The 57,671-nt window shown below is 60.4% G+C and carries 51 protein-coding genes and 5 pseudogenes (2 of these 56 cut by a window edge); 33 read left to right on the top strand and 23 right to left on the bottom strand.

The genetic code is table 11. The features are described 5' to 3' along the window. Positions 1-418 carry the 5' portion of an Rrf2 family transcriptional regulator gene (locus CO664_RS22790; RefSeq protein WP_097527336.1) on the bottom strand. It extends 38 nt beyond the left edge of the window, so only the first 418 of its 456 coding nucleotides appear in the window; its start codon is at positions 416-418; its stop codon lies beyond the left edge, outside the window. An 85-nt stretch (positions 419-503) separates the two neighbouring features. Between CO664_RS22790 and CO664_RS22785 the strand changes: the two genes are divergently transcribed. Both CO664_RS22785 and CO664_RS22780 read left to right on the top strand, forming a co-directional pair. Next, a complete protein-coding gene (locus CO664_RS22785) occupies positions 504-1,283 on the top strand; it encodes a class I SAM-dependent methyltransferase (RefSeq protein ID WP_097539985.1) in 780 nt (259 codons plus the stop codon). 202 nt (positions 1,284-1,485) lie between these two features. After that, positions 1,486-1,995 (top strand): nucleoside kinase, encoded by a 510-nt coding sequence (locus CO664_RS22780; RefSeq protein ID WP_085033036.1) that lies wholly within the window; start codon positions 1,486-1,488, stop codon positions 1,993-1,995. 609 nt (positions 1,996-2,604) lie between these two features. Here CO664_RS22780 and CO664_RS22775 read toward each other — a convergent pair. Then, on the bottom strand, positions 2,605-3,498 hold the full coding sequence (locus tag CO664_RS22775; protein WP_097539984.1) for a LysR family transcriptional regulator: 894 nt from the start codon (positions 3,496-3,498) through the stop codon (positions 2,605-2,607). 99 nt (positions 3,499-3,597) lie between these two features. On the opposite strand from CO664_RS22775, the gene CO664_RS22770 reads away from it, so the two are divergent. From CO664_RS22770 to CO664_RS22745, 6 genes are all read left to right on the top strand, one after another. Next, positions 3,598-4,059 carry a cupin domain-containing protein gene (locus CO664_RS22770; RefSeq protein ID WP_097539983.1) on the top strand — a complete coding sequence of 154 codons (462 nt, stop codon included), beginning with the start codon at positions 3,598-3,600 and terminating at the stop codon, positions 4,057-4,059. A gap of 71 nt (positions 4,060-4,130) precedes the next feature. Then, a complete protein-coding gene (locus tag CO664_RS22765) occupies positions 4,131-4,976 on the top strand; it encodes an arylamine N-acetyltransferase (protein WP_097539982.1) in 846 nt (281 codons plus the stop codon). Between the two features lie 43 nt (positions 4,977-5,019). After that, a complete protein-coding gene (locus CO664_RS22760; RefSeq protein ID WP_037421643.1) occupies positions 5,020-5,640 on the top strand; it encodes a YceI family protein in 621 nt (206 codons plus the stop codon). 244 nt (positions 5,641-5,884) lie between these two features. Next, positions 5,885-8,806 carry a calcium-binding protein gene (locus tag CO664_RS22755; RefSeq protein WP_097539981.1) on the top strand — a complete coding sequence of 974 codons (2,922 nt, stop codon included), beginning with the start codon at positions 5,885-5,887 and terminating at the stop codon, positions 8,804-8,806. A gap of 183 nt (positions 8,807-8,989) precedes the next feature. Continuing rightward, positions 8,990-12,013: a calcium-binding protein gene (locus CO664_RS22750; protein ID WP_097539980.1), complete on the top strand. Its 3,024-nt coding sequence runs from the start codon at positions 8,990-8,992 to the stop codon at positions 12,011-12,013. 299 nt (positions 12,014-12,312) lie between these two features. Next, on the top strand, positions 12,313-12,546 hold the full coding sequence (locus tag CO664_RS22745) for an Atu4866 domain-containing protein (RefSeq protein ID WP_037421648.1): 234 nt from the start codon (positions 12,313-12,315) through the stop codon (positions 12,544-12,546). Between the two features lies 1 nt (position 12,547). On the opposite strand, the pseudogene CO664_RS22740 reads toward CO664_RS22745, so the two are convergent. Together CO664_RS22740 and CO664_RS22735 are read right to left on the bottom strand one after the other, a co-directional pair. Beyond that, a pseudogene (locus tag CO664_RS22740) lies at positions 12,548-12,963 on the bottom strand (WYL domain-containing protein); the annotation flags it as partial. Between the two features lie 94 nt (positions 12,964-13,057). Next, positions 13,058-15,514 (bottom strand): EAL domain-containing protein, encoded by a 2,457-nt coding sequence (locus tag CO664_RS22735; RefSeq protein WP_037421650.1) that lies wholly within the window; start codon positions 15,512-15,514, stop codon positions 13,058-13,060. 399 nt (positions 15,515-15,913) lie between these two features. Between CO664_RS22735 and CO664_RS22730 the strand changes: the two genes are divergently transcribed. The 9 genes from CO664_RS22730 (at position 15,914) to CO664_RS22685 (ending at position 23,738) form a co-directional block, all read left to right on the top strand. Next, a complete protein-coding gene (locus tag CO664_RS22730) occupies positions 15,914-16,486 on the top strand; it encodes a hypothetical protein (RefSeq protein WP_097539979.1) in 573 nt (190 codons plus the stop codon). A 157-nt stretch (positions 16,487-16,643) separates the two neighbouring features. After that, a complete protein-coding gene (locus CO664_RS22725; protein WP_202859982.1) occupies positions 16,644-17,147 on the top strand; it encodes a dCTP deaminase in 504 nt (167 codons plus the stop codon). Between the two features lie 106 nt (positions 17,148-17,253). Next, complete coding sequence (locus CO664_RS22720) at positions 17,254-18,495, top strand: MFS transporter (RefSeq protein ID WP_097539978.1); 1,242 nt, start codon at positions 17,254-17,256, stop codon at positions 18,493-18,495. Positions 18,496-19,051: 556 nt separating this feature from the next. Further along, the gene (locus CO664_RS22715) at positions 19,052-19,483 is read left to right on the top strand and encodes a CHRD domain-containing protein (protein WP_037421656.1); all 432 of its coding nucleotides are present in this window, start codon (positions 19,052-19,054) and stop codon (positions 19,481-19,483) included. A 50-nt stretch (positions 19,484-19,533) separates the two neighbouring features. Beyond that, a complete protein-coding gene (locus CO664_RS22710) occupies positions 19,534-19,725 on the top strand; it encodes a CsbD family protein (RefSeq protein ID WP_097539977.1) in 192 nt (63 codons plus the stop codon). Between the two features lie 658 nt (positions 19,726-20,383). Further along, on the top strand, positions 20,384-20,956 hold the full coding sequence (locus tag CO664_RS22700) for a DUF4157 domain-containing protein (RefSeq protein ID WP_097539975.1): 573 nt from the start codon (positions 20,384-20,386) through the stop codon (positions 20,954-20,956). Positions 20,957-21,362: 406 nt separating this feature from the next. Beyond that, complete coding sequence (locus CO664_RS22695; protein WP_097539974.1) at positions 21,363-22,907, top strand: MFS transporter; 1,545 nt, start codon at positions 21,363-21,365, stop codon at positions 22,905-22,907. Between the two features lie 229 nt (positions 22,908-23,136). Next, positions 23,137-23,412 carry a type II toxin-antitoxin system ParD family antitoxin gene (locus tag CO664_RS22690; RefSeq protein WP_097527316.1) on the top strand — a complete coding sequence of 92 codons (276 nt, stop codon included), beginning with the start codon at positions 23,137-23,139 and terminating at the stop codon, positions 23,410-23,412. Then, entirely contained in the window at positions 23,409-23,738 is a 330-nt protein-coding gene (locus CO664_RS22685; protein ID WP_037424502.1) for a type II toxin-antitoxin system RelE/ParE family toxin, read from the top strand. The genes CO664_RS22690 and CO664_RS22685 overlap by 4 nt, the downstream gene beginning before the upstream one ends. 653 nt (positions 23,739-24,391) lie before the next feature. Here CO664_RS22685 and CO664_RS22680 read toward each other — a convergent pair. After that, positions 24,392-24,559 carry a hypothetical protein gene (locus CO664_RS22680; RefSeq protein WP_083854263.1) on the bottom strand — a complete coding sequence of 56 codons (168 nt, stop codon included), beginning with the start codon at positions 24,557-24,559 and terminating at the stop codon, positions 24,392-24,394. A 475-nt stretch (positions 24,560-25,034) separates the two neighbouring features. Between CO664_RS22680 and CO664_RS22675 the strand changes: the two genes are divergently transcribed. Then, complete coding sequence (locus CO664_RS22675) at positions 25,035-25,676, top strand: peroxiredoxin-like family protein (protein ID WP_097540029.1); 642 nt, start codon at positions 25,035-25,037, stop codon at positions 25,674-25,676. A gap of 325 nt (positions 25,677-26,001) precedes the next feature. Here the strand turns inward: CO664_RS22675 and CO664_RS22670 are convergent. Continuing rightward, positions 26,002-26,223, bottom strand: a pseudogene (locus tag CO664_RS22670) (hypothetical protein); the annotation flags it as partial. 116 nt (positions 26,224-26,339) lie between these two features. On the opposite strand from CO664_RS22670, the gene CO664_RS22665 reads away from it, so the two are divergent. The 6 genes from CO664_RS22665 to CO664_RS22635 all read left to right on the top strand — a co-directional run bounded on the left by CO664_RS22665 (position 26,340) and on the right by CO664_RS22635 (position 31,027). After that, positions 26,340-26,711, top strand: coding sequence for a DUF2188 domain-containing protein (locus tag CO664_RS22665; protein WP_097527312.1), 372 nt, complete (start codon positions 26,340-26,342; stop codon positions 26,709-26,711). A gap of 44 nt (positions 26,712-26,755) precedes the next feature. Continuing rightward, entirely contained in the window at positions 26,756-26,941 is a 186-nt protein-coding gene (locus tag CO664_RS31295) for a hypothetical protein (RefSeq protein ID WP_234820305.1), read from the top strand. A 111-nt stretch (positions 26,942-27,052) separates the two neighbouring features. Continuing rightward, the gene (locus CO664_RS30315; RefSeq protein ID WP_103451162.1) at positions 27,053-27,286 is read left to right on the top strand and encodes a hypothetical protein; all 234 of its coding nucleotides are present in this window, start codon (positions 27,053-27,055) and stop codon (positions 27,284-27,286) included. A gap of 601 nt (positions 27,287-27,887) precedes the next feature. After that, positions 27,888-28,076 (top strand): hypothetical protein, encoded by a 189-nt coding sequence (locus CO664_RS22645; RefSeq protein ID WP_141471754.1) that lies wholly within the window; start codon positions 27,888-27,890, stop codon positions 28,074-28,076. Positions 28,077-28,113: 37 nt separating this feature from the next. Continuing rightward, a complete protein-coding gene (locus CO664_RS30795; protein ID WP_176536649.1) occupies positions 28,114-28,272 on the top strand; it encodes a hypothetical protein in 159 nt (52 codons plus the stop codon). A 613-nt stretch (positions 28,273-28,885) separates the two neighbouring features. After that, positions 28,886-31,027 (top strand): TonB-dependent siderophore receptor, encoded by a 2,142-nt coding sequence (locus tag CO664_RS22635; protein WP_097539971.1) that lies wholly within the window; start codon positions 28,886-28,888, stop codon positions 31,025-31,027. Between the two features lie 474 nt (positions 31,028-31,501). Here the strand turns inward: CO664_RS22635 and CO664_RS22630 are convergent, their stop codons facing one another. The 10 genes and pseudogenes from CO664_RS22630 to CO664_RS22585 form a co-directional block, all read right to left on the bottom strand. Beyond that, entirely contained in the window at positions 31,502-32,665 is a 1,164-nt protein-coding gene (locus CO664_RS22630; protein WP_097539970.1) for an ABC transporter substrate-binding protein, read from the bottom strand. Further along, entirely contained in the window at positions 32,662-33,891 is a 1,230-nt protein-coding gene (locus tag CO664_RS22625; protein WP_097539969.1) for an MFS transporter, read from the bottom strand. The genes CO664_RS22630 and CO664_RS22625 overlap by 4 nt, the downstream gene beginning before the upstream one ends. Then, entirely contained in the window at positions 33,888-35,774 is a 1,887-nt protein-coding gene (locus CO664_RS22620) for an IucA/IucC family protein (protein WP_176536648.1), read from the bottom strand. The genes CO664_RS22625 and CO664_RS22620 overlap by 4 nt, the downstream gene beginning before the upstream one ends. Then, entirely contained in the window at positions 35,774-36,913 is a 1,140-nt protein-coding gene (locus CO664_RS22615) for an NAD/NADP octopine/nopaline dehydrogenase family protein (RefSeq protein WP_097527307.1), read from the bottom strand. Before CO664_RS22615 ends, CO664_RS22620 begins: the two co-directional genes overlap by 1 nt. Next, positions 36,910-37,920 carry a cysteine synthase family protein gene (locus tag CO664_RS22610; protein ID WP_037424530.1) on the bottom strand — a complete coding sequence of 337 codons (1,011 nt, stop codon included), beginning with the start codon at positions 37,918-37,920 and terminating at the stop codon, positions 36,910-36,912. The genes CO664_RS22615 and CO664_RS22610 overlap by 4 nt, the downstream gene beginning before the upstream one ends. Then, positions 37,921-39,294, bottom strand: a complete 1,374-nt coding sequence (locus CO664_RS22605; RefSeq protein ID WP_097539967.1) for a Y4yA family PLP-dependent enzyme — start codon at positions 39,292-39,294, stop codon at positions 37,921-37,923. It lies immediately after the preceding gene. Next, complete coding sequence (locus tag CO664_RS22600) at positions 39,291-39,722, bottom strand: ParB N-terminal domain-containing protein (protein WP_097540028.1); 432 nt, start codon at positions 39,720-39,722, stop codon at positions 39,291-39,293. Before CO664_RS22600 ends, CO664_RS22605 begins: the two co-directional genes overlap by 4 nt. Before the next feature lie 558 nt (positions 39,723-40,280). Then, positions 40,281-42,050, bottom strand: coding sequence for an adenylate/guanylate cyclase domain-containing protein (locus CO664_RS22595; protein WP_097539966.1), 1,770 nt, complete (start codon positions 42,048-42,050; stop codon positions 40,281-40,283). Positions 42,051-42,468: 418 nt separating this feature from the next. Then, positions 42,469-42,822: pseudogene (locus CO664_RS31290) on the bottom strand (DDE-type integrase/transposase/recombinase); the annotation flags it as partial. Positions 42,823-43,428: 606 nt separating this feature from the next. Continuing rightward, entirely contained in the window at positions 43,429-43,809 is a 381-nt protein-coding gene (locus CO664_RS22585; RefSeq protein WP_097540027.1) for a MucR family transcriptional regulator, read from the bottom strand. Positions 43,810-44,045: 236 nt separating this feature from the next. Between CO664_RS22585 and CO664_RS22580 the strand changes: the two genes are divergently transcribed. The 4 genes from CO664_RS22580 to CO664_RS22565 all read left to right on the top strand — a co-directional run bounded on the left by CO664_RS22580 (position 44,046) and on the right by CO664_RS22565 (position 47,411). Continuing rightward, positions 44,046-45,023: a 3'-5' exonuclease gene (locus tag CO664_RS22580; RefSeq protein ID WP_037424541.1), complete on the top strand. Its 978-nt coding sequence runs from the start codon at positions 44,046-44,048 to the stop codon at positions 45,021-45,023. 108 nt (positions 45,024-45,131) lie between these two features. Next, entirely contained in the window at positions 45,132-45,734 is a 603-nt protein-coding gene (locus CO664_RS22575) for a hypothetical protein (protein WP_083854269.1), read from the top strand. A 353-nt stretch (positions 45,735-46,087) separates the two neighbouring features. Then, positions 46,088-46,549 carry a transposase gene (locus CO664_RS22570; RefSeq protein WP_097527473.1) on the top strand — a complete coding sequence of 154 codons (462 nt, stop codon included), beginning with the start codon at positions 46,088-46,090 and terminating at the stop codon, positions 46,547-46,549. A gap of 250 nt (positions 46,550-46,799) precedes the next feature. Beyond that, positions 46,800-47,411: a hypothetical protein gene (locus CO664_RS22565; RefSeq protein WP_097540026.1), complete on the top strand. Its 612-nt coding sequence runs from the start codon at positions 46,800-46,802 to the stop codon at positions 47,409-47,411. Between the two features lie 83 nt (positions 47,412-47,494). On the opposite strand, the gene CO664_RS22560 is transcribed toward CO664_RS22565, so the two are convergent. After that, positions 47,495-47,986 (bottom strand): substrate-binding domain-containing protein, encoded by a 492-nt coding sequence (locus CO664_RS22560; protein ID WP_234820304.1) that lies wholly within the window; start codon positions 47,984-47,986, stop codon positions 47,495-47,497. Between the two features lie 356 nt (positions 47,987-48,342). On the opposite strand from CO664_RS22560, the gene CO664_RS22555 reads away from it, so the two are divergent. From CO664_RS22555 to CO664_RS22540, 3 genes are all read left to right on the top strand, one after another. Next, on the top strand, positions 48,343-48,546 hold the full coding sequence (locus CO664_RS22555; RefSeq protein ID WP_097540025.1) for a DUF3606 domain-containing protein: 204 nt from the start codon (positions 48,343-48,345) through the stop codon (positions 48,544-48,546). A 419-nt stretch (positions 48,547-48,965) separates the two neighbouring features. Further along, positions 48,966-49,082, top strand: coding sequence for a DUF3606 domain-containing protein (locus CO664_RS31600; RefSeq protein WP_083854275.1), 117 nt, complete (start codon positions 48,966-48,968; stop codon positions 49,080-49,082). Between the two features lie 575 nt (positions 49,083-49,657). After that, positions 49,658-50,188: a cytochrome c gene (locus CO664_RS22540; RefSeq protein ID WP_097539964.1), complete on the top strand. Its 531-nt coding sequence runs from the start codon at positions 49,658-49,660 to the stop codon at positions 50,186-50,188. A 587-nt stretch (positions 50,189-50,775) separates the two neighbouring features. Here CO664_RS22540 and CO664_RS22535 read toward each other — a convergent pair. The 4 genes and pseudogenes from CO664_RS22535 to CO664_RS22525 all read right to left on the bottom strand — a co-directional run bounded on the left by CO664_RS22535 (position 50,776) and on the right by CO664_RS22525 (position 53,202). Further along, positions 50,776-51,093, bottom strand: coding sequence for a DUF1476 domain-containing protein (locus CO664_RS22535; protein ID WP_037424553.1), 318 nt, complete (start codon positions 51,091-51,093; stop codon positions 50,776-50,778). Positions 51,094-51,258: 165 nt separating this feature from the next. Next, positions 51,259-52,020 (bottom strand): hypothetical protein, encoded by a 762-nt coding sequence (locus CO664_RS22530; RefSeq protein WP_202859981.1) that lies wholly within the window; start codon positions 52,018-52,020, stop codon positions 51,259-51,261. Next, positions 51,966-52,223, bottom strand: coding sequence for a hypothetical protein (locus tag CO664_RS31000; protein ID WP_202859980.1), 258 nt, complete (start codon positions 52,221-52,223; stop codon positions 51,966-51,968). The genes CO664_RS22530 and CO664_RS31000 overlap by 55 nt, the downstream gene beginning before the upstream one ends. A gap of 153 nt (positions 52,224-52,376) precedes the next feature. Next, positions 52,377-53,202 (bottom strand): annotated as a pseudogene (locus tag CO664_RS22525) (ATP-binding protein). A gap of 653 nt (positions 53,203-53,855) precedes the next feature. On the opposite strand from CO664_RS22525, the gene CO664_RS22515 reads away from it, so the two are divergent. Further along, positions 53,856-54,953 (top strand): putative zinc-binding metallopeptidase, encoded by a 1,098-nt coding sequence (locus CO664_RS22515; RefSeq protein WP_097539963.1) that lies wholly within the window; start codon positions 53,856-53,858, stop codon positions 54,951-54,953. 391 nt (positions 54,954-55,344) lie between these two features. On the opposite strand, the gene CO664_RS22510 is transcribed toward CO664_RS22515, so the two are convergent. After that, positions 55,345-56,328 (bottom strand): L,D-transpeptidase, encoded by a 984-nt coding sequence (locus CO664_RS22510; RefSeq protein ID WP_037424561.1) that lies wholly within the window; start codon positions 56,326-56,328, stop codon positions 55,345-55,347. A 356-nt stretch (positions 56,329-56,684) separates the two neighbouring features. Between CO664_RS22510 and CO664_RS22500 the strand changes: the two genes are divergently transcribed. Further along, positions 56,685-57,479, top strand: a complete 795-nt coding sequence (locus CO664_RS22500) for a TIM barrel protein (protein WP_097539962.1) — start codon at positions 56,685-56,687, stop codon at positions 57,477-57,479. Positions 57,480-57,548: 69 nt separating this feature from the next. On the opposite strand, the pseudogene CO664_RS22495 reads toward CO664_RS22500, so the two are convergent. After that, positions 57,549-57,671: pseudogene (locus CO664_RS22495) on the bottom strand (LacI family transcriptional regulator) (its annotated part continues 126 nt past the right edge of the window); the annotation flags it as partial.

The following is a 57,671-nucleotide window of genomic DNA, read 5'->3' as shown; positions in this document are numbered from 1 at the left end:
TACAACGCATGTCGAAGCGTTGGGCGAGTTCCGCCAGGCTGACCTCCCCGAGACGGCTGATCAACAATGCTTCAGCCTCACGCATGGCGCCTTCGACCGCCTCGTTGACGATCTTCTCGACGGCGCAGTCGGGGTTGGGATGCTCGCTACCGATGGCGAAGATGCGCGGACCTCCCACTGCCCGATGAACATCGAGCAGCGACACTTTCGTCAGGTCCATGGCGATCGACCAACCGCCGCCATGCCCTTTCTCCGATCGCACATAACCCGCTTTACGCAGGCCGGCCATCGTACGGCGTACGACCACCGGGTTGGTCCCAAGCATGCGCGCGGCCACCTCGGACGTCATAGGTCCATCGTGGCGTGCCATGTGGAGCAACACATGGAGCATGCGGGAAAGGCGGCTGTCGTTGCGCACGGTTTCATCCTTGCACGGTGGAGTGGATTGGCAGCATCGGCAATTAACGTTACATTAAATGTTACATGATTCGTAGAGGCGTGACATGCGTGAATTTGAGAACCCCGATCATTGGGATACTGCCGCTCTGCACTACGAGAAGACCGCGCACCCCTTCGCTGCGCGCTATGCCGAAGCGGCGTTGGCACGCGTGCCGCTGACCTTGGAGGCTCGAGTCCTGGATGTCGCGGCCGGCACCGGCGCATTGGCACTGGCTGCGGCGCGCACGGGCGCTCAGGTGCTCGCGACCGACTTTTCGCCCGGCATGGTCACCCGCATCGCGGCTGCCCGACTGCCCAATGTGGAGGCGCGCCTCATGGATGGGCAGAACCTCGACCTTCCTGACGCGGGTTTCGACGCAGTCTTCTCGATATTCGGCGTGATTATGTTCCCCGACTGGCGCAAGGGCCTTGCCGAGATGGCGCGAGTGACTCGCCCGGGTGGATATGGTGTGGTCGCAACCTGGCAGAGTCGTGGCGCGGCGACGTTTCTGCTGCTAGGTCAGATCCGCCAGACGCTGTTTCCTGACCTTCAGAGCATGGCGATGCCGGAAGCCGTTCAGGCGCTAAACGATCCAAAGGATTTCGCGCGGGAACTGATCGATGCAGGCTATCGGGATCCGCAGATCGATCAAGTCATGTATGAATATGAACTTGAGGTCGCGACACTTAATGAGCCCGACACATTGTTTGGCATGTCTCCGGATTGGACTAGCCTTTCCGATCAGGAGAAAGCGGCAGTCGTCGCCGAGGTCCGCAGAATTGCTGCCGATCGAGCGGTTCTGCCGATACCATCTACCGCACTGATCGGTGTCGCGCGCCGCTGAACATCGTGCGGCGGCGGCTGAACGGATGACTGCTTTCAAGATCGTGGCAAGTCGTCCTGAATAACGTATTTGAGGGCGCGTTCCGGGCGTGGCTGCACTAACGTAGCGGACGGACAGCTGACCTGATCGCTCAGCTTGTGACCTGAGCACTCTGAGGTAGGGTGTCTTCTCACCCGATTGGAAGCCATGATAAACAATGCCTATGGGCATCAAGAACTATCTGATCGAAGGCGGTTCCGGCACTGGAAAAACGTCTGTCGCTACAGAACTGGAGCGGCGGGGCTACCATGTCATCCATGGTGATCGGGTCTTAGCTTATGTCGGTGACCCCGAGACAGGCCAGGCACTCGCAGGCCCTCCCAAAGGCGCAGACCGCATCGCTTGGGGATACGCGCACTGGATCTGGCCCGCCGACAAGGTCCGGACCATTGCTGCCGACACCACCCATCCTGCCACATTCTTCTGTGGCGGCTCGCGCAATTTCCAAAAATTCCTGCACCTATTCGACAAGGTATTCGTGCTCGACATCGACGCTGAGACGTTGAACCGAAGATTAGATGGACGGCCGAATGAGCCTGGCTTCGAACCGGCTGAGCGGGCACTGGTACTCCACTACCATCATACTCGGGAACATCTTCCTGCCGGCATCACCATCGACACGGCGAATACCGTCGCACGTGTTGTCGACGATATCCTCGCTAACCTCACTTGAACCCTTGCAGCAATTGTGATCGGAAAGGGACACCCCGATGATTGCGGGAAAACCGAAGCCGCTTGAACCGGCCCCTGGGCGTGGTCACTATCGTAGCCGACCGGCAGCTTTGAGAAAGTCTTGGGCGCGCAAACCTGCCGTCCCCGCACAACGAATTGACAGTCCGCTTCGGGTCGATCGTTCCGGTTCAGGGCCACGTAGCGGTCGGGTGGGTAGTCGAAATTCATCTGGATGGCGCTGAGTGACCACTTCGTGACAACTCAGATGCGATTCGGATCTGGACGCCCGGTCCTGACCTTCCACCGGGCCATGGCTTCGTGAGAAGCGCGGCCTGTCCGCACACATTGGCGCACAACACATGCGCCCCGCCAAGAGAGTTGGACCAGCGAGACCAGATAGCATTAGCGACATCTCATGCTATCTATGGCACACATCCGGCATACGTGACTTGCTACTCTATATTGTTGTGCTGGGCTGTCGTGTGACGGTCGAACCGAGCATCTGTACCATCACACGAACTGCTGGCATGGTCCTGTCGATTGCCTCGGGCAGCGACTCGACTCCGGCGCCCGTGCGCAGCGCACACTGGCGCTGAAGCACGACATTCTGCTACTGCCGGAGCTTTCCCGCCAAGAATGAGACGAAGCGCCGGACCTTCACCGCGATATGGCGATTGGCCGGATAGACCACCTGCAACTGTATCGTGCTGATATCCCAGTCGGGGAGAAGACGTACGAGCCGGCCCTGCCGGATGTCCTCTCCGACGATGAAGTCGGGCAGGAGGACGATGCCAATCCCGAGCAAGGCGGCATCGCGCAAACCAAGACTGTGATTGAGTTCCAGCCGGGGCACGATCGGAACGCGGAACTCCTCGCCGTTCTTGCTGAACGGCCAGATCCGTCCCCATCTCAGTTCGGCAAAGTGGAGACAGGAGTGGTGGGCGAGATCGTGCGGCATTTCCGGCGCACCATGTTCGTCAATATAGGCGGGCGAAGCGCATATCACGATTTGCGATGTCGCCAGTTGCCGGGTGATGAGATTGATATCGACCGACAGGCGGCCTCGAATTGCAAGGTCGAAACCATCCTCGACCAGGTTCACGGCCCGATGCGAAAGGTCCAGCTCGATGGACACGGCCGGGTTGAGCTTGAGGAACTCGGAAACTGCCGGCACGATCACCAGATGCCCGAGATCGGGCGGCGCGGACACCCGCAATCGGCCGACGGCTTCCTTCTGGAACGACATTGCCGCCCGTTCCGCCTCCCTTATCTGCGGCAGGATTCCCGAAAGCGCCTCCCGGTAGGCGGCGCCCGCCTCGGTCAGAACGACCTTGCGCGTCGATCTCTGGAAGAGGCGGATGCCGAGGCGATCCTCGAGCTGCCTCACCTGGGCTCCCACCGTCGCGCGCGACATGCCGAGTTCGTCTGCCGCCTTCGAGAAGCTGAGATGTGTGGAAACCGTTAGAAAGGCGGCAATCCCGTCAAGCGGATCGAGCGTTTTCATGAGAGCGATTATCCGTTCAATGATGTCAATTCATCGATCTTATCATCAGGAGCGGCACAAGGTAATCGATGGGTGTTCTCAAGCAGATGGAGACCCGACATGAAGACATTCACCCATGCGGCGGTATCACCGCCCGACCATGGAACGCCGGCAATGGCGCTCGGCAAACACGTCATACGCATGATGGCGGCCAATACAGGCGGCTCGTTCGGCATGCTTGAGGCCATCGTTCCGACCGGAGAAGGTCCGCCGCTTCATGTGCATGAGCGCGAGGACGAGTTCTTCCGTGTCCTGTCCGGTTGCTTCGGTTTCTGGTGTGCCGACGACTATGTCGAACTGGCGGAGGGTGGCTGCATCGCGCTGCCACGTGGTGTGCCGCATCGATTCCAGAACATTGGAGAGACGGAAGGCCACCTCATGGTCGTCGTGACGCCGGGCGGGTTCGAAGCCTTCTTTCCGATCATCGAGCTCTGCAAGCCCGAAACGCCCGAGCAGATCGCCTCCGTCGCAATGGACTTCGGCCTCACCTTCCTGCCCGACGAAGATCGCAAGGTCGCCTGATCTGGCGACGCGCCGACCTGAAACACAGCGCCGAGAACCTCAACAACGGTCGATCGAAAGGAGACCGAAGGATGACACACGTACCTTCAAACGAAAACGGAATGACCCTGACAGCCCGCCAGTTGGATACCTATCTCGCAAGGATCGGAGTCGACCGGCCGGTTGCTCTCGACCTTCACAGCCTGTCGAGACTGCACCGTGCTCACCTCATGACATTCACCTGGGAAGCGTTGGATGCCTTCATGGGGTGGCCTTCCTCGATCGCCCCGGCATCCGCCTTCGTCAAGATGGTGGAGGGCAGGCGCGGCGGCTGGTGCTACGAGATGAACGGTCTCTTCGGCGCCGCTCTCGATGCGCTCGGTTTCCGGGTGACCCGCCTTTGCGGCGGCGTTGATCGTGAAAAACTGGGCGACATTGCCATCGGCAATCATCTGACTCTCCGTGTTGATCTCGACCGCCCCTATCTCGCCGAGGTCGGCGTGGCCGACGCCATCATCGAACCCGTGCCGCTTGCTGTCGGACCGATCAGCCAGCGCGGTTTCGATTTTTCGATCATGCCGACGGAGGACGGCTGGCTGCGCTTCAACAATCATGCGCATGGCATCGCACACAGCTTCGATTTCCGGGCCGATCACAGCGACGAGCCCGCCATGGCCGCCACCTATGCCTGGTTGACGCGGGATCCAGGGTCGCCGTTCACAAACGCATTGGCAGTCCTGCGTCACACCGCGGACGGCTATGTCGCGCTGCAGAACGATCGCTTGCGCACCGTGACGCCCAACAGCGTCAGCGAACACCGCATCACAAGCGCGGCCCATCTCGCGGATACGTTTGAAACTGTTTTCGACCTCGACATTCCCCGGCCCGGACACGTCTGGGACAAGATCGAGGCGATTGGCCGCGATAAGGCGGCCTGAACAGGCGACACCCTTTCGACACTATGGACTCAAGGAAACATCCATGCTTCGCATAGCCGCATTCTGGATCGGCTTCGCACTGAGCACGGCTCTCGCCGGTGCCGCAGGTCTCGATGAGCAGGCCCCCGCCGGAGCCTACAAGACCGACCCGTCGCATTCGAGCCTCCTCTGGTCGTTCAACCATTCCGGCCTGTCGAACTACACCGCCCGCTTCACCGGCGTGGATGCGCGACTGGATTGGAACCCGATCAAGCCGGAAGCCTCCAAGCTGACGGTCGAGATCGACCCGATGTCGGTGCGGACCGACTATCCCTGGCCGGACCTGGTCGACTTCGACGCGAAGATCGGCGGTAACCCGGACTTCCTGGCCGGTAAGCAGATCCGGTTCGTCTCCAGTACGATACGGATCACCGGCGGAAGGACCGGGATAGTGGAAGGCATGCTGACCTTCCGGGACCAGACGCATCCCGCTTCCCTCAACGTGACCTTCAACGGATCCATGGCGCAGCATCCTATCATGAAGACTGCCAAACTCGGCTTCTCGGCCACCGGCACGATCCGCCGCAGCGAATGGGGCCTCGGCTTCGCCATTCCGGAACTGGGGGACGAGGTGAAGCTCGTCATCGAAACGCAAATGGTCCCGGCCGACTATGCCTTCCGCTGACGGTCCGGCGGGCGGTTCGACCTCGAACGGTGTGTCTCATAACCATAGTGAGAGGGGCCAAGTTCATCCCACAACCAAGGTGACAAGGCCATTATCGAGACCCGCTGGAGAGACGGATCTCAAAGAAAGCTGCCGCCATCTGTCATCCGCGGCAGCAATTTAAAGAATCTAATCCGCTTCGACGCCGCGCCTCCGCGTGCCGGCGAACGAAGCCTCTATGCCAAGACATACTCAGGAGGCACGAATGGCAAAATTTTTATTTGGCACGGACGGCGCTGACAGCCTGAAGGGCGATTTCGGTGGCGATCAGATATATGGCGTGGGTGGAAACGATACGCTCAGCGGCTCGTTCCAGGGCGACTTCATCTCCGGCGATACCGGCACAGACACGCTGAACGGCGACAGCGGCAATGACTTTCTCGATGGCGGCGACGAAAGCGACACCGTCAACGGCGGCTCCGGCCAGGACATGATCATGGCCGACGTGCCGCTTTCCGGCACCGGCGACATCGTCGATGGCGGCTCGGGTACCGACCGTCTCCTGGTCGACTATTCCGAGCTTACGGCGGGCGTGAGCATCGCGATCAAGGACTGGATCGCGCCGCAGACGCTGATCGGCAACGTCCAGACCACGAATGTCGAGGCCTTCAACATCACCGGCACCGAATTCGCCGACACGATCACCGGCGGCAACTATAGCGACGTGTTCACCGGCGGGGCCGGCGACGACAAGCTGACCGGCGGTCGCGGCGCAGACCTCCTGATGGGCGGGCTCGGCAAGGACACGCTGAAGGGTGGTTATGGGACGGATTTCATCAACGGCGACGACGATGACGATATTCTCACCGGCGACCAGGGAATGGACTTCCTTTCCGGCGACGCCGGCAATGACGATGTTCGCGGCGGCACCGGCGACGATTCCGTATCCGGCGGTATCGGCTTTGACAGTCTCTTCGGTGACGTCGGCAACGACTCGCTGGATGGCGGTGCCGGCGACGACAAGGTTGAGGGCGGGGCAGGAAACGACACGATCACCTACCGCTACGGCGAGGGCAAGGACACGATCACCGACGCCGGCGGCAATGACCGCCTGGTGCTGACGAACTTTACCGGCAATTTCGCCGCCAAGGCGGCGACGCTGGTCAACACGCTCGCCGGCGGCACCACCTTCATCGGCATGGAGAACTACACCATCACCGCGACTGGCACCGGCGCCAACACGATCACCACCAGCACCGGCACCGACATCATCGACAGCGCGGCGGGCGACGACATCGTCAATGCCGGTGCCGGTGACGATCATGTCAAGAGCGGTCTCGGCAAGGACAGCGTCGTTGCCGGCGACGGAACTGACCGGGTCGAACTGGGTGATGGCGGGGCAGACAAGGCCGACGGCGGCCTCGGCACCGACCATGTGTCCGTCGACCGGCGCTCGGCAACGGCGGACCTGAGCTTCTCTGCGACGGCGGCCGACGCGACGCTTTCGGAGGGGACGTCGCTCAAGAATTTTGAGCGCTACCAGGTGCAATTCGGCTCCGGGAATGATGTCATCAAGTCGGTCGGAAGCGCCCAGAGCGTGGCGTTCTACGGTTTTGCCGGCAACGATACGCTGATCGGCACGGCGGGCTCGGACACGCTTGATGGCGGCACGGGCAACGACAAGCTGACCGGGGGCGCCGGCAACGACAGCATCATCGACTTCGGCGGTACCAACGTCATCACCGCCGGCGATGGCAACGACACCGTCTCCGTCGGCGACGGCACCGACAGCGTGGCCGCCGGCAATACGGTCGATCTCGGCACCGGCAACGACAGCTTCAAGCGCAGTGCGTCTACCGGCAAGCTGACGCTCGACGGCGGCACCGGCACCGACTTCGCCTCGATCGACTTCGGCAAGTACACCGCCGGGACCAGCTTCACCCTGTCACCCTCCGTCACCGTCGCCAACGCGCCGGTCACGGTCAAGAACATCGAGCGGGTGGCGCTTTTCGGCGGCAGCGGCAATGACGTCTTCGACGGCGGTGGCTTGAACGACGAGCTTTACGGCAGAGGCGGCCACGACAGCCTGACCGGTGGCGCCGGCAAGGACGTGCTCGTCGGCAACCTCGGCAACGACACGCTGAAGGGCGGCCTAGGCGACGACACGCTCCATGGCGACAGTGCGAACGAGTATGGCGGCCTCGACAAGATCTACGGCGAGGACGGCAACGACCGCGTCCATTCCGGCCTCGGCGACCTTGCCGATGGCGGCACCGGCACCGACACGCTGAGCCTCGACGCGCGCAACCAGACGAAGGACATTTCGTTCAGCTTCGCGACCGGCAGCGCCACCGTCGATGCGACGACCTCCTTCAAGGCCTTCGAGGTGCTGACCTATCTCGGCAGCGCCGGCAAGGACACTGTCACCGGCGGCAAGCTCGGCGACCGGCTCGAGGGCAATGGCGGCAACGACACGCTGCGCGGCGGCGACGGCAATGACGTGCTCACCGACGGCGCCGGCAGCGACAGCCTGTTCGGCGACGCCGGCAACGACACGCTGACCCGCACCGTCTTCACCGGAACCGATGTCTTCGACGGCGGCATCGGTACCGACACGCTGTCCTTCAAGGATGCCGGCGACATCTCGGTCGTGCTCGACCTGCAGAGCCAGGCCTCGAACCGGGGCATGGCGCAGGGCCTGACGGTGAAGAACTTCGAGATCATCAACGGCAGCGCCAATGATGACGTCATCCGCGGCGACGCGGTTGCGAACACCTTGAACGGCGGCGGTGCCGACGACGTTCTCGATGGCCGCGCTGGTGTCGACCGGCTGAACGGCGGCGCCGGCGACGACTGGCTGACCGGAGGTGCCGGCAACGACCTGTTCGTTTTCGACCGCTCCGGCCGGGACGGCGAGGGCGACGTCATTACCGACTTCACCCGCGGACAGGACAAGCTGCTGCTCGACAAGAGCGACTACGGCATTGCCGCCGGCGACGCGACCGTCACGCTCGTCGTCGGCGCCGATCCGGTGGCGACGAGCAGCAAGGGTACCTTCCTGTTCGAAAGCGACAAGGGCCGGCTGTGGTTCGACGCCGATGGCAAGGGCACCGAGGCGGACCTCGAACTGGTGGCGATCCTCAAGAACGTCGCGGCGCTCTCGACCGGCGACTTCCTCCTCGCCTGACGAGAAGGATCCGCGATGAGCCCGTCCCGCGTCGGCGGGACAGGCGCTTCCGGAATTGCGGGGCAAGACCGAACCGGACCGCATCCAAGGTCCTGTTCCGTTGGAAACAGGAAAGCGCCCCGAGAGGCGCAATAGGTGCGACGGGAAGGATAGCATGCCCTCCCGTTATTCAGGGAGAGACGAATGGGAACGATTTTGGGTACGCTCGGCGACGATACGCTGATCGGCAGCGACCTCGAGGGCGACGTCATCGCCGGCTATGCGGGTGCCGACGTCATCAATGGCGGCATGGGCTACGACACGGCCAATGGCGATGGGGACAATGACAGCGTCAGCGGTTCATTTCAGGGGGACGACCTCTACGGCGGCGACGGTGACGACACGCTGAATGGTGACAGCGGAGACGATGTGCTGTCAGGGGAGGCCGGCAAGGATAAGCTCGATGGCGGCAGCGGTCGGGATACCTTCGTCGCGAACGGGGTCGACGAGCTTGTCGGTGACATAGTCGACGGCGGCTCCGGCACGGATACGGTGAGGCTCAACTATTCAGCGTATGACGCCGGGCTCGACATCGTTATCCAGGATTGGGCTTCCGTCCAGACCCTCGTCGGCGGCATGCAGATAAGCAATGTCGAGTCCTTTGTAATCACGGGGACCGGTTACGACGATCTGATAACCGGCGGCGCCTATGGAGATGTTTTCTGGGGAGGCGTCGGCAATGACGAGCTTTCGGGCGGCGGTGGCGACGATTCGCTGACGGGCGGCACCGGCGCCGACATGCTCGCTGGCGGTTCTGGTGCCGACCGCCTCTTCGGGGAGACCGGTACTGACGTCCTCTTCGGTGATACCGGAAATGACTGGCTTTACGGCGGTGACGACGACGACAAACTTTATGGAGGCGATGAGCAAGATCAGCTCATGGGCGACGCCGGTAACGACCTTCTCTCGGGCGGCCGCGGCAGGGACCAGATGTTCGGCGGTGACGGCGCGGACATGCTCCAGGGTGGCGCGGGCAACGACGTCCTCTACGGAGATCTCGGCGACGACACAATCGACGGTGGCGACGGTGACGACTGGCTGATGTACACCTTTGGCCAGGGCACGGACCAGATCACGGGTTCGGCTGGCAGCGATCGTTTGGAAATCGGGAACTTCACCGGCGACTTCACGGCCAAGGCGGCATCCGAAGTCAATACGCTCGACGGTGCAACGACGATTTCCGGCATCGAGCATTATACGATCTTCGCCGCCGGTTCCGAAGGGAACAACATCACCACCGGCGACGGTAATGACATCGTCTTTTCTTCGGACGGAAACGATACGCTCGTTCTCGGCGCCGGGGATGACATCGTCAGAGCGGGTAATGGAACGGACAATGTCACCGGCGGCAGCGGTAATGACGAGATAGATCTTGGCGAGGGCGGCGCCGATCAGGCCGATGGCGGCACGGGGACGGATTGGGTATCTCTCTACCGCTACTCCTCGACGACAGCCCTAACCTTCTCGGTGAGCGGCAGTACCGCCACGCTTTCCGATGGAACGAGTGTCACGAATTTCGAACGCTACAGGGTCCAGTTCGGCAGCGGCAGCGACCTGGTCACCTCCGTGGGCTCGGCTGGAACCGTGTGGTTTAGCGGCAATGGCGGCAACGACACGCTCATTGGCGGCAATGGGGCGGACAGGCTGAATGGTGGCGACGGCGACGACACGCTGATGTCCGGCGCCGGCGACGATGTGATCATTGACCTGGACGGCTCGAACACGATCAGCGCCGGGGACGGCGATGACAAGGTCTCCGTCGCGGATGGCACGAGCGGCGCCAGCAACAACAGCGTCGATCTTGGGGCTGGAAACGACAGTTTCGCGAGCACCTCCTCAAACGGAGTCCTCGATCTTGACGGTGGGGCCGGAATAGATGTCGCAAGCATCGACTTCAGCGGGACTTTGTCGAATGTCGATTTTGCTCTCTCGGCCGACGTGACCGCCACCAACGCCCCGGTCTTTGTCCGGAATGTCGAGCGCGTCCAACTCTTCGGCGGCGCAGGAAGCGACAACTTCGTCGGCGGCAGCCTCAATGACGAATTGATCGGCGGCGGCAACAACGACACCCTCAATGGCGGCGCCGGCGACGATACGATATCGGGTGGTGCCGGCAACGACAGATTGAGGGGCGGCGCGGGCAATGACATCATCCGCGGCGCGGGCCTCGCCGGTACCGAGGGCAAGGACGTGATCTATGCCGAGGACGGCAATGACACGGTCTATATCGGCATCGGCGACAAGGCGGACGGCGGTGCCGGAACCGACGTGCTGAACCTCGATCTCACGGGTCAGACGCGGGACACCCACTTCACGTTTTCCGGCGCAGCGGTCATTGTCGACACGGGGACATGGTTCAACGGCTTCGAAGCGCTCGAGTTTTCGGGCGGCAGCGGCCGCGACAGGGTGAGCGGCGGTAATCTCGGCGACACGTTCAAGGGTAACAACGGCGACGACATTCTGCACGGCGGAGGCGGGAACGACACGCTCCGCGACGGCGCTGGCGACGATCAGCTCTTCGGGGATGCCGGCGACGACCTTCTCATCCGCGATGATCAATCGGGCAAGGATGTGTTCGACGGCGGCACCGGTCTCGACACGCTCACCTTCGGCGACAGTTCGTCGTCGGTCGTTCTCGATCTCCAGGACCAGGCGGCGAACAGGGGCGTGGCGCTCGGCCTCATGGTCAGGAATTTCGAGATCATCAAAGGCAGTGGACTCGACGACGAGATCCGCGGCGACGCGAGTGGCAACATCCTTCATGGCGGGAAGGGCGACGACTTGCTCGATGGCCGCGCCGGCAACGACACGCTGGTTGGCGGCAAGGGCGACGACTGGCTGACCGGCGGTGCCGGCAACGATCGCTTCGTATTTGATCAGGATGGCTTCGATGGCGAGGGCGATGTCATTACCGACTTCACCCGCGGCTTGGATAAGCTCGTGATCGAACGCGTCGGCTTCGGCATCGCAGCGGGCGACACGGGCGTGACGCTCGTGACCGGGACGGATCCGGCCGCCACGAGCGGGAAGGCCACACTCCTTTTCGAGACGGACAATGGCCGCCTCTGGTTCGATGCGGATGGATCCGGCACCGACGCCGACCCTCAGCTCGTCGCCATCCTGCAGAACGTCACGACACTTTCGACGAGCGACTTTATGTTATTCTGACGGCTCTTCGCTATTCCTGGTCCGAAGCCTGGGGCGGCGGGCATCCCTCGGCTCTTTTGTTCAGCGGGACGAAAGGAAGACAATCTCGGTGATCGTTCGCCGCTTTCAAGTGGTTTGATATGGTTCAGTGCCAAGCACAACGGCCATGACTCGGAAGGCCGGTCTCCAAAACTGCACGATGGCCACGGCGGGGACTTCAAAGACGCCCTTTTGACGCTTCTCCACCCATCGCAGAGAGGCAGAGGGGAGGATTTCGTCGCCTCGCCGCGCTCTGGGGATGTCGTCGCCGCAACAATCAGATGCACCTCTTTATTGGCATGTGGGTGACCGCCGACGGCTTTATCCGTCACGAACTGTTGCCGAACGGCCGTTACGACGAGGCGCGGGGAAACCGTAAGAGCGCCTACCAAGGCCGGTATGAGGTAACCGGCGAGCACATTGAATATCGGGACGACACCGGCTTCACTGCCGATGGTAACTTCATCGATGGCGTGCTGCATCACGCAGGGATGGTCCTCTATCGCGAGCCGTAGATCAGCGGGTGCCCTGGCAGGGTAAATATTTCTGCATTTCGGCATCGCGCCGTTGCTGCCATTGCTGCCATTGCTGCCTCAGCTTGCTCCTGGACATGCCTATGGGCTCATCGAGTCGACTTTGAGGATACGTTCGGTGCGGAAATGACGGAAGGCTTGTTTCGATTGGCACCACGCGATCAAGAGGCTGTGCGTATCGGCATAGCCGAGAAGCACAGGCCAGACGATGCGGCTGGTGACCGCCCCATTCGCCGCGCGATAGTCGATCTCAAGCTTGCGGCCTTCCCGGATCGCCAGCCTGAGCGGCCGCGTGTCGAGTGTCACATCACCGCTAACGGCATCCGTTTTGATGCCGACGGCGGGTTGGGCAATATAGGGAAGAAGGTCCTGCGGCATAACCGATGTGATCTTGGCCATCCCGGCCCTGCTGTGCGCATGGCCACAACCCCGCGATACTAACCGGCATCGGTTGCGCTCGAGACGGTAGCTAACGACAGAAGCGTTCCTTGGGTCATCCCTGCTCGGTCGTGAACATCCCGGCGCGGGCGGAATGAGCGAGCTCCAGTGCCTGCGGACCGGGCAGGGGGCGTGCGATCAGGTAACCCTGCGCCTCATCAAAGCCTTCTGCCTTGATCAGGTCGAACTGGTTCTTGCGCTCCACGCCTTCTACCGTCGTTACGATGCCGAGTGAGCGGCCGATCGCGGCAACCGCTCGAACAATTGCCAGGGACTCCCGACCTTCCGGGAGATCGGTGATGAAACTGCGGTCGACCTTGATTTTATCGAACGGAAAGGTTCTGAGATAACCAAGCGAGGAGAAGCCGGTCCCGAAATCGTCAATTGCAATCTTTACGCCGAGTCGTCGGATCGCCTTCAGTGTCTGAAGATTGCCGTCGCAGTCGTCGAGCAACACCGTCTCGGTGATCTCCAGCTGCAGGCGCGAGGCATCCAGGCCCGTCTCATCCAAAATGCTGCACACGCTCGCGGCGAGGCGCCGGTTTCTGAATTGCAGCGGTGAAAGGTTGACAGCCACACCGATATGGGAGGGCCACTTGACCGCTTCGGTACAAGCCTGACGAAGGATCCACTCGCCAAGCGGACCAATCAGGCCGGTTTCCTCGGCAACAGGAATGAACTCGGCCGGCGACACCTGGTCTCTTTGCGGATGTGGCCAGCGCGCCAGCGCCTCAAATGTCGTAATCTCGCCTGTATGAAGGTTGACGAGCGGCTGGTAGTGGACTTCCAGATCGCCGTTTTCGAGCGCCTGTCGCAGTGAAACTCGCATTTGCTGCACCGCCTGCAGATGCGCATCGATTCCAGGCTCATACTGGACATATGTGCCACGCCCGTCGGACTTGGCCCGGTCGAGCGCCACGTCTGCAGCCTTGATCAGTTCGTCGACCGGCTGGCCACTCTTCGGAGCAGCCGCAAGTCCGACAATAACCCCAAGATCGACATGCGTGCCGGCGAGTTCATACGGTACTTCGATGACATCGATCAGCTGCTGGGCCAGCAAACGGGCCTCAGCATCGCTATTGATCCCAACGCGCAAGACGACAAATTCGCCGCCACCCAAGCGACAGAGGATGTCGGATTGCCTAAGACAGTTTTGTAGCCGTTCAGCCACACGGCGCAACAGCAGGTCGCCGGTAGCGCGACCATAGGCGTCGTTGACCGCCTTAAAGCCATCGAGGTCAAGGCAGAGAACTGCGATTCTCGTCCCCGGGGCGATCTTGTCCGACAGGCGCTCGAACTCCTCGCGCAGGAACTGACGGTTCGGCAAGCCGGTCAGCGCATCGTGGCGCGCCATGTGATGAATTTGCTTCTGCGCCAGCAATCGCTCCTGTTCCGCGTTACGGCGTTCGGTGATGTCGAGCGCAATGCCGACGAAGCCGAGAAACTTGCCGTCCGTTGCAAAGCGCGGTTGTCCTATGTCGATGATCCAGGCCGAGCCTCCGCCGGCGCGTTTCAGACGATATTCCATCTGGACGGGCTTGCGGCGGTGGAAGGCCTCGTAAAAGGCTCTATCGACAGCGTTCCGGTCATCGGGATGGACGGCATTCAACCAGCCTTTTCCGGCCGCCTGTTCGGCGGTCTGGCCGGTCGTCTCGAGCCAGAGCCGGCTGTGGTAGTCGTCTTCGCCGTCTTCGCCAGTCGCCCAGATCATCACCGGCGCGTCGTCGGCGATTGCCCTGAAACGGGCCTCGCTCTCCTTCAGGGCTTCGAACATTTTGCGACGATCATCGATGTTCTCGACTGTGCCGTACCATCGACGGATGCTTCCGTCTTCGGTCCTGCGGGCGGCGGCACGACCGCGGAACCAACTGTAGCCGCCCTCCGCGGCCGCCAGGCGGAACTCGATATCGAGCGGCTCTCCGGTCTTGAGCGATTTCGACCACTCTCGCTGAACGTCGTTCAGGTCGTCGGGGTGCATCGCCTTTGCCCATCCCCCTGCGAGAGCTTCCTTTGCGGCAAAGCCGGTATTTTCCCATCGCGGACCCATCTCCAGAACCTGTCCCGATGGATCTGCCGTCCAAGGCACCTGCGGATGCAGTTCCACAAGCGAGCGATAATGCTCCTGGCTAGCCTGAAGCTCTGCCTCCACTCTTCGCTGTTCGGTGACATCCAGGATCGCCGCGACTATGATCTTTTCGCTCGAGTCCGTTCGCGTCAGCTCGGCTCGGCATGTCCGGATCAGAAGAGACCTCAGCTCTCCTCCCGCTTGGGCGATATCTTCCTCGACCGATCCTCCGGTACAAAGCACGCGCTTATCGATCGCGCGGATCCGATCCGCTTCCGCCGCCGGCCGAATGTCGTAATCCGTGCAGCCGATCAGGTCGCCCGATCTTCGACCAACCAGCGCGCAAGCCGCCTCGTTGAGGAAGCGGAAGCGAAACTGCTCGTCCTTGACAATAATGGGTAGCGGGATTGCGTTGAGGAGGACCTCGAGATCGGCGCCGAAAGTCAAATGCTACTCCGATGATCTCAGTTGCGGTTTCTGATAGCGCCTCACATGACGGTGGCAGAAAGCGCGTTGCCGATATCGGCTCCGCAGCAGCGAGCCGGGATATGATCCGTGTTTCAGAGGCGAAATGGCGCGCACTGGCACCTTTTCAACACCCTAGAGTGGCAGCAGTTAACAAGAAAGTGAGGGCTCGGTCCTGAACGAAGGTGCAAACTTTGCAAATCACATGAGGTTTGCCATGGATTCCGCGCTCGTCGTGATAAGGTGTTGAAGGGCGCCTCTGCCGATAGGCGGCTTTGTTAACCCGTCTTTCGCTCGGGCGAAAACAGGCTTCGAACCTATCCCGGTCACAAAGATGACCGGCCGGAAACAATAGCTGCTCGGCTTGCTCAAGGTGGGATTATGAAAACACCGCGGAAATTCCTGGCCCAACTGACGTCGCGGCGACCGTCGGCGAACGCGCAACAGAGTTCGATCGGGAATAGCGCCGATTCCAAGGCTTTGGAGAGCGAAGCGGAGCATACGCCCGCACTGCGGCTGAGTTTGAGGGTCGCTGCCGGCCCACCTGCTCCTGATGAGGAGGTCTCGATTGATCACGCGTCGATGGCATCGGAGGATAAGGCGAAAGGCGATGACGATGTCGCGCAGGCGCCAAAACAGGCGATTGTTGCTGAAGCGGCTCACACAACTGCGCGTCATCAGGTCGACCATTCAGGTGCCGAAGCGAATTCATTGGTTCCCAGAAGCGCGGCAAGCACAAAGTCGCATGGCAAACCGCGGGTCAAGCGTCGAGAACGTGGTAAGAGCGCCAACGGCGAGTCGACTTCGCAGAGCGCTGTCGCCCCAAAGCCCCATCAAAGCTTGCAGGCCTCGTCTTCACGTGACTTGTTCTTCCATGGGATTGTGAATGACCTCACTGAGAAGTCGATCCGAAACGCTTCGATCCGCAGCCTTTGGAACGAGGTGCCTCAGTGATCAAGAGTGAGATACTTGAGCGCCTCTCTCGCACAGACGGCCTTCGCCTCGGGATAGAACCCTTGCTTGATGACAAGCAGATCGGAGAGATGACTGTCGATCTGAGGCTCGGATACGATTTTCTCGTCTCGATTGTCACCCGGCGGCCCTATATTGTGTGGCCCGCGACGATGAGCGCTTCAGACCGATATCCACCTATTTTCAACTCACACGGCGAGAACTCGGTGAACGCTTCATTCTGTATCCGGACCAAGTCGTGCTGACGACGACGTTGGAATACATCGCGTTGCCCAGCGATTGCTATGCGGATGTCCTGACCCGGAGCAGCTACACCCGTCTCGGTATCTCGGTGAGCACAATGGTCCAGCGCGGATTCCGGGGGTGCTTTTCGATCAAGCTATTCAATCACGGCAACAATCCGATCGAGCTCGTCGTCGGTGCGAAGATGTTTCAAATGCGCCTCACGAAGCTATCGGATGGCCTGAGCTACGGCGGATTAGACAGAAAATACTTCGGAAATGTGAGGCCGACTCCGTCGCGCTCGGCAGACGATGACGACGTCCAAAAGCTCAAAGCGATCTCCGAGAGGCAACGACATGTCCCGAGCGAACCGGAAACGCTGATGTCAGCTGAAAAAAAGATGCAACTTCAGACTCGATAGTATGTGGTCGCCGACGGCAACCTCGGCTAGCTTGACCGCAATTCGCTTGCATGCCTGTGCAAACTGGGTTGAAGGCAGGCGCGGGACAGCAGATTTGGAAGAGTAGATGAGCGCGCCTAATGACCTTCAAACCGGCGGCGTTGATTCAGGCTATGCTTGGCTGCGGCTGGTGCTCACGCTTGTTCTCGGTACTGTTGCCTGCGTCGGCAACTGGTCTGTCGTGGTGGTGCTGCCGACCCTCCAACTCGAATTCGACACACTGCGCGGCGGCGCATCCTTGCCCTATACCTCCACGATGCTGGGCTTCGCCTTGGGCGGCGTGGCAATGGGGCGGCTGGCCGACCGGGCAGGCATCGTGGCGCCTGTGCTGATCGGCGCGGCTCTGCTGGGTGTCGGCTATGTGGCTGCGGCCTTCGCCAGCAACATCTTGCAGTTCACCGCGATTTCCGCCGTGATCGGCCTCGGCTCCGCCGCCGGCTTCTCGCCGTTGATCTCCGACCTTTCCCACTGGTTCCGCAAGCGGCGAGCGCTCGCCGTCACCTTTGCCGCCTCGGGCAGCTATCTTTCCGGTGCGGTGTGGCCACTTGTCATCGAGCATTTCCAGACGACGCAGGGCTGGCGCGCCACCCATATCGGCATCGGGCTGTTCGTCCCCCTGGTGATGGTGCCGATCGGCCTTTTGCTGAGGCGGCGCCTGGAGACCGCCGCCTTCGCGGAGGCGGAGGCTGCGACCGAAGCGGCGCGCAGCGAACTCGGCCTCAAACCGAACGTACTGCAGAGCATTCTTGTCGTCGCGGGTTTTGCCTGCTGCATGGCGATGTCGATGCCGCAGGTCCATCTCGTCGCCTATTGCGGCGATCTCGGTTATGGTGTCGCCGTCGGCACGCAGATCGTTTCGCTAATGCTTGGCCTCGGTGTCGTTAGCCGTCTCGTCTCCGGCGTGGTCGCGGACCGGATCGGGGCTGGCCCTATGCTCATCCTCGGCTCCTCCATGCAAGCCGTGGCGCTGCTTCTCTATATGTTCTTCGACAGCCAATCCTCGCTGTATGTGATCTCCGGGCTGTTCGGGCTGTTCCAGGGTGGCATCGTGCCGATGTATGCGGTGATCATTCGCCAGTTCCTCCCGCCACGCGAGGCAGGAATCCGCATCAGCCTGGTGCTGATGGCGACGGTGCTCGGCATGGCCTGCGGAGGTCTTGCCGCTGGCTACATCTTCGACGCGACCGGATCCTACCGCTTGGCCTTCCTGCATGGCTTCCTGTGGAATGTCGTGAACCTCGCACTAGTGAGCGGGCTGATCCTTTGGCCGAAGTTGCGGCAGCGAAGGCGGTTAGCGACAGCGTCGTAAACGTTAGCAACGTCGAAAGGGGTCCAAATCGCCCTTGCGTCTCATGACGGAGATTTTCAATCACTTAGGTGATCCGCTTGACATGCCGTTGGTTCGAATCCCTTCAAGGCGACGGATGCACAGTCGGCTCCCGAAAGGGGCATCGCATCGATCGTCTCGGAAGGGTCGTGAGCGGAAGTCCGACCCTAAGGCCCCAAATGGCCGCTTTACTGAAAAGGCTGACTTCGGCGAAATCTGAACTGAACTATTGTACATCTGAAAGCCAAGCCACAAGTCGGTAGACCGATCGTCTCGATATCGAGAGCACCCCGACATAGGCCCGAAAGCCACGCTTACACGTAATTTCCTCCCTGTACTCATCGTCCGTCCCATTTCCGCTCGATCTTGCCTCGGCCGCGACCGCACCCATCTTTGTGGGGTTTTCGCTCGTGCGCCGTTCCCCACGCTCCGTGACCGTCCCGTGATGATGTCTGGAGAGAGGGTGCCTTGATCGGAACCCAATCCGTTCTCGCGAGTTGAGAGGCAGCCTGCAATACACCTTTTGGGAGGATGCACAATGATATCTATCCGCAAGAATTATCTCCTCAGCGCCCTCGCGGTAATCGCCATCATGGCCGGGAGCCCCGTTTTTGCTGAGACATTGAAATTCACGGCTAATCTGCAAGGATCGAGTGAGGTGCCGTCTAACGACAGCGCCGCCAAGGGTACGGGCGACATTACCCTGGACACAGCCACCAAAAAGCTCACCTGGACTGTGACCTCCAGCGGCCTGACCGGGCAACCCACGGCCGCGCATTTTCATGGTCCGGCCGGTGTGGGCGAGAATGCCGGCCCGGTGGTCGACATCTCCAAAGCCATTGCCTCCGGATCTGCCGAAATCACGGACGCGCACGTAGCGGATCTGCAGGCCGGAAAGTGGTATCTCAACATCCATACCGAAAAATTCCCGGATGGAGAGATCCGCGGGCAAGTGGAAAAAGCACAATAGTTCGAGCGCCTGTGGGCGCAAGTCGCGTCCTCCAAATCGGGAGACCCCGCATGGGCAGTGCAAAGGACAAACTGGCCGGCAAGGCCAATGAGCTCGCTGGTAAGGCCAAGAAGGCCGCGGGCAAAGCAACCGACAACGGCTCGCTCCGCGCCAAGGGGGCGGCGCAAGAGGCAAAGGGCGGTGCCCAGCAAGCCAAGGGAAAGCTAAAGGACGCAGTTAAAAACGCTGTCGACAAGACCTAAAGCATTCAAGCGCGGTTGATGCGAACCTGTTCCGGTGCCTGACGGAACAGGTTTCTAATATCGTCGTCCCCGCATCAGCGGGGGCTTTGCGTCACCGGAAGAGGCGGAAACCCTGCAACTGACGCTCGGAACGCCGGTGCTTCGAATAAGCGCGCTCAACAGCGACGGCGCCAACAATACGGCCGCGAGCGCAGACCGTAAAACCACAAACTGAGAGAATCAGCTATAGCACTCGGACGTTCTCAGCTCGCGATTTGCCGCTTGAAGTACAGGCGGTGGTGGAACCGCTGTCGTCGGGTTCTAAAGGGTTCCTTCCGACGGCATGTTGAGAGCAACTATTATGCATCTTTGAGCCCCATTTCTGCTCCGGATCGACTTCCAGCACAACGAATTTAGCGTGAACCTCCGTCCAAATTCGTCGCGCCGCTCAGCGATGAACGTTTCTGTGTCGTCCTTGGCCAGCAGACGCTCGTCTGCAGCCATATCGCTTTCCCGAAGGGCTGAGATGAGCTTCTCATGGAAGCTCAATCTCCACCATCCACCACGTGGTTGAGGCCGGGCCTTCCGCCGTCAGCGACATTCCGATCATCCGCTTCTTGCCGTCGTTCTGCCATTCTTGCTAAATTAGCCGTTTCTCCAGCTTAGTGGAGAGATTGCTATGTTTACCAAGTTCACACTAGTCGCCGTGATCCTAAGCTATCCTGGCTCCGCTATTGCAGCGTGCGATTCCGACGAGAATTGCTCTAGATGCCTCATTTCCGCGTTTGAAAGCTGCCAACCGACCTATGAGGCTGTGCGGCCCATCGTTGATGCCTATCGCTCTTCTCTCGCGCACCAGGCAACTGGTCGGTGGCAATCTCTTCCTTCCGAGTTTTCTGATCAGATCCGTGGCAAATTTCCCAGCATAGACCTCGATCATGTACGCTACGCTACAAATATCTTTACGGTTCATGGCCAAGCTATCACTATTGGATACCAGATCTATTTCCCCCACGAAATTGATCTGAGAGAACCGGATGGAAAGAGGCTTATGTATCATGAGTTGCAACACGTGGTACAATACGAGGATCGAGGCGGTGTAGAGCCATTTCTCGTAGAGTACATCGCGAAGGCGATAGGCAAGATAGTGGAGAAACGCAGTTTTAATGTTCACGACGACATCGATCTGGAAGCGGAGGCAAACAAAAAGGCGGACAGTGTGCACTCTGGTGGCTCAGCCTCAAACCTCTGAGGGTATCGATGGTGACAACGACCATGCCGACGCCAATTTGGTTTCAAGCCGAAAGGTCCTTGCCCGAAGATAGCGACGGTATCCTCGCCAGGAAGTGAGGCAGGGTTCAATGCGGCCCATGAGGCCCCGACGCCGCAGGAAATTGCTGCTTACTTCTGAAAGGAAAACTCACGCCGCTTGATCTCACTGTGACGGATTTGTAACCGTCGAGTGCAGCTTGGCGCGATGTAGAGCCAGCATCTCGGGCTCGGCGTCATCCATGATGGGGCACCTTCAGCCGTATCTGATCGGCGACGGCGCGTCATTGTGGCTGGCGTTATTGCGATCGAGCGCTGGTCGTCTTCGCAAATTGCTGCTTGTCAACTAACGCGATTCGGGGAAATCTCCGCCGGCCCGGGAGACGACCATGGCCGAGACTATTCACACGCCCGAACAGGCAAGCCGCCGCGAGTGGGTTGGCCTGGGCGTTTTGTCGATCGCATGCCTGATTTACTCGATGGACCTGTCGGTTCTGTTCCTCGCCGTGCCGGCGATCGTCGCGGACCTCGATCCGTCCGCATCGCAACTGCTCTGGATAAACGACATCTATGGCTTCATGGTCGCTGGCTTTCTCGTGACAATGGGAACCCTGGGAGATCGGATCGGCCGTCGGCGGGTCTTGCTGATGGGCGCCTTTGGGTTCGGCGTCGCATCTGCCTTCGCCGCGTTCGCAAACACCGCGGGGCAACTCATTCTGGCAAGGGCTCTGCTTGGTATCGCCGGTGCGACGATCGCGCCGTCCACGCTGTCGCTCATCGTCAATCTCTTCAAAAACGAGGCGGAGCGAAACAGGGCGATCAGCATCTGGGGCACGGCCTTTGCTCTGGGTGGCCTTGTCGGCCCCCTCATCGGCGGAATTCTGCTACAGTACTTCCACTGGGGATCCGTGTTTCTGATCAACGTACCGGTCATGCTCTTGCTTCTGGCCGTCGCCCCGTTTCTGTTGCCGGAATACAGGAATAACGATGCTGGCCGATTGGACCTGCTGAGTGTGGTGCTTTCGCTCGCGACAGTTCTGCCGATCATCTACGGCGTCAAGCATATGGCTGCCGACGGCTTTCAGTTTGCCCAACTCGTACATGTCGGACTGGGGCTTCTGGTGGGCCTTCTGTTTGTTCGGCGCCAGCGGCGCCTCAGCGACCCGTTGGTCGACCTCGCCCTCTTCCGGGTGCCAGCCTTCACGGCATCGCTGATGGTAAACCTCGCCGGTGTTTTCTTCGTCTTTGGCGTCTTTCTGTTTCAGAACCTCTTCCTCCAGCTTGTGCTCAGTCTGTCACCATTAGAGGCTGCACTTTGGTCTGCGCCATCGGCCTTCGTCTTCGCAGTCATGTCCTTTCAAGCCTACCGTTTCACCAACCGCTTCGGACCCGTCAGAACCGTGCTCGGCGGGCTGTTGATCAATGCAGCGGGAGCCGCCGCTATGGCTATCGCCGCTTACGCCGAGAGCTTGATAGGCATCCTTGGCTCCAGCATGATCATCGGCTTCGGCTTCGTCCCCGTCATTCTCACCACGACCGGCTTGATCGTGGGGACTGCACCGCCCGAACGGGCAGGCTCGGCTTCGGCCATATCGGAGACGAGCGCAGAATTTGGAGGCGCATTGGGAATCGCGGTGCTGGGCAGTTTGGCAACCTTGATCTATCGTATGGCGATGAACGGCGCCGACCTGAGCAGCCTCAATCCCGTGCAAGCCGAGGTCGTTTCTGCGACGCTTGCCGGCGCGGTCGAAACAGCTCAGTCAATGCCAAGTTCAGCTTCAGCTGTCTGGCTGGAGACAGCGAAGAGCGGCTTCTCACTTGGTTTTGCCACATGCTGCGTTGTTGCAACGGTGACGCTCCTTCTTCTCGCAATCATCGCACGGCGGGTATATGCCACAGCCCACATCGATGAGAGCACTTTGTCCCCTCATTGAGGCTCGCGCGTCCCCAACCGATCTATGCGAATGCTCTGACACGGCTGCTCTTGATCACTTGCGGCACTCATTCAAGTCACGCAGGTTAGGGTCGCCGAAGTTCGTCGTTGACGAACGATGTTCTCGTTCGGTGCTTAAAAGATCGCATAATGCATCAACGGGAACGTGCTACCCCTTCCCGTCTTCCCTGCGGCGGCGATGTAGGAGTTAAAGGGAACACCATCCATTCTTGCCAATTTTTGCCATTGCTGTTATGGTCTCTGGTATGGGCACGATGAACATTTCTCTACCGGACTATTTGAAGAGCTTCGTCGATGAGCAGGTTGCGGGGCGGGGCTACGGGACGAGCAGCGAGTATATCCGCGAACTGATCCGTCGAGATCAGGACCGTCTTTTTCTCCGCAGGCTTTTGCTTGACGGAGCGTCGTCCGCACAGACCGAACCGGTCGATAGGCATTATTTCAGCAGCCTTCGCGATCGAGCGCGTGGTCGGCACAGCAAGTGAATAGCAAAGCGATTGTTCCCCGAGAGCTTGCTCGCAGTGATGTCGAGACAGTCGTCGATTACTATGCTAGCGAAGCTGGATCCGAGGTCGCTCTCGGCTTCATCGACGCACTTCAAGCTGCTTATGAACTGATCGCAAGCCATCCGGAGGCCGGATCATTGCGGTATGCATACGAGTTGGGATTGCCTGATCTGCGGAGCGTTTCGCTGGAGCGATATCCCTATCTAATCTTTTATCGTGACCAGCCAGATTATGTCGACGTCTGGCGTGTGCTTCATGCCAAACGAGACATTCCGCAGTGGATGCAGGAGCCGGATAATTATTGAATGCAACTTTTCCGCAGACGTGGGGCTTTGAAAGATTGTCGGCCTGCGGCTCGAATCCACTCAAGGCGGGAGTACTTTCGCGTTTTCATTGCTTTTCGGCGTCGTCGCGCCGTTTGGAGGGCGATTTGCCTATGGATGTGGATATTGCGCCGCAAAATCATCGAAAGTATGCTTAGCTAAGTAAACCAAAAGGTTGAGAAGCGGCTCGAGATAAAGGGGATTTAATGTTGCTTGTCACAGCAAGCTGAAAGTCTTTTGTGCCGTAGTGGAAACCGGGAGTTTCGCCAAAGCTGCCGACCGCCTGGGCTATGTGTCGATCATGGCCCTTGAGCTGATTGGCCAAGGCTTGCAGGCGATCAGCGTTTCTTGCGGCGAGAATTAGCGAGTGTCCGGCTTCCGCAAGTCTTATGCACAACGGGACGCCAACTTCCGCCGGTTGCTCCCGCCACGTAAATTGGCGTATCGAAATCGCTGAGGCTCTAATCGCCGCTGGATGAAAGTTCAGTGGCACGTCACGCAGTCTCCCGCGACCGCATTGCTTCAGCAACTGCTGATTAGCTAATTTGATCTCAGCTCGGGCTTTTAGGCCCTCCGACCGCGCTGAGATCCGCCGTGCGACTCTAGGGAGGAGAGCCCCTTGGTGGCGTGATTTCTCACGCATTCCCCTCCGTCTCGCTACCGTCGTCCAGCTCGTGGAAGGGCAGAAAACCGTACTGCTCCATCCACTCGCGAATGATGAGGCGGATCAGCTCGTCCCGCGTCATCGCAAGTTCTTCGCAGGCGATAGCGATCGCCTCCTCGACGTCGTCATCGAAGATCATCAGAGTAAACTTTCAGCGTGCTAATGCCGTGGGCCACCACTCGAGATGACGCCCTTGCTTACGAGCCAGGCCTCGAACGTGCCCGGGCACCCCTCCTGAGCCCACATCCCGCGATACGAGAAGCCAAGGCCATGGGAGCCGCGCCCAGTGGCGCTGAAACCTTCCTCGGTGAGGCGTTCGGTTCCACCTGCTTTGATTTCGGGATGGTTCTTCTTCGCCCTTCTGATTTTCACTGCCTGTCCTCCTACGCAGTACAACCGAGAGGACTCAGGGTGTCACAACACAGGTCGCAGTCAAGGATTAGCGGCGCCGCCCAATTTGGGTAAGGGGCGCTCTGGATGGACCCGTTTGCCGGCTGCCGGTATAGTAAGAACGAAGGCTGGAGGTGAGCCGGATTAGGTGAATTCCCCGCATGAGCCGTGTGTCGTGGTATGATGGAGTGCTTTTCCTGACTGGCACGGGCGCGGAGGTTGTTATGACCAAGAACAGTGCCGGCCGCCCCCTGCAGCCGGGCGACCTAGCTCCAAATGTTGTGCTCGATGCGATCTCGCGCGAAGGCAAGATCGCGCTCGATGACTTTCGTGGGCGTAGCCCCGTGTTGATCGGCTTGTTTCGCGGTCTGCATTGTCCGTTCTGCCGTCGCCATGTTGCCGTGATGGCGCAACTTAAACCGGCGTTGCGTGAGAAAGGCGTCAAATGCCTCGCGGTCGTCAATACGCCCGTGGAGCGCGCACGAGTGTATTTTCATTACCACCCTGTGCCCGATCTTCTTGCTGCGTCCGACCCGGTAAGGGCCTCGCACCGAGCTTTCGGCTTGCAGGAAGTCGGGGTGGACGAGCTCACGGCAATAAGGTTCCATTTGCCCGGCGAGTTGCCGGAGCAGATGGGCGTCATGGCCATGAATGCGTTTCTGAACAAGAAGGAAGGATATGAGATCACCGAGGCTGATCAGCAAATGATGGCCGGTCGGGCCCAGCTCGTGGGTCAGTTCCTGATCGATCGTGAGGGCATCGTACGCTGGAACTACATTGAAGTTCTGGAGCCCGGGCTCCACACCTTTGAGCCACCAAATCGCGAGGAATTGGTGTTGGCAGCCTCCGAAGTCGCACATCAATAAGCCCTGCCGATGCTATCCGCTGGTGCGGTCGGCACTGATCGTCTGAATGGAACCGTTTGCCGGCTCGGCGCATAAGTACAGGCGCAGGCCTTAGGTCGAAATGGCTGAGTCAAGATCGAGGTCGGCGACGAGGTCCGCTCGTGGCAAGGTGATCTGGATCGACCAAGACGGGGTGCCGCGCGTCCGCAGGGCAGCAAGGGGTCGAGAATTCGCCTCCATCATCGTCGTGGATGGAGAGCGGGCTGAATGACAGTAATGCGCGCGAGAAGCCGTATTTGCCATAGCTCCTAGATTTCGACGCTGTTCTGACTGACCACAGCTCTCGTCATCTTCGCAGCATTGCGAAGCAGGTTAGTCCCCGACCCTTCGAGCTCTTGCCCTCCCAGGATGAGGGCATCGAGGTGCGATTAAGATTAGCCGAGGGCATCGGCATCCAGCACTTCAATTCCGGCTCCGCGTATCCGATGATGCGGCCGGGCGAGAAATCAGAGGCGCGCCAGCCTTCTGCACCGAACTGGTCGCCATTTGACCAAGAGGTAAGGTCAACTCCTGCCGTGGCCGGGGTATTTGATCGCCAAATGGCTCCTACCACTGCCCCAATAAGACTGCTCGGAACTAAGATCGATATCGGATGTTTCTGCTTTATCTAACGGGAGCAGCGCCATGCCAAAGGTGCAGTATGAGATAGTAGAGCATGACGGGGCTTGGGCGTACAAAGTTGACGATGTCTTCTCTGAGACCTTTCCCACCCACGCCGATGCACTTGCCGCCGCCGAAATTGCTGCGCGACACCATGAGCTTCCCGGTTCGACGGAGAACATTGAATTCCAAGACTCCGCCGGTCGCTGGCATGAACAAGTCGCGTCCGGTTTCGATCGCCCGCTTACCGAAGTCGTCGATACACCGGACGTTCGGCACGCGGCAGAACGCCGGATTCGAGAGCATCGGAGCATATTTGGCACTGCTTTGCTGCTCGCTGGTACTGCCTTCGCGATAGGCTATCTCCTTCGTCTTACCCAACGCGGTCGACTCTAGAGCCGCTCGCCTCGCCGCCTATGCCCGTCGCTGCTGTGGGCGGAATGACGGAAGTTGAACCGGGCACGATCGAGAGGAAAGGCAGGCCGAAGGCGAAGGTCCGCGCGGCCGAAATCTTCTGCCTGTTCCGCGACTGGCTCGCCGGACAGATCCGCGAGCTTGGTGCCGTTGAGCGGGCGGAGATGCTGGCGCTGCATCTTCTGGGCCTGGTCGCAGGGGGTTGGCGGTGATGACGACAGCCTTCAAGGACGAGGCATTCATCCGCAACGAGGTGGCCGGGATCGAACGCTGGCTGGCCTCCCTGCCGGACCTCGCGCAACCTAAATGATCAAGGAGCACCGATGTTCGTCACTTTCCTGAGATTTGCAGATAACCGCAGCGCCGCACCGGAATTCATGGCGGTGCATAACGACTGGATCGCGCGAGGCTTCACCGAGGCCCTTCCGATCTTCTCGAATTCGTCAGGCCCAATTGGATCGAAGCTCAAGGTTTGCGCTGAATTCATCGTTTCCCCCTTTCCTCCGCCGTGCGACGGAAGAGCCTTGTGCGTTTCCTGTTTCGAAAGGCTGTGCTGAAAATTTATCGAATGAGAGCCGTCGTTACGGCCGGGCCATTCGTATCGGTCCACTCCAGTGCCGCAATGGCGGAGCCGAATAGCACGGCCGGGATAGCTAGAGCTCCCATGAGCCTGAGCATTTGGAGCCGACGTGTGCGCTTTCCATCCCAGTCGTAAGCCATTGCTACGCCCCTGCTACTCGGAAACAGTGCCGCCAAGATAGAACCAGAGAACCACTTTCGGGTCGAGTCAATTTTCAAGTATTACTTTCGAACAAATTTGATGCTCAGTGTTTATACTGCGTGTCCAAAGTGCGTCGGTGGGAAAAGCCGAAAGTAGAGGAGCCAGCAACTGACGCTGACGATCGCGCTTGCTTGGCGTGATCCCTAAGGACGAGGTGGCCTGGCGCATTATAAGGCGATACCGTTCGCTCTCCGCCAAACCTGCGCCAAACAAGGATGGGTCGCCACGATCGTCAAAGTGGGGATGGTGGTAAGCAGCGCGTCGTATATTTCAGGTGAGAGCCGGGAGCCATTCACCGTCGATCGCTCACATGCCCGCTCGGCCTGGCGCTGGTGACGGCCGAGGCGATCCGCAGCGCCTCTTGGATGCCGGCACAGGTGCCGCTCTTGGTTGCGATCCGCTTCCTGGAGGATGGCACGGCCAACTCGATCCTGAAGCCGCAACTCACGGAGCTTCGCGCTCGCAATGCGCTCGCGGCGGCCCTGCTTAGCGGCCACAGTTTCGCCTCCGATCCGCGCTGCATGTTCATCTGGCTGCGGCTGCCGGCACCCTGGGGGCTCGGATGATTTCACCGCGACCTTGAACGCCCAAGGCGCCGCCGTCATGCCGGCGAGCGCCTTCGCCTGCGACCGGCAGCCGGTCGAGCACGCGGTCCGCATCAACTTCGCCTGCGCCTCGTCGCGTGACGAACTGGCGAGGGCGCCTCGCATCGTCGTCTCGACGCTTGCCGACCGGCCGCGGGCGCTGATCGGGCACGCATGAGGCCGGAGCGAACCGGGCGCGGGAGGTGGAGGAAGCGTCACCCGCGTGGACCGGGTGACGGCAGATGGGGTCCGGGAGCTCGAGCCGAAGCTGCCGCCGAACTATCAGGGCGGCCTCTGGTTCCTGACGCCTATGTAATTTCGAGCCCGAGCGGTTTGTCCGGCTGCTGGCGCGCGCAATTCTTGCCCGCGACGGCCGCTTCGTGCAAGGCGACGCGCGGGATCTGCAGGTCTCTCCGATCAACCTCACGATCGTTGAGGGCGCGCTCGGGACGCCTTCGCTGTGAACATCGTCGGTCACCTACTCTCGAGAACCGAGCGTCGCTCGAGGCGCATACGCTGGACGCCGACCAATGCGCTCGCCTTCGGAGGACGTGCTTAATACAGCCTGAGCAACAGGCTCGTCGTTGAAGGTCGCATAGTGGATCAACGGGAACGTCATACCAAGCGGCGTCTGAGCAAGAAATTCAGCTTTGGACGGTTTTTCATCCCGCTTCTGGCATATATCTTGACAAATATAGTCATGTTAATTAGCACCCCCTCGAACCAACGGCATCCAGCTCCTTCCGGGGCGACCCAAATGTTTTTGGTCAATGTGTTACAGGGGGCTTTGAATGGAATTGCGTGTTGGACTGCTGACCGTTTTGCTGGCGACAGTGAGTCGCGCCGCCTTGGCGCAAGATGCGACGGCGCTGGAGCGCCTCGAAGTGAAGGCGGGGGCCACGACCTCAACGATCGGCACTTTGCCAGAAGACTATGCTGGGGAGCAGGTCGCACGCGGCGGCCGCGTCGGATTGCTTGGCAACCGGGATTTCATGGACACGCCGTTCAACATCACCAGCTACACGGCGGGGACGATTGAAAACCAGGGCGCGAAGACCGTGGCCGATGTCCTGGCCAACGACTCCTCGGTGAGAAGCACGCACGCATCGGGCGGCATGTTGGATTCCTTCTATATCAGGGGCTTCCCACTAAACGAGGGGAACTTCGGCGAAGTCGCCTTCGATGGCGTGTACGGCGTTGCCCCGACCTACCGCCTGTTTACGGATTATATCGAACGGGTCGAGGTCCTGAAGGGACCGACGGCACTCCTCTATGGAGTCTCGCCGAACAGCAGCGTCGGCGGCACCATCAACATCGTGCCAAAGCGCGCGTCCGATGTCGACCTGACCCGAGTGACGACCGACTATGCTTCCGATGTGTACGGCGGCGGCCATTTGGACGTCAGCCGCCGGTTCGGCGATCAGCGGGAGTTCGGCGTTCGCTTCAACGGCAGCTATCATGGCGGCGACACAGCGATCGACAACCAGTCTCTTGACGTCGCGGTCGGCGCCCTCGCACTCGATTACGAAGGCGAAAACCTCAGGGCGACGCTGGACATCATGGGGCAGCGGCAGGATTTCGACGCTCCGCTGCGCCCGTTCTTTCCCGTTGGTACCTTTGAAATTCCCGACGCGCCAGATGGCCGCTCCAATGTCCAGGAAACATGGGAATGGGCGAAGACGGACGATCTGTCCTGGCTTGGCCGCGTCGAATATGACCTGAGCGACGCGGTCACCGTTTTCGCAGCCGTCGGCGGTGGCAATTCGCGCGTCGAGCGGCTCTTTGGCACGCCACTGCTTCTTAACTCCGCGGGCGACGCCAGCATCACACCACAGAATTTCATTTTCGATGTCGACCGACTGACAGCCGAGACGGGTGTTCGCGCCGAGTTCGAAACGGCCGCTGTTGATCACTCCGTCACATTCCAGGTCAGCGGCCTTCAGCAGCGCCTCGCCCGCGGCTCGAATTCGGGGACTCCGCAGCTAACCAATATCTTTGATCCGCTTCCCCGCCCCGAGCAGGATGTGCCGCAGCCGACACATGTGCCGAGGGTCTCGGAAAACATCTTCTACGGCTTCGCGCTCTCCGATGCGATGTCAATGTTTGACGAGCGCGTACAGCTGACGCTGGGTGGGCGCTGGCAGCACATCGATACCGAAAATTACGACCCGACCACCGGTGGCGTCAGCAGCTTTTCGGATGAGAGCGCGGTCACGCCACTGGCAGGGATCGTCGTCAAGCCTTGGGATAATGTTGCGCTTTATGCAAACTATGTCGAAGGCCTGAGCGTCGGCGACACCGCGCCGACGACGGCCGTCAATGCCGGGGAAACGCTCGCCCCCTACAGGTCCAAGCAGTACGAAATCGGTACCAAGGTCGATCTCGGACGCGTGGCCGTCACCGTTAGCGCTTTCCAGATCGAAAGGCCTTTCGGCCAGCTCGAGACCCGCGGCACCGACCTCGTCTTTGTCGAAGGCGGCGAACAGCGTAATCGGGGCGTGGAGCTCAACATCTTCGGCGAAGTGACCCCGGAGGTCAGGGTACTCGGAGGCGTGACCTTCATCCGCGGCGAACTGACGAAGACGAACAACGCCGCCACCCTCGGCAACACGCCGATCGGTGTGCCGTCGCTGCAAGTGAATTTGGGGGCCGAGTGGGACACTCCCTTTATGCCGGGCCTGACGCTCACCGGCAATGTCATCCACACGGACGAGCAATTCGTCAATACGGCAAACACCATGGAAATCCCCTCCTGGACGCGGCTTGACCTCGGAGCCAGGTACCTGACCGAGATCAACGAAAAGCCCGTCACCTTCCGGGCGGAAGTCGAGAACGTCTTCGACCTCGACTACTGGTCCGGCGTTGCAAGCTTCGGGACGATGTCGCAAGGTGCGCCGCTGACTGTGAAGGTGTCGATGACGACCGATTTCTGATGTGGCGGCGGGGCGAGCCTCCGTCGACGGAGTGTCGATCCTGCACACATGTTGGATGCGAAAACAAATGCTCCGGTGGAAAACACCGGAGCATTTTGGTCTTGGAGGAAACTCGATCCGGTGGGTGTCGCGTGTCCGCGTGGCGCTCGCGGCACCCTCTCTGCCCTGCCGGGCATCTCCCCCACAAGGGAGTAGACCGCCAAACCGGAATGTCCCGCCACCGGCTTCCTGCTGGATTAAACCACCGTTAGTGATTTCAGCGCTTAAGACCTTACGGTCGGGCAAACGCCTGCCCCTAGCCGATCTCCCCCGTCTTGGGCCTACAGGTGGGAGTTGCCCGACAGGGCAGAGAGGGTATCACGCGCTTTGCGGAAGAGCGTCGCCATTCTACCAAATTCGCAATTGTACGGCCGAACGGAGATAGCCCCAAGTTGGTCGGGCGGCGTCATCACGACAGCCGCCCCACCGGGTCGATCAATCGGCGCTGCCCACCAGGCTTATGGCATAGCCCGGCTTGTAAGGGATCGGCAGGAAACGGCGGTGGTACTCGGCAAATGTCGCGTCGGGATCGAGATCGGCAAAGAGCTCCGGATGGAACCATTTCGCCAACTGCTGGACGGCAAAGAACTCATAGGGACTGTTATAGAACTGATGCCAGATGCCGTGGAAGTTCCGCGTTTTCTGCGCGGCGATGCCAGTATAGGCATGGCGGGTGGTGAACCACTCGAGCTTCCTGTGCGTTTCCTGCGGATCGGCGCCGGGACCGAGCGGGATCCAGTGCCCGCCGGGCACATAGGCTTGCCAGTCGGCGCTGGTGACGACCACGTGCTCGGGGTTGGCGACGATCACCTGTTCGGGGTTGAGTTGGCCGAAGGTGGTGGGCAGGATGTCGCTGCCAATGTTGTGGCCGCCGGCAAGCTCGACATATTTGCCGAAGTTTTCCGCACCGAAGGAAAGGCAGCAATCATCGGCATAACCGCCGATCCGTTCGATGAAGACCTTGGGACTCTCCGGCTTTACCCGGGCGATGACGTCGCTGACGCGCGCCATCGCCTGATGGCGGAATTCGATGATCTCTTCCGCGCGCGCCTCGCGCCCCATGATTTTTCCGAGGAGCCGAATGGTCGGTTCCGTGTTCTTCAGCGGAAAGTGGCGGAAGTCGATATAGACGACCGGGATCTTCAGCTCCGCCAGCTTCTCGATATATTTCACGTCCTCGTTGGCGCGCATGGCCTCGAGATTGAGAAGGACCACGTCAGGTTTCTGGACAATGGTCGACTCAATATCGAGCAGCCCATTCTCCTGCCCCGGGAAGGCCGGCAACTTGGCGAGCTTGGGAAAGGCCTCCAGATATTGTGCGTAGGTGGCCGGATCGGCCTCGATCAGGTCGTTGCGCCAGGCGACGATGCGGGCGAGCGGATCTTCCGGCTCAAGCGAGGCGATCAGATAGAGCTGTCGCCCTTCGCCGAGGAGGATGCGCTTGACCGGCGCATTCACGGTCACCTCGCGGCCGGCAATGTCGGTGACGGTAATCGGCGTTTGCCCCACCGCGGCCGGCTTCTGCGCAAGGGCCGCGGCCGGAACCCACAGGGCCAGAACGGCGATCACGGCTTGGAGCGCCGAATAAATTCTCCTCACGATATTTCTCCTTTACTGAAGAGCCGGCGCGATTTGAGCCACAGGGCGAGCGCCATCAAGAAAGACAGGCCGTAAAGGCTTGCAACGAGCGGGAATGCCACTTCAAGCCCAAAGCGCTGGGTTGCGACGACGCCGGTGATGATCCCAACAACTGAAGCGCCCTGCTGGCAGGTTTGCGCGAGCCCGAGGACCGATCCCTGCCGCTCACTGCGCGTCGCAGTCGAAACGAGTGACAGAAGAACTGGCGTCGTTCCCCCCAGAAGCGCGCCCCAGGCAAGATAGAGCGCAGCGAAAAGGCCCATATCGCGGGTCGATCCGGCAAGGCCGGTGACCACGAGGCAGCCGGCGGCGATCAGCACGCTCCACCCGAGTACTAAGGTCGGCGCTCGTCCTTCGAACATCCGCGCCCACACCGGGGCGCCGACCACAAAGCCAAATGCAAGTAGCCCGTAGCTCAACCCCGTGATCCAATGCTGGGCGCCATAGACCTCCGACATGTAGAGAGCGAACGGCACCTGCAGGACCATCCGGCTCGCGAGCAGCAGTCCCATGAGCACGAGAAGCCCGGTGACCGGTATGCCGGTCGCTGGTGCGGGAAAAACCTTCGTCGCCCTGGCCGGGCCCGTGCCGCCTGCTCCTTGTGGCGGAACCGGCAGGCTTGCCCAGGCGACAGCGGCGCAGAGCGCGCAGATCACGCCGGCGGTGAGATTGACGGCGGCGAAAGGCAAGGCATCGAGGATGAGGCCGCCGAGGAAGGCGCCGCCGAGGGAGCCGACATTGGTTGCCACCTGGAGCCAGGCGAAGAGGCCAGCGCGATCGCATCCGCCGGTCACCTGCACGCCATAGGCCTGAGCAGGGGCGATATACCCGGCGCAGGCCCCTTGCAGAAAGCGCAGCGCCAGAATGGTCCAGACGTCCTGGGCAAAGGCGACAAGCAGTTGCGTGATCGCCAGGCCCGCAAGGGCCCGCACCATCATCAACCGATTGCCGTGGCGATCGCCCATACGTCCCCAAAAGGCGCTCGTCAGCGAGACGCCGAGCATGGGGCAGACATAGACGCCGATTCCGGCAAGCGCGAACGCGCTCTCGGACGGGCTCAACGCCCTGATCTGGATCGGCCAGAAGGGACCGCTCATTTCCATGGCGCCCATGGAAATGAACTGCAGGCCAAAGAGAAGCGCGAAGACCGGTCCGAAGCCGCGCAGGACGGCGACTGTCCCGGTCATTTCGCGCTCACCAGCGGATTGGGCAAGTGATGTTCGACCCGGTAATCGCGATAGCGCTCCAGATGCATCCGCAGCACCGAGCGCGTCGGCCAGGGCCGTTCGAGGAAAGCGTCGCGCTCCTCGATCCAGAACGCATCCGACAGCATGCGGGGCTTCAGCGCCTCGAACGCCGCTTCCGTCTCTTCCCGTAGGATGCGCCACAGGGTGTCGCCGACAAGCGAATACTGCTCAGTGAGGCAAAGGGCGATCTCGTGAAGATGGCAGACGAAGCACGCGTCGATGACGAAGGATCTGACGAGACTGATGTCGTCGTCGAACGTGGTCGGCAAAATGCCCTTGCGGCTGAACGGCTTCAGATCGTAACCGCGCTCCCTGAAGAGCGGCGCGAAACTGCGGCCGTCGCCGAAGTCGCGGATCAACAGCTTCCGCGGCATGCCGCGATCGTCGAAAATGATCGTGCTGTTCTGCTGATGTGCCTCGAAGGCAATGCCGTAGAGAAGATACATCGCGAGTGTCGGGCGGACGACCGTGCGCGCATAGGCGCGGAAGAACGCCGCGACGGCCGCCTCGCTCGCGCTGCCGTTCCTGGCAATGAGCTCGCAAATGAGCGGCCGGCCGTCGAGCGGACTTGCCGTCAGCAGGGCTGCGACGGTCACCGGCAGCATGCCGTCTTCGCGGGTCAAGGGACCGGTGTTGCGGTAGACCACCGAAAGGAAGCGGCCGGGATGCTCGTCGCCGGTCTCGGGATGGTGCAGGATCGCGCCCAGCTCCTCGGTGAAGATCTCCAACTCGCGCCCCAGATCATCCTCTTTCGACAGGATGTCGGAAATCAACGTGCTGAGGCGCGGCCCCATATGGATCGATTTCCCCTGCAGCGTGCGCTGTTCGCTCGTCATCCAAATCGCCACCGGCAGTTTGACAAAGGGTCTCGGCGCCGCGGTCTCCGGCAGCATCGTGCGGAACGACATCGACGGCAGCGTGACGACCTCGGGGCCCTCCGGGTCGAGCACGCCGTGCTCGATCTCGGCCGCGAATTCGCGGCGCACGAAATTCTCGAGATGCCAGCCATGGACGGGGAGGGGAATCCAGTCCTCGGGCGATTTGCCGCGCGCCCTCAGGTCCTCCGCCCAATCGCGCCAGAGGTCCGGGAAGTTCCCTGCAAACCATTCCGAATAGCTGCCGACATGCGGCATCTTCTCGACATAGGCCCAGTCGTTTCGGAGCGCCGCGATTACGAGGGGCACCCGCGCGCCGAATTCGGGCGATAACGCCGCAACGTCCTCCGGCGCCAGGCCCGGCTTTGCCTTCCAGGTCGGGTAGAAGGGATGGCCCTCAAGCGCGCCCCATTGGTCAAGGGTCATCGCCGCCAGATGCGTCGGCAGGCTTTCCTGGAGATAGGCGAGGAAGCCGGGCGCGCCGGCTTCGGCGATCTGCCGGCGTAACGTCGCGCTCCAGCTTTCGCGGGTGCGGCGGGCGAGAATGTCGTTCTGCATGCTGTTGTCGACGTCGCACATCAGATGCTCGAGTCCATCGGGAGCAGGCGTAATTGCGAGGGAGGGTTCGACCTCCCTCATCAGGGCCGATGGATCGTCAATTTTCCGGCGACCACCGATACCGTCCAGCACCTCGACCTTTCCGCGGTTCTGCAGCGTTCCGGCCGGTGCCAGGTGCAGGTCGGTGAAATGCAGCACGCGCCGTGAGGCCCAGAGGGGAAACCAGGCCTGGCGGCCGTCGCGCGCCCACATCAGCGCGTCGGGATCGAGCAGGCGTTCGGCGAAGAGGCAGCGCACCAGCCGACTGATCGCGTTTCGCGATGCCTTCGACAAAAGCGCGCGTCCGTCACTCGCAACGGCATCTGCCGCGAAAAAAGTTCTCTCGTCCATCATTGAGCCTCCGGCCAATCTGTCGGAACATAGTCCGGCGCGCCCGCGGCCAATTGGCCGTGGTAATCGCGCGCCCAGTTGTAGGTCTTGGCGATCGTCGGCGCGGCAACGCCGAGCCGTGCCGCCATCGACACGAGCAGCGCCTGCCCGAAGGCAATGTCCTCGTGAAAGGCGCGGCTTTCGCGATCGATGACGAGACCCGGGCCATCAGGATTGGGGACGAGCGGCGCGTGGATTCCCGCATAGGCGCGGTTGGTGCGCAGGAGCGAGTACATGGTGCTGTCGTCCTCGATCTGCTCGCCATAGGCCTCGATCAGCTCCTGTCGAAGCGGCTTCACCGAGCTGAGGTCGATGCCGAGGCGTGCCTCGCTCGCCCGCCGGATCGCCTGGTTTTCCGCGTCCAGTGCCTCGAGCAGCTCGGCACCCGCGAGGGGGCAGTCGCTCCACCAGCAGATCGGCTCGTCGAAGGGCCTGTCCTCGAACGGAGCCCCGGGCCCGATAAGGGCGTAGAGCACCGCCGGATGCATCAAGGGGTTGCCGGGGGTCAGGGTGATCTCGAGATAATCCTCGAGCATGGTGACGGGCGCGTCATAGAGGCGATTGAGCATCGCCCCGAGCGCCGCGGCGCTTTCCGCGCTTTCGCGGCGATGCAGTGCGGCAAAGAGCTCGGCCTTGCCGCCGCCCATGCGTACCCGTTGCCCGGGGAGGAGATCGAAGGCCGTGTGCGGCACGTCCTTCATGCCCCAGATGACGACATTGTCGCGTCCCTCAAATGCCCGTGCCGCAAGCCAGTCGAAGCCGCAGAAACCGGGGATCGCCCCGGCATAGACGTTTCTGTCGCGCGGCAGGTGCGGCGCAATCTGCGATAGGAGTGCCGGCCGCGCCTGCGCCGGCTGGGTTATCATCACCATGTCGGCACCTTCGAGCGCCGTGCGGGGATCGGTGCCGACATGGTCCGGCCGGCCGGTCAGGATCTGATCGTCCGGCGTTTGCGCATGCCACGGCCCGTCACCGCCTGCCCAGGTTTCCGCGACTTCCGACGAATTCGTCAGCACGGAAACCTCGATGCCGGGGCGCTGCTTGAAGAGGACGGCATTCAAATGTCCAGTGCGGCCCGCACCGCAAATCGTCACCTTCATGCGGCACGCGCCCTTCCAGCGAGCCAGCCGTCCAACTGGTCTGCGATGGCAGGGTCGAGCAGGCGGCGCTTGGCCATCCACTCGTCGTCGAAAATCGTGCCGAGATATTTCTCGCCGCCATCCGCCACCGTGGTCACGACCGTGCCGGTCAGCTTGCCTGCTACAATGAATTCAAGCGCCTTGTAGATGGCGCCGCCGGTCGAGCCGCCGACGAGCAGCCCCTTGCGCCGGGCGATGTAACGCGCCGTCTCGAAGGCTTGCGTGTCGGTCACCTGGACGCCCTCGTCGATGCACGAATAGTCGAGCACCTTGCCGACCTCGTCGCCTGCGGGGGTGCCGGTGCCCGATTGGAAGTAGGGATGTCCCGGCTTGCCGAAGACGATCGACCCGGCCGGCTCGACCGCGACCGTGCGCACGGCCGGATTGTGGCGCTTGAGGCGCTGCGAAATGCCGGTCATGGAGCCGCCGGTTCCGACGCAGCCGACAAAGGCGTCGATCCCGTCCGGGAGCTGCTCCAGCAACTCATCGACGAGGCCGGCATAGCCATCAGGATTTGCCGGGTTGTCGGACTGGTTCATGAACAACGCGCCGGGAAGCTGCGCGCCGAGTTGCGCGGCCAGCCGCTGGCGCTCGACGACGGCGACCTCGTCCTCGCGGAAGTCGCCTTCGACATAGCGGATCTCGGCGCCGAGCGCCCGCATCATGCGGATCTTGTCGGGCGCCGCATGGTGGTCCACCACGGCGATGAAACGCAGCCCGAATTCCAGCGCCGCCAGTGCCAGACCGGTACCAGTGTTTCCGGAAGAGGATTCGACGATCGTGCCCCCGGGGGCGAGGCGTCCGTCCTGAAGCGCCGCAACCACCATGCTGCGCGCCATGCGGTCCTTCATTGAACCGCCTGGATTGTTCTTCTCGATCTTCAGCACCAAAGTGGCGTTGCGCTCCGGTACGTCGATCGACATCAGCGGCGTCTGGCCGATCAATTGCGTTACGGTCGTGTGCAGCATCTAAACCTCTCCAATTGTGTCGGGTACGAGATTGGGCCGCCCTTCCGCGTCTTCGGTGACGCAGAAGCGGGCGGGCATGGGATGGCGATGGAACTCGTTTTCGAGGAGATCCATCTGATAGCCGGCGGTGTTGGCGTAGACGAGCAGGTCGCCTGCCTTTGGCGCGGTCGGGAAGGTCAGCCACCTGTTGCTGATGACGTCCTCGTCAAGGCAGCTATGGCCGGCCAGATAGGCGCGGACCGGCGCCGATTGAACGGCCGCCCTGGTGGCAGTCACGAGAATGGGGTCGATCAGGAACTCGGAGGCGAACCAGGTTTCGCAGGCGCTGAAGCTGCTGCCCTCGAGGAAGATGACATGCGTATCCGGACCCAGCGCCTTCACCCGCAAGATCCGGAAGACGCTGATGGCCGCCTGATCCGCCAGGGCGCGCCCGGGCTCCATCGCCAAGGTCAGCCCCTCGTGCTTGAGATAGCCGGCGACGCTCGGACTCTTGCTCATTTTTGCCTGCAACAGCTCGCGCAACCAGTCGGCCGCCGAAAGAGCGCCGCCATAGGGATAGAAGGAGCTAGGCACGGTCCCGGTGCGGTAGTCCTCGGGAGTCTGGGCCGCGAGATGCGCCTGGTATTTGGCCTCATCGACATATTGGATGGGCAGGCCGCCGCCGATATCGATCATGCGCGGGGAGAATCCCATTTGCCTCGCTTTGGCGATGAGCCCGGTCGCTTCTTCCAACGCCGTGAGACGGGTCTCCCAGCGATAGCCGCTGAGATGGAAATGCAGCCCGTCGAAGCGCAACCTGCTCTCGCCGGTAAGTCGAGTGAGGCAATGAATGACGGCCTCGGCCGGCATGCCGAAGCGGCTCTTTTTCTGATCCCGCGGCTGCAGGCGCAACAGGATCGGCTGCGGTCCGGCATCTGCCGGCAGCAATGCGATCAGGTCCTCCAGTTCTTCCGGAGAATCGACCGAGATCAATGCCCTGCAATCGAGCAGGTCCTGATGAAACGCTTGCGTCTTCGCCGGCCCGGTCGCGACCACCCTTGCACCATCGGCCCCCAGCCGGCGCGCATCGCGCAGTTCGTAAAGGCTGGAGACGTCGAGCCCCGCGCGGGCTCTAAGCGCTGCCCGCATGAGCCCGGGCGATTTGTTGACCTTCGCACCGTAATAGATCGCATGCTCAACACGGCGCGCTGTCAGCACGCCATCGAGGGCGGCAAGATTCTCCTGCAACGCGTCCGGCCAGATCAGGTTCAGCGGCGAGCCGTAACGGTGAACCCACTCGAGAAGAAGAGCGCCGTGACGAGTGAGAAGGTCCGCAGCTGCCGATCGCAAAATCGGTGGAAGGCCAAATGCGGTTTCGTGGCATTGCAGCGTCATGACAGTGCCCCCGCGGCACGGGCCGGCACCATTTCGGACGAAGTGGGCCTGAACAAAAGCTGCAGCGGCACATCGCACCTGGGCAATCCCTCGGCGAAAATGTGCCGGGTCGTTTTATAGGGAAACTTGCGGCCGCTGCGGGCCATCGCGAAGATTTCCGCGGGAGTGATCGTTTCACCGGCGCGCCAACTCTCCACCCGAACTGAATCGTAGTCGAGAAGGACCACAGGAACAGTGGTGAGCCTGAGGCGATGCGCAACCGTCAACCGATGATGGCCGTCCATCACGAACAAGGCATTTTTCTCGGCTGTTATCGGCGCGGTCCATGAGCCCGCCTGCAGGATTTTGGCCTGCAGTATATCGACCCTGTCGAGACTCACCTCCTCTGTTGGAATCAATCGTGCTGGGGAGAGAAGGCAATATTTCATTCGTCCGGCCTCGCGCTCGCTCTTTTGCATCTCATAATCTTGAGTCAATGACCCAAGATATAGGTCGTCGCTATAGCCAGCCACGATTGTGTCGTCAATAGCGCCTTCAATGACCGATTGCTTGAAGTGGCCTGTAGGGGCGCAACAACGTTACTGTTTCTTCGAGTCGCGACTGCATTTCTGCCAAATTGGAAACAAGCCTTGGGAAGGGTGTGATGCGAAAAGTTTTGCCGGTGTCGCAAAACATTTGTTGAACTCAGGTGGCGTCTGTGAGGCAGCACGTGATAGGACGAGCGCGATTTCACCGGCCGACTGTTCCGATCGAGTGAGTTTACGGCTCTGCGGTTCGATTCCCCTCATGGCGAGGGATAGAAACTCCCACCGAAGCGGCGGCCGCATCTGCCAGCAGCCGATCGCTCGTGATGGGTGGACTGCCGCTGTTCGTCGCATCCGTGGGAACGAGCAAGGAGTGGGCAGCACGGGTCATAGCCCAGCGTTGAACGAATGGCTGCAGAAGGTGCAGGACCGGAAATTCGCCTGGCATGCAATTACACCTAATCACACCAGGCCGGCCTTGCGAAGCCCGTCCACGACTAACTCGAAGTCGGCGGGATTTTTGTAGGGCAATACTTTGCGGCGATGTTCCAGAGAATAGTCAGGGTTAACGCAGAACACTTCCTGCCACTCGTGGCGGGCTTCTTCGAAGCGGCCGAGATGGCCGCAGCTCGCCGCCAGGAGCACGCGCGAGACGTCGGTGCCAGGGTTACGGACAAGTCGCCGCTTCAGGATGTCAATTGCCTCTTTGTACCTGTGCAACTGGAACATCGCTTGTGCCTGGAAATGGAGGTATACGTCGGGATAGTATGGGTTCAAGGCTATTGCCTGCTCGAAACACCCGAGTGCCTCCGCAGATCTGCCGGAATAATGCAGTGCGTAGCCGAGATTTTCGTACCCCTCGGCAAGATTTGGAGCGAGGGCGATCAAGCGTTTGGCCGCGCCGATGGCGACGTCGTGCCGTCGCGAATACAATTCGACGATGCCCAGCGCCCAATGCGCGTAAGGATATCGATCGTCGAGCGCCACTGCCCGTGTTGCAAACACTTCCGCTTGTTGCATTGATGTCGATGACGACGGGCCCCACTGGTTTCCGTAATCCAGCATGTTTGCGAAGGCGAGGAATGCGTAGGCGGGAGCGAATTTCGGGTCCAGTTCGATGGCGCGCTGCAACAGTTCCCGACTCTGGGTGTTTTGCTCTCTCGTGAACCGCCACAGCTGCTCTCGGCCACGCAGGAAACAGTCGTACGCTTCCAGGTTGTCGGTGTGCTCGGTCACGAGCCGCTGCTGGTCGCCCTCCGTCAGGTTGAGCGCGAGCGCGCCGACAATTTGCTGCGTCACGTCGTCCTGAACGGCGAAGATGTCTGTCAGGTCGCGATCAAAACGATCCGCCCACAGATGTCCGCCCGTGGTTGCGTCGATAAGCTGTGCGGTAATCCGTACCTTATTGCCGGATTTCCGGACGCTGCCTTCCAGCACGTAGCGCACGTTGAGATTCCGGCCCACCTCCTGAACGTTCACGTTTCTTCCCTTGAAGGTGAAGGACGAATTGCGAGCGATCACGAACAGTTGCGACAGCTTTGAGAGAGCCGTGATGATATCTTCGGAGATACCGTCGGCGAAATACTCCTGCTCGGCATCACCACTCATGTTGGCGAAGGGCAACACGGCGATCGAGAACTTCGGCGGGGGCGCTGTCGGAGGTAAAGCCGCCATGAGTTCGGGAGCCACTGTCTTCGCGTGAGCCGCGGTTCCGACTCGGAGCGAATAGACCCGGATCGGCTCTACGATGTTCTTGAGCTGGGTGTTGCCGAGATCGCTGACCGAAAGGTCGAGTCTGGTCTTGACCTGGCGATAGGCATCCTCGGACAGGCAGATGCCCCCTGGAGCAGCGACGCCCTCAAGGCGCGAAGCGATGTTGACGCCGTCGCCCATCAGGTCGCCGTCGCTTTCCTCCACTACGTCGCCCAGATGAATACCGATCCGAAACTCGATGCGGCGGTCCTGTGGCACGCCGGCATTACGCTCGAACATGCCGTTCTGCACCTCGATGGCGCAGCGCACGGCGTCCACTACACTGCGGAACTCGACCAGCGCCCCATCTCCTGTGCGCTTGATCACGCGCCCGTTGTGAACGGCGACGGTCGGATCAATTAAATCGCTGCGCAGCGCCCGCAACCTAGCCAAAGTACGGTCTTCATCCGCGCCAGCGAGGCGGCTGTAGCCGACCACGTCCGCGGCCAGGATCGCCGCTAGCTTGCGGTTCTCGCTCACAGGGGACCATCTCCTCGTCTCCATAATAACAGGAAGGCACCGGGAAGAGGAGATTTTCGGCGTTCGGTTCAGAGCGACTTTGGGTGAGATCAATGCTCGGCATATGTACGCAGAAATCGTGAATGCTCACAATGTCGAGAACCGATCGGGAGGAGCGGTTGTCCTGTGCCCGTGGCATTGAACACGGCCGAAGTCGTTCCTGGGCAATGGCTGCCGTGGCAATCGTCGGACATTCCTCCCTGTGACGCCGAAAGGCAGCTCGTGGCCATGGGCGTGATTTCGGCCGAGAGCGAACGAAGTTCCGCAAGGGGTCAATTCTGCTCGTTCGTGTAGGTTTCACTAGGGTGGAAGACTTGTCGGTCGTCTTGCTCGTCGGAACGAGCACGTTGCAGGATTCGACAAGCCGTTCTGCATCGGCTTTTCCCGGCACGATGTAGTGCCACTCTATCTTGTGTTCCTTCGACCAGGCGAGGATCGCATCCGAGGTGAACTCCGTGCCATGGTCAGAGACGATCATGCCAGGCTTGCCGCGCGCCGTGCACCATCAGTTCCCGCGCGACGCGACGCCCCGAGATCGAAGGGTCGGGGATTGCTGCCAGACATTCGCGCATCACGTCATCGAGGATGTTGAGCACGCGAAAGCGTCTGCCGCAGGCGAACGCTTGCGAACAGAAGGCCCTTCCTCACGATACAGCCGATAGATGCGGTTGACCCCGGACGGCTCTCCCTCCCGCTTGAGCAGGAAAATCAGCCGCCGATAACCGAAGCGCCGGTCCGCAGATCGGATCCCAAACAGGTCAACGCGCTTCTAAGCGGCACCCACTGAGCGGGTTTGTCCGATCCCTCGACCGTTCGTCACCATCAGCATCTCACCGACTTCTGTATCCATCGCGAATGCTCATTTGGGCCACGCTGGCCTCAAATCGCCTGCCCGTCGCCATCAACTCCCAGCCGATCCGGCTTATCTTGTTCGCCAAGGCAACAGCGACAACGTTCACACCGCGCTCACTGCGTTTACGCCATGCACCTGAAAGACATGCTTGGCGATATCCAAACCGATTGTGCTAACCCTGCTCCATAGGACGGCTCTTCCTCATGTGACTTTCGACAGCCACACTTTGGCACGTTGCGATGCCGGGAGCGGAGGCCGGCCACCACATCAGGTCAAATGCGGGCTGCGAGCTACATAAGGGACGGTCATTTCCCTGCGTTCTCCACATAATGCAACCGCTTGAGGAGAACTCTTATATTCTTTGGAAGTTCGGGTCTGACTCTGAACACGGGAAGTGATCGGAGAAAAGCGACGTTGTAATCGGTTGCTATCACCTGCCGGATATGCGTCGCCACGTCCCTATGGCGCTTCTTCATGTCGCCGTTCCTAAAGAGGAAAAACACCACGACTGAGAGAATGTTCCTTAAATGAGTAGTCGGCCGGGAGCCCCCACTTCTCACGATATTGCTCCGGAGTGAGGCCGTACCTTGCCATCAGGTGGCGTGTCAGAGATTTGAACTTTTCGCCATCCTCAAGGCAGATGATGAAATCGGCTGCCACCGACTTCTTGATCGCCACGGCAGGGCGCTGCTCAACGGCCGGCTCTGTCTGACGTCGCGGAGACGTGCCGCTCAGCGAGGAATACGTCTGCTGGATAAGATAGGTAAGATCGCCGGCAGGAACGACATTGCGACTGAGATAGGCCGCGACGATCCGGCTTGTCAGCTCCAGCTTCCGCTCCTCGTTGCTCGGACGTGATTCGCTCAACATCGCCTCCTTTGTTTTCCTGCCGCTCAGACCGGTTTCGCTCAACGTGCAGGTATTTCGGCCGGAACGAAGGGGGCGCCGGAGGGTGGGGGTGCTTTTCGGCAGATTTCGGGGCATTTTGGCTTGCGTGTCCCGTTCAGTGACCTCCTTAGCATTGCCAGACTCCAACTCGGTTTCTATCCTGACGCATGATCTGCACTTTACTGGTGCGCCTAAGCCCGAGGACACTGGAGCCGATGGCATCTCAGCTAGATATGTTTCCCTCGCCGCTTGAGCCAGGCGACGATGTCGTTGTGAAGCTGCGGCCGCGCTTGAAGCTGCGCGAGCCGAGGCACCTCGATGCCGAGAGCATGGCCCGGCACCTTGAGAAGAGCGGCAGCTATCGCGTGCTCCGTAAACTTGTTGCCCGACAGATCGCCGATAAGCCGCGACCGGGATTTCCGCGCCATGGAGTAATCATTGACACCGAGACAACGGGTCTTGACCACAGCAAGGACGAGATCATCGAAATAGGCGCAGTTGCCTTCACCTTTAACGACGAGGGCCATATCGGCGACGTCACCGGTGTCTACGGCGGCCTGCGGCAGCCGAGTGTCCCGATCCCCCCTGAAATCACCCGCCTCACAGGGATTTCCGACAAGATGGTTGCAGGGCAGATGATCGATGTCGGGCTGCTTGGAGCCCTGGTCGACCCGGCCGATCTCGTGATCGCCCACAATGCCGGATTCGATCGGCCGTTCTGCGAGGCATTCTCCAGCATGTTCGCCGGCAAGGCATGGGCCTGTTCCGTCAAGGAAGTCGATTGGGCGACGCGCGGTTTCGAGGGTACCAAGCTCGGCTATCTGATTGGGCAGAGCGGATACTTCCACGACGGTCATCGGGCCGTCGACGATTGTTTTGCTCTGTTCGAGGTGCTCGCCGGCGCCGGCGGGGTAACGGAGCCAAGTGCTTTTGCGGAACTGCTCGAGACAAGCCAACGCTCGCGCGTGCGCATCTTCGCCGAGCACAGCCCCTTCGACATGAAAAATCATCTGAAGGCTCGGGGATACCGCTGGTCGGATGGTAGTGACGGCCGTCCGAAATCCTGGTGGACCGAAATCAATGAGGAGGAGCTCGCCGCGGAGCTCGCTTTCCTGAGGTCGGAGATCTACCGGTGGGAAGAGGCCGACCCACCGATCAAAAGACTGACGGCGTTTGATCGATATAAGGCTTGATGGGGATGGCTTTGCCGCGCAGGCTCGGACGCCGGTTGTTGTTGAAGCCGAACTTCATCATGACGCCAGCGGCGTACCCCAGTCCGGCTTGCTCGAGGTTGGAACACTATGAAAGCACCGTGGAAATTTTTTGCCCAATTGACGTCGCGGCGACCCTCGGCGAAAGCGCAACAGAGTCCGATTGGGAATGACACCGATCCCAAAGCGATTGAGAGCGAAGTGGATCATACGTCTGCAATTCCGCTCAATTCGACGGTTTCTGCCAGCCCACCTGCTCACGGTGAGGAGGTCTCTATTGATCAAGGGCCGGTCGCATCGGATCAGGCGAAAGGCGATGACGATGTCGCGCCGGCACTAACCTCGCCGATCGATGCTGAAGAGGCTCAAACACCTGCGCGCCTTGAAGCTCACAATTCGGGTGCAGAAGCGAGATCGTTGCTGCCGAAAAGCAGGAATACAAAGTCGCTAAGAAAACCGCGAAACAAGCGCGGAGAACGCGGGAAGAGAGCCAAAGCTCACGTGGCTGTGCAGAGCGCTGCCGCCGAAACGGACCGTCGAAGGGTGCAACCACCGTCTTCACGGGATTTGTTCTTCCGTGACGTGGCAATACTCGACGAAGAAATCAAAACGCTGAGAATCCAACTCGCCCGAAGGCTTCATCTGCAAAACGCTCAGCTTAAAAAGATGCTCGAGCGATTTGAAAGTTCGTGAGCTTGGCGACGCTGCCGACAGGTACGCACTTGCGGCATCCTTGCTCGACGGCAAAACGCTCGCCGCCATCCGATTGAATGAGTTCGAGAGCCTGCTAAGCACGCGACTTCGTCGCAAAGCTGATCATGGCTTATCAAGCAAGGCTTCGCGACGATCTGGGCTGAAGTATTGTCGCTGGGCTGTCCTGAGGCGCAGCGGCGAATACTCTTGGCGCCTTCGCTTTCACGCGCCGGCTATCTTCACGCTTCAGGCAAGCTCGACATCAACTATCCGTAAAGCAGGATGGTAATGGTCGTGTTGACTCTGTCGTGCACTCAGCAGAAAACAGGCAATGACTAAAGGAGGAATTGTTGATGGCTGACGAGAGCAACACAGGACAAGTTGCTGCGACTATAGCGACGGACGCAGAAGGGAAAGCACCAACGGCTAAGAAGCAGAGGACGGCACGAGGCCCGAGAGCGGCTGCCGAACCGGTGCAAGCTACATCAAAGGCGTCGGCTGCTAAACGCAGGAGGTATAGCGAAGAAGAGCGAAACGACAAGCTCAAGCTGATCGAGACCCAAGTCGTCGGGGGCAGCACGCTTAAGGACGCTATCAAGAGCGCCGGCATATCGGAGCAGACCTACTATCAGTGGAAAGGTGCTGCCAAGCCCGCGGAGCAAAAGCTCACGAAGGGCACCAAGCCCGGTCCGGCCGGCGATGAGTTGGCAGATCTTGTCCAGCTCGAAGAGGAAAACCAGAGGCTCCGCAAACGACTGGCGGAAAAGTTGCGAGCGGAAAATGCCGAGCTGCGCAAGAGGCTCGGTCTGAAGTAACCGGGACCGGGAAGCAGGGCGACGTTTTTTGCGCCGCCGTGTTACGCCGGATGCTTGAGTTTGCCCACAGTTGAGATTGAGGCGGCAACTAAAGTCCCTGCTGTCCGCCCGCTCGTTCCAGGTGAATGCACGCCAGCTTCGCGTTGGCGATGAGTTGAAGCGCGCGGGGAAGGGCTGTATTGGTGCGCCAGCAGGAATGCAATGGCGCCGATCGGCGTTACTCTCACAATTTGCTTGGGATTGAAAGTAGATGAAGACGCCGCCACGAAGCTTCGTTGTTGAATTTAAATCGGGGCGACGACAGCCAGCGGCGCGGACGAACTCGATCTGGGGAGATACAGATTTAAAGGCTTTGGCCCGCGAAGTTCAACAGAAAGCCCCACATTTGTTCACTGCCCATGAAGCACCCGGAACATCTGACTCGGGTGAAGCACCGCGCTCTGATCCGATCAATGGGTCTGCGGGAGAAACCGCAGACCCTGTCGAAATTGCTCGAGCAGCGACACCATCGACCGGCAGTGCAGGGCTTGAAACGCCGAAGCGGTCTGAGGCCGACCGTCTGGCCGCCAAGGCTGTCGCGCATGTTCAGAAAAGTGATACCGTCTTGAAGACTCGGCCGGCGCCACCGAGCACCGCGCGTGAACGCGTCAAGCGTGCCCCCGCTCAGACGATCGCACGCAATTCGACGGGTGAGCACCAGGATCTGAAGGCGCGGACCGAGGCTGCTGACAATCCGATCTCTCTCGACGAGCTTGCCGCCCTTGACGCAGACAACAAACGGCTCAAGAGGTTGCTGGCTGATCAGCTTCGTGCACAGAACCTTCGGCTCATGAAGATGCTTGAGCGATTCGATGCCGAATAGCGCGGTCGAACCATAGCGTCTTTGCGAAGAAATCCGCTGAGGCGCGACTTTCGCCGATAACGGTTCCGGGCGATCGTCCGAGATCACGCGCTCCTCGATCTTGAGATAGGGAAAGTCGGAACGGAGCTGCGGAAACCCATTTCACGCTCTTGTTGGCAGCGGAAGGGCACGCTCATGACGATCAACATATTGTTTCGCTCCTTCGGCAAGGCGTTGCCGATCAGCAGCGCTGCGACGCTGCCGGCGGCATATTGATCGTTGCCGATATAGACACTGCGGCGGGAACTGGGCAGATCCGTCGTCAGGCAAACGACAGGGATATCGATCGACCGAAGCTTTCGTATCGCTCGATTGATCGCCGGGTGCTCGCGCCCGATGATCACTGCGCCGTCTGCCCCGCTGCCGTCCTGCTCAATCTGGCGGGCGAGAGCGATGGGATCGACCTCGCTGGTGGTCACGTAAGTGCCCTCGACCTCAACCCCAGCGACTCTTCGATTGACCCCCGGGGCAGCAGCAGCCATCGCGGCATTGAACGTTTCCCCAGAAACGCAAAACAGCCGGATCTGAACAGGCACATCGCCATCGAATGGTGGCGGCGCCGCTTGGGAGGCGACGAGGCGCCGGCACATTCTTGGCGAAGAAGTCGCTGCGTGCAAGCGACCGCGGATAACGGCTTGTCTCTCGCATGGTTCCAAAAACAGAAGTAAGCCTTGATCGCGCTTCCGCACAATATTATTTTAGAAGGCGTAGCGACGTTCGAAGCGGTTCCCTTGGATGGAACGGGCGAGAGCCAGGTAAAGTTGGAAGCGTCGCGATTGGAGCTGCAGGTGGTCGCCCCTCTGCAGCTCTGTCTCTGTTAGGACTTGTCCCCGAGCGCTCTTGACCATTTGCAGCCAATGAGCCTAGCCAGCGATTGATCAGGTTCGGCGCTATAACGGCAGACGATCTAAAGAAGAGGGGGCGAGACAGCGAGTTTGTCTCAACGCAAGAGCACGAAATTGCCTATCTCATGAAGGCCACGAACAAGGCCCGGGAAGAAGTGCTCACGGCCATCCGTGAAGTGGGACCCTTCCGCCAGATGGTGATGGGCTATCTCTCTAAAGACCCGCTCGCTCAAGCGGCAAATGAGAGATAAGCTGGCCATGCTTTCCTTCATGAATAGTCGGTGCTCAGTCGCCCGCCGAACAAGCGGGCGCTTTTCTTTGGTCACCGCGTGGCGTTTGCGCCAGCGTTGCAAGCGCGTTTCATCCGATGATGAATCGGCGTTCTGGGACCAGCGCTCGGACGACGTCACCTTTGCGGATCTGATCGAGCGCGTCCCAACCCCCTTGCAGGTGATAGGGGCGGCTCCTCGAAACTACCGGGCTAATACTTTTGGGCTATCGACCGAGCTAGAAATGGTCCTAGATCGTGCGTTTGCGTTCGAACACCTAATCGTTTCAGAATCGATTTAGCGAGGCTCTTGTGAAAAGCTTGGGCCTCGCCTGTTCTGCCACCGCCTCCGGAAGGCAGATAAGTGCCGGCGTCACGTCGATCAGCTGAGCGGCTGATGCTCTGCCGCGCACCGTCCACGCGGGCTCTTTTTTCTCGACGCGACAAAGGGCGCGGGAGGCGATCCGCGCCGTCGGGCCTAGGCGGGAAAAGGTGATGGAATACCTCGGCAAAAAATAGACCCGCAACAAGCGAGTGCCCGCACCGGGGGACAGGACGGGCACTCTTAACAGGTTGGGGACCTGTGCCGCTGAGGGGTGCGGCACCATTATAAATCATCAGGCTGCCTCTTTGTTCCGCCACGTTGTGGTTGCGCCGAAGAGAGCAGGTCATGACGGATCTTTGGGCTGGGTGCCTTTGCTCGGAGCGGAAGAAGAAGAGGCGAGCTGGTCTACCGCGGTCTGCAACTCCTCGGCCTGGTGGATAATTCCGATGAGCTTCCACACGCCTATGACGATGCTCGTCAGCCACACCGAGTGAACTTAGAGCGTGAATGACCGCCTCGTTTGCTTTCCTCGATCGGCGTGAGGACCGCAATCCCGGAGAGCAAACCTCCGATGGCTGAGAGCAGCAACACCTGCAGCCCATTGCCGGTTCATCCGTGGTCAACGGCGAGATCGGTATCTCTTAGCGGCCGATCATGACGGAAACTGACGCGAATCGATAGTTTCCGATAATTCAAAGTGGCTAATATATACAGCAACTCCGTTATGGTATTCAGTTTACTTCAGCAGCGAGCCTCAGGGGAGGTAAGCATGTTTCAGTTAAGCATTGGATTCGCATTTTTCGCCACCTGTGCTTTGGGGCTACAGCCGTTCACGGCAGTTGCTGCCGACGGCACCGAGATTGCGCGGGGGGAATATCTCGTGACAATTGGCGGCTGCAACGACTGCCACACACCGGGCTATTTCTTCGGAAAACCGGACAGCTCACGTTTTCTCGGCGGTTCCGACGTAGGTTTTGAAATCCCCGGCGAGGGCGTCTTCATCGGTCGCAACATCACGCCTGATAAGGAGACCGGCATCGGCAGTTGGACTAGGGAGCAGATAGTGACTGCGATCCAAACCGGTCAACGGCCCGATGGCCGCGTTCTAGCGCCAATTATGCCGTGGCACGCATTTGCGCATTTAACCGAAGAGGATGCCACTGCAATTGCAGCGTTCCTTCAAAGCTTGCAGCCGGTGAGCCATCAGGTGCCAGGACCGTTCAAGCCAGGGGGAAAGGTGTCAACCTTTATGTTCAGGATCTTGCCACCTGGCGAAACTGCAGCCGCAGCGCCAAAATAGCTTCGCTCTTGATCCATTCGCGAGGCGGTATGCCTCTTTTTGTCAGGCATCGGCAGGTAAACGCCTTTAGTCCTTCCCATCAAGCGCAACCCTCAACGTTCTGATGACGTCGGCCGCGTCGATAGGGCCCTTATTTCCTCCGGTGGAAGGTCGCCGGCGCGACCCGCCGCCACCTGCAGATCGATCACAACATCGTTCGCGCGGTTACCATTCAGAATTTCAACTGCTGTCGTTGGACGCAACCTCGCCTACTTTAAGAAACTGCGGTATATGGTGGCCGAACTGTCGGCCCCGGCTCTAGCAAGCGAAGAAGTGACCGAATACTCGGGTCTCAAACTCGAAGACTTCGTCCCGCTGCCTGTTTCCATGTCGGGAGAGACACTGACTTTACGAGCGCTGTCACAAATTGAACTTGGATGCCTTTGCGTTGTCGAGAGCGGCGCTACCGTTCCAAGGCTTGCGGCGGCAGTAACGTAAAACGTTCCCGTTCTGTGCTCGAATCATCGCGAAAGCATAAAGAATCGATCGGAACTGCGCTGCTGCTTTGGCCAGGGGCATTTCTGTCGGGTTAAGCGGTTAAGCGGTGCTCAGTTGTTTTTGATCTGCTCGACTGCAGCCGCTAGCAGCTCATCCATGATGCTGCGAATCTGAGTATCTGAGAGGATTACGCCGGCCGCATCGAAATCGGTTCTCACCTTTCGGAACACATCATCGTCCCCGGCCTCTTCGAAGTCTGCCTGAACCACGTCCTGCGCATAGGCGCCAGCATCCGTACCGGTCTTGCCAAGCTTTTCGGCGGCCCAGAGGCCGAGCAGCTTATTGCGACGGGCCATGGCCTTGAACTTGGTTTCCTCGTCCATCGCGAACTTCTTTTCGAAACCTTCCTGACGATCTCTTATGCTCACGGCTTAGCCTCCAGTTCCGGTATGATTTCCGACGTGCCCGATATCCGCCAGATCACGGGTTCCTCCAAACCGAGCATGGCGCGGTTGGACGATGCTCGCAAGTCCTGATTATGTCAGCCGGTGGACGCAAGCTCACGGCAATCCGGGTGGGGCGACAGCGAAGTCCTAGCGCCAGTCGTCGAGCACGAAGGCGTCGGCGCGACTGTAACCCGGCTCATTGGGCCTGTGCATTGTGACCCCTTGGATTTCAGTTCGAAAGCCACTCCCGACCAAGTGCCGGTACGCCTCATGGCGGGCCATGTTCACCCCGGCCAGCAGCTTGGGCATCCCCTCTGCTACGGAAAGCGCCTCGCAGGCATGCAGCAAGCTATCGAAGGTCTCCCCAGCCGCCGATCCTGGGCGCACAGCGCCGAACTTGATGAAGCAAACACCGTCGCCTGCTTCGCTGCGTGGCCCATGGTGGCACACGGCAAAACCGTCCAAGCCCGTACCCGCCATATCGCCGACCAGGACCGTCTCCCCAAGCTCCTGCGCCTCTACGGCCTGGATCTCCGCGCCCAGCTCGAGCCCGTCGTAAAGGGCGCCGGTCAGGTCACGGCAAGACTTCAGGCATTCCAGTCTCTGCTCCTCTGTCAGATCGGAATACCGCGACCAGAGCACCGGCTCGGTCTGGTTGTGACGGACCGGCGCCGACATGATGGCCGTGAGGAAACGCGCCCAGTAGCCGTACTTTTGGTACAGTCCCACGTGCTTGGCGCTCTCGGCGAAGGTGAACAGGCCTGCATGCCGCGTGCCCGATGCATCGAAGCTCGCCGTGACGGCCTCGATGAGCCGCGGGCCGATGCCTCGGTCCCAAAGGTTGGGGCGGATCGTCAACGGTCCGAAGAAGCCGACGTTGCCCCAGCGGGTTGCGAAGTTGGAGCCCACCAGTTCACCTCCACCTCAGCGGCGAAGGCAGTGACATGGGGCGCCTGCCAGCGGCCACGTACGTAGTCGCGGTCGGACCAGAACGACGCAGGTTCAGGTGCTCCCAAGAAGGTGCCAAACGCCAGCAGGAAAATTCTTTCGGCTTCCGGCAGATCGGTTTCGGCCAGCGCGCGGATGGCTATGCTCGGTGCAGTCGTTCCCATATCGCGCCTCCTTGGTTCGTTAGGTATGCAGCGCCGATGCGCTGCCCAAGGGCGATGCGGTCGGGCTGTATTCTACTCTTCCCAGAGGAATAGTCACTTCGTGTCAACGCCGCCGCAGATTTCCCCAAAAAGTGCGGAAGTAAAATTCGCCATTTATACCGACGGGGTCGTCATGGAGAGATGGCCATTTTTCGGCGGATGCCCTTGGTTTCGGCGGCGGACTGAAGGCTGGCGGCGTGATCAGCGCCTTCGAGCGGAAATGCTCCGGCATGAGCTCGGGGTGCTGACGCAATCGATAGCTTGAACCCTCGATTTGCACGACGACGGCATGGTGCAGAAGCCTGTCGAGCAGCGCAGTGGTGACGACGGGGTCACCGAAGACATCGCCGCATTCGGCAAAGCCGTGATATGAGGTGAGGATCATTGCGCCGCGGCGATGACTGGCAGATAGCCGATCTCGTCGACGATCAGCAGGCTTGGCCTGCAGGGGAAGCGGATGCGCTCCTGCAGTCTATCTTTTCGTTCGGCTAGTGAGAGCGTGGGGACCAGATCGGCAAGCGTCGTGAAGTAGACGCTCTTTCTGGCCTTGACCGCCTCGCCGTCGAGAGCGGTAGCCAAGTGGCTTTTGCCCGTTCCCGGTGGGCCGAGGAAATGGACAGCCTCACACCGCTCGATGAAGCCGAGCTGTGCGAGGGTGAAGATCCGATCCTTGTCGAGCGAGGGCTAGAAGGAGAAGTCGAAGCCGGCCAGCGTCTTAATCGTCACAAGCCGTCCCATCCGCAGCGCGGTCTTGATAACGGCTATTCTCGCGCAAGGTCAGCTCCTCGGAGAGCAGGATGTCGATCGCTTCAGATGCGGAGAGTTCGAGGCGGTGAACAACATGATCGAGAGCCTCGAGCGCGCGGGGCATCTTGAGGCCGACGAGATCGTGGAGAATGCGATCGATCATTGAGGATGCGGTATCGAGGGCGGCACTCATGAGCGATTCTCCCGTGCCATGGCTTTGCCGACGGCGTCATAGAAGGCCAGCGATCGATGAGAGACTCTGTCGCCAGCGCCCTGAAGAACGACGCTGCTGTCAGTGGACGGCGGCCGTGAACGCTGGGAGGCTATGCTTCGACGGTGATCACCGCATCGGGCATTCGAAAGCCGCACTCCTCCGATGGCACCGCGAAAACTGCTTCAAACATTAAGGCTGCAGTGATTTCAGAGCGAGCATCATGGGGTCCGCGGTTCGATTCTCCTCAAGGCGAGGGATAGGAGTCGACCTCCCGGACTGGACGGCTTGTTGCCGCCTCCCAATCGTCTCAGTTGGGTAACCGGCGCGAGGTTCGGAAGGGCGGCTGCGGCGAGGGCCTCCACTCATGGCCCAGCGGGCCAAGGTCGGCCTTGGGGTTGACAGCGGCGGTACTTTTATGAGCTTTTGTATTGGGAATTCTCATTCTGTGCTCAGAAGATCGCATAATGTATCCACTGGAGCGACTTCGCCAGTAGGCTGGCAGGCCACCCCCGCTCTTACGACCTCGACGCAGGCCGGCCACATTCTTTGAATGCCAGAAATGCGTTCATGGCAAAGCAGCCGAAGCATCTTTTCCCTGCCTCGCGCGTTTCGCTGCACCAACGGGGGTTTGCATGCGTCTTTATCAATGCGATGTGAGCGGATTGCCGCTTTATTTCGACAACCATTTCAGCGTCGGCGCGAACAACGCACCGGTTGGATTCGTAGCGGACACCCTGACGCTGCATACCCTCACCAACGCTGGCGAAGGTCTTTGGCGGATCCCGTCGCGCCCAGACCGGCTTTGGAAGTTTTGCGTCAACGCGCCGATTGACGGTAGCAACTGGCTTGTGAATGCTGATGATCCAAACCCGCTGGCTATCCCCGCCCGCTACAACCGCATCATCCCCAGCACGGGCACGGCGCAAGGCCGCGAGCGATTCCACAAAATCGGAGCCGCCCAACGTCATCTCTTTTACTCCATCCTGCGTTTTGACATTCCCTGTCCCGATCGGGGCAGCGACCCCCACGGGGGTCTTGTCTTCGACTTCCTGGAAGACGCGATCGACGATCTTGGTCATTCGGTCCCGGCCATGACCGGACACGAGGATGGCCTCATCAGCATTCGCGCCGCTGAGGCGGACGATGCGGTGCGGGAGACGGTTCGCGTGTCGATGGGAGAGCCTTACCGCACACTGCTCGGCCACTTCAGGCATGAGATCGGTCACTTCTTCTTTCAGCAGCTTGTCGCAGGCACCGACATGCTTGCCGAAGCGCGGCAGCTGTTTGGCGACGAACGGGAAGACTACGACTCCGCCCTTCAGAAGCACCACGGCGAAGGAAGCTTTGTCGATTGGCGGCAGCGCTTCATCTCGGCTTACGCGAGCTGCCATCCGGCCGAGGATTTTGCGGAATGCTGGGCGCACTTCTTCCATATCGTCGATACGCTGGAATCGGCACGCGCTTTCGGTCTTTCGGTCGAGCCCTTCCGGCATCGCGATCTCGACGCCGAGGTAAAGTTCGACCCATACCGCGCCGAGAGCGCCCAGCAGTTGGTCGAAGCCTGGGTTCCGATCAGCTTGGCGTTGAACACGTTTCAGCGCTCGATGGGACAACGCGACATCTATCCCTTTGTCCTGGCGCCGCCCGTGATTGAGAAGCTGGATTTCATAAACAGGCTGATCAAAGCGGTACGGCAAGGCAGTCTTCGACGGACGTCGCTAGCTGGATGAGGCGCACCTCATGTTTGAGCATCGCGATCTCGCGTGCCCAGCAGTGGGCGCCGCCGCTTGCCTCCATGCCAGATAGACATGGACGCCGCTGCTGGTCATTGTAGCGCAGCAACTTGCTTCGCAATTTCCGATTGAACAGGGGCAAGCTTTCAAAGAGTGTCGTGAGCGTGGAAAAGTGTTTAGCTTAGTCCAGACCAATGATGGGAAAACGGTGCCTTCTTTGTGGCGTTCGAGCAATGACCACGGTTCAGCACTTGTCTTTGTCAGAGCGGGCCGTTCCACCCCGGCACATCCAAATGTCAGACATAGGTGCATTTTCCATTTGCAAGACCTAGTCGCTGGCGAAGGGATCGAAATGCATGTCAGAGACTGTCTGGAAGCATTTGAGAGTTCAGTCGGTGAACTCGACGATGACCCCCGGCTTGACCATCTCCGCCAATTCCTCGGCGTCCCAGTTCGTCAGGCGGATGCATCCGTGCGACCCCGCCTTGTCGATCAGCGATGGTTCCGGCGTGCCGTGGATCCCGTAGGTCGGCTCCGTCAGGTCGATCCAGACGCTTCCGACGGGGCCATTCGGGCCTTTGGGCAGCGTCAGAGCCTTATTGTTGTTGCCCTGCTGGAAATTGATCTTGGGGTTGTATTCGTAGGGGGGCATGCGAGCGACCCCCTTGACCTTGTGGGTGCCGGAGGGCGAAGGCGATTCTTCGCTGCCGATGGTGGCGGGGTATACGGCCAGCAGCGAGCCGTCCTCGGCGAATGCCAGGACTTGCCCCGCTTGCCGGCGCGCCTCGATGCGTTTGACCTTGCCTTCCATCGCGGCACCGGGAATGGCCACCGACACCGTTTCGCCTGCGGCAAACGCGGTGCCCGGATTGAGCGCCTTCAGGAGGTCGATATCCATGTGAAAGCGTTCGGACAGCCTTTCCGCGACGCTTGTATAGCCGAGGTGCTCCATCCTGGCCTGCTCGGCATAGTCTTCGGGAATGCTCTCAACGAGGTCCTTGGCATCGTCATCGGAGATGACATAGGGCTCGATGACCGGCTTATCGGTCGGAAGCTTTTCGATGACCCTAGGGTCCAGCTTTCCGTCGACGGGAAGACCTTGCAGGGCCTCGAATCCGGCAATCGCTTTGGCGACGTTCTCGCCGTAATAGCCGTCGACCACTCCAGGCGACGAACCGGCGCGATCCAGAAGGACCTGGAGACGAATGATGGCCGGTTGCGGTCGAGGCGGGGCTTCGGGCGGTCGCTCCGGCGGAATGGAATCGATCGACGCCTTGTTGATGGCGTCGGGCTGGAGTTCCTGGGCGCTGGCGGAGGCGCAGAGCGCCAGTGTGAGGGATGCTGCGAACAAGGCGATTTTTTTCATGACCATCAAATGTACGACCACCGAACTTGTTCCGGCGGCTGCTTCCGCAGATTTGGTGAAAGAGGCAGAGCGAGGTGACCGCACCCCCACTCGAACTCCGCGCCATGCCCTTCGGCCCGGCTCCTCTTGCTTCCCGGCCTACGGCAGCGTGCCTCCAGGATGAGCCGCGGGTGCTTGAGCGGCGGGGCACATAGGATATGGAACGAGCGTTCCATTTCAAATTTGACGGAATAAATATTTGCTTTGACCGCGGTCGCGGATAACATCGCCTGAGAGGCTTTCTCGGACCGTTCTGCTGGCTTGCACAAGTCGGCGTCATAGCCACTCTTCCGGACTGCCATCATCGTCAACGGATACGACCAATGAGTACATCCAAGACCTCTCCCTTCCCGCTGGCGGCCTGCGCGGAAATGCTCTGGCGCGACAAGCCGATCGAGTGGCGCGCCTCGCGCCTGAAAGAAATGGGTTTCGGCGTTGGCCTCTGGAATTGGCCGGAGCACGATCTCAATAAGCTGGAAGCGACCGGCGCGACCTTCACGATCATGAACGGCTATCTGACGGGCCGTCTGACGGACGACGACGGTGCAGCAGAACTCCTCAGAACGGCGCGCGAGACCGCGCAGGTTGGAAAGCGGCTTGGCGTTCAGCGGCTCAACCTGCATGGTACAGGTTTGGGAGACGGAGGCCTGCCTGTCCAGCCGATCGAAGTCGTCACCGGCGCGATGTGGCTGAGGGCCCGTGACACGCTCTGCCATATCGTGGATATGGCTGAAGAAGAGGGGGCCATCTTCACGCTCGAGAACCTCAACCTGCCGGTCGACCATCCGGGCGTGCCCTTCGGGCGCGCCGAAGAGACGCTGGCGCTGGTCTCAAGCGTCAATCATCCGCGGCTCCGCCTCAATCTCGATCTCTACCATGCCCAGATTGGCGAAGGGAACCTAATCGAACTCTGCCGCAAGTGTCTGCCTTGGATCGGCGAGATCCAGGTGGCTGATGTCCCCGGCCGCTGCGAACCCGGCACCGGTGAGGTCAACTGGAACGGTATCGCCAAGGCGCTGAATGCCATGGGCTATTCCGGCCCGATTGGCATGGAAGCCTGGGCCGCTGGCGATCCCGAAGCCGCGCTGGACGCATTTCGCGCCGCATTCACGATCTGACTGTTTATTACCCTGGCGGCGAAGAGGCTCATCGTCCGCTGACAGGGGCGGTTCCGGATCGAGTTCAGGCTATACGCTCTCCGGCGTGATAATCTCGAACGGAACGACGCGCTGCAGGATCGTCGTGCTGTTGCGCTGTTCCAGCGAGTCGACCATGGTCGCAATCAATTCGTCCGAGGTCCGCTCAAGCGG

Source organism: Sinorhizobium sp. NG07B (genome assembly GCF_002532005.1).
GTDB classification, from domain to species: Bacteria; Pseudomonadota; Alphaproteobacteria; order Rhizobiales; family Rhizobiaceae; genus Sinorhizobium; species Sinorhizobium fredii_C.
This window is presented reverse-complemented; position numbering and strand designations above follow the sequence as displayed.

Coding starts and splice junctions, on each gene's coding strand:
- CO664_RS22785 (WP_097539985.1), top strand. CDS start 504: ATGCGTGAATTTGAGAACCCCGATCATTGGGATACTGCCGCTCTGCAC.
- CO664_RS22780 (WP_085033036.1), top strand. CDS start 1,486: ATGGGCATCAAGAACTATCTGATCGAAGGCGGTTCCGGCACTGGAAAA.
- CO664_RS22775 (WP_097539984.1), bottom strand. CDS start 3,498: ATGAAAACGCTCGATCCGCTTGACGGGATTGCCGCCTTTCTAACGGTT.
- CO664_RS22770 (WP_097539983.1), top strand. CDS start 3,598: ATGAAGACATTCACCCATGCGGCGGTATCACCGCCCGACCATGGAACG.
- CO664_RS22765 (WP_097539982.1), top strand. CDS start 4,131: ATGACACACGTACCTTCAAACGAAAACGGAATGACCCTGACAGCCCGC.
- CO664_RS22760 (WP_037421643.1), top strand. CDS start 5,020: ATGCTTCGCATAGCCGCATTCTGGATCGGCTTCGCACTGAGCACGGCT.
- CO664_RS22755 (WP_097539981.1), top strand. CDS start 5,885: ATGGCAAAATTTTTATTTGGCACGGACGGCGCTGACAGCCTGAAGGGC.
- CO664_RS22750 (WP_097539980.1), top strand. CDS start 8,990: ATGGGAACGATTTTGGGTACGCTCGGCGACGATACGCTGATCGGCAGC.
- CO664_RS22745 (WP_037421648.1), top strand. CDS start 12,313: ATGCACCTCTTTATTGGCATGTGGGTGACCGCCGACGGCTTTATCCGT.
- CO664_RS22730 (WP_097539979.1), top strand. CDS start 15,914: ATGAAAACACCGCGGAAATTCCTGGCCCAACTGACGTCGCGGCGACCG.
- CO664_RS22720 (WP_097539978.1), top strand. CDS start 17,254: ATGAGCGCGCCTAATGACCTTCAAACCGGCGGCGTTGATTCAGGCTAT.
- CO664_RS22715 (WP_037421656.1), top strand. CDS start 19,052: ATGATATCTATCCGCAAGAATTATCTCCTCAGCGCCCTCGCGGTAATC.
- CO664_RS22710 (WP_097539977.1), top strand. CDS start 19,534: ATGGGCAGTGCAAAGGACAAACTGGCCGGCAAGGCCAATGAGCTCGCT.
- CO664_RS22700 (WP_097539975.1), top strand. CDS start 20,384: ATGTTTACCAAGTTCACACTAGTCGCCGTGATCCTAAGCTATCCTGGC.
- CO664_RS22695 (WP_097539974.1), top strand. CDS start 21,363: ATGGCCGAGACTATTCACACGCCCGAACAGGCAAGCCGCCGCGAGTGG.
- CO664_RS22680 (WP_083854263.1), bottom strand. CDS start 24,559: ATGATCTTCGATGACGACGTCGAGGAGGCGATCGCTATCGCCTGCGAA.
- CO664_RS22675 (WP_097540029.1), top strand. CDS start 25,035: ATGACCAAGAACAGTGCCGGCCGCCCCCTGCAGCCGGGCGACCTAGCT.
- CO664_RS22665 (WP_097527312.1), top strand. CDS start 26,340: ATGCCAAAGGTGCAGTATGAGATAGTAGAGCATGACGGGGCTTGGGCG.
- CO664_RS31295 (WP_234820305.1), top strand. CDS start 26,756: ATGACGGAAGTTGAACCGGGCACGATCGAGAGGAAAGGCAGGCCGAAG.
- CO664_RS30315 (WP_103451162.1), top strand. CDS start 27,053: ATGTTCGTCACTTTCCTGAGATTTGCAGATAACCGCAGCGCCGCACCG.
- CO664_RS30795 (WP_176536649.1), top strand. CDS start 28,114: ATGCCGGCGAGCGCCTTCGCCTGCGACCGGCAGCCGGTCGAGCACGCG.
- CO664_RS22635 (WP_097539971.1), top strand. CDS start 28,886: ATGGAATTGCGTGTTGGACTGCTGACCGTTTTGCTGGCGACAGTGAGT.
- CO664_RS22625 (WP_097539969.1), bottom strand. CDS start 33,891: ATGACCGGGACAGTCGCCGTCCTGCGCGGCTTCGGACCGGTCTTCGCG.
- CO664_RS22620 (WP_176536648.1), bottom strand. CDS start 35,774: ATGGACGAGAGAACTTTTTTCGCGGCAGATGCCGTTGCGAGTGACGGA.
- CO664_RS22615 (WP_097527307.1), bottom strand. CDS start 36,913: ATGAAGGTGACGATTTGCGGTGCGGGCCGCACTGGACATTTGAATGCC.
- CO664_RS22610 (WP_037424530.1), bottom strand. CDS start 37,920: ATGCTGCACACGACCGTAACGCAATTGATCGGCCAGACGCCGCTGATG.
- CO664_RS22605 (WP_097539967.1), bottom strand. CDS start 39,294: ATGACGCTGCAATGCCACGAAACCGCATTTGGCCTTCCACCGATTTTG.
- CO664_RS22600 (WP_097540028.1), bottom strand. CDS start 39,722: ATGAAATATTGCCTTCTCTCCCCAGCACGATTGATTCCAACAGAGGAG.
- CO664_RS22580 (WP_037424541.1), top strand. CDS start 44,046: ATGGCATCTCAGCTAGATATGTTTCCCTCGCCGCTTGAGCCAGGCGAC.
- CO664_RS22575 (WP_083854269.1), top strand. CDS start 45,132: ATGAAAGCACCGTGGAAATTTTTTGCCCAATTGACGTCGCGGCGACCC.
- CO664_RS22570 (WP_097527473.1), top strand. CDS start 46,088: ATGGCTGACGAGAGCAACACAGGACAAGTTGCTGCGACTATAGCGACG.
- CO664_RS22565 (WP_097540026.1), top strand. CDS start 46,800: ATGAAGACGCCGCCACGAAGCTTCGTTGTTGAATTTAAATCGGGGCGA.
- CO664_RS22540 (WP_097539964.1), top strand. CDS start 49,658: ATGTTTCAGTTAAGCATTGGATTCGCATTTTTCGCCACCTGTGCTTTG.
- CO664_RS31000 (WP_202859980.1), bottom strand. CDS start 52,223: ATGGGAACGACTGCACCGAGCATAGCCATCCGCGCGCTGGCCGAAACC.
- CO664_RS22515 (WP_097539963.1), top strand. CDS start 53,856: ATGCGTCTTTATCAATGCGATGTGAGCGGATTGCCGCTTTATTTCGAC.
- CO664_RS22510 (WP_037424561.1), bottom strand. CDS start 56,328: ATGGTCATGAAAAAAATCGCCTTGTTCGCAGCATCCCTCACACTGGCG.
- CO664_RS22500 (WP_097539962.1), top strand. CDS start 56,685: ATGAGTACATCCAAGACCTCTCCCTTCCCGCTGGCGGCCTGCGCGGAA.